The sequence below is a fragment of the Salinicola avicenniae genome (genome assembly GCF_023736115.1).
Classification (GTDB): Bacteria; Pseudomonadota; Gammaproteobacteria; order Pseudomonadales; family Halomonadaceae; genus Salinicola; species Salinicola avicenniae.
The window spans coordinates 226,891-284,561 of the sequence record NZ_JAKQZC010000004.1 but is presented as its reverse complement, the minus strand read 5'-3'; the positions used below and the strand labels follow the sequence as shown (position 1 = coordinate 284,561).

Below are 57,671 nucleotides of genomic sequence, written 5' to 3'. Positions count from 1 at the left end.
GCGCTGTTTCAGTGGGTGTGGCTCGAGCAGTGCCGTGAACGCGGCCTGCTGCCCGCGGAGGCGGACCAGTTCAACGCGATACAGGAAGCGTTGATCGCCAATCTGGCGGCGCAGGCGGCCCCCGGCGAGCGTATGCACTTCGCCTGTTGCGAGGATCACATCGAAGACATGGGAACGGTCACCTATCTCGCCGACTGCGCCGCCCAGGCCGGGCTCTCGAGCGAATGCCTGCACATCGAGACGATCGGCCACGCGCCGGGACGAGGCTTCGTCGACGCCAGCGGTGCGTCGATCGAGCGGCTGTTCAAGCTCTACCCCTGGGAGTGGATGTTCGACGAGACATTCGGGCGTTTTCTCGAGACGGCGCCAACCCGATTCGTCGAGCCACCGTGGAAGGCGATTCTCTCCAACAAGGCGATCCTGCCGCTGCTGTGGGAGCGCCACCCCGGCCATCCCAACCTGATTCCCGCCTGCTTCGCCGACACGCCGGACGCCGAGCGGCTCGGCGAACGCTGGGTCGCCAAGCCGTTCTTCTCCCGCGAGGGGGCCAATATCAGCGTCATCTCGCGCGCAGGTACGCTGTCGCAGACGGAGGGCCCCTATCACGCCGCGCCGGAATACAGCGTACTGCAGGCGTGGACACCACCGCCGACCCTGGGCGGCCAGCATCCGATCGTCGGCAGCTGGATCGTCGGCGACACGCCGGTGGGCATCGGTATCCGCGAGGACGCCGAGGCGATCACTCAGGATAGCTCGCGCTTCGTCCCCCACTGCATTCTGGAATGAGCCTTTGTCCTGGCGTGTGCCTGGATACGGGAAGGCACCGTTATTCTGGCGTGGGCCATCATGTTGTCATGAAGCGCTAGCGACGTCGCTTGCCGCGCCGGCGCTTCTTGGGCTGGTTGCTCCAGCGACGCCGATAGCGGGGCTCCTCACGCGGCAGCGTGTAGCCGGTGCGCGCTTCCCAATCGCTGACCGCCGCCGCCACCTGCGGCGCTCGCCGGCGTTCGAGCCACCAGGCGCCAAGGCTCGACGCCACCCAGGCGAGCGCGAAGGCCAGGTTGATCTGCAGGAATGCGATGATGCCCAGGATGGCAAAACAGAAAACCGCGATAAAGATCTCGAGAAAGAGCATCAGCCCGATGAACACGAACCCTTTCTCCCGCAGCAGCGTCCTGAACGAACGCGACGGCAGCGGTGGTAGAGAGTGCATGCCGTTCCAGTTCAGCTTCTGCAGGAAACTCGCGCGATCGTCGACATGCAATTTCTCGACGTTCGGGCGCGTCTCGCCCTCGGCCAGGGGCTGCTGATACGCGCTGCGCACCGGCCCCAGTTCGATCGCGTGGCCCGAGTTGATATGGAACAGCTCGCTGCTTTTCGACTTGAAGTAGTAAAGGTGCACGGGCAACCCGAAACGGCCACTCCAGAACAGATAAAGCGCCCCCATCGCGGCCCAGATCAGCACGATCAGGTTGGTATTGGTCAGCTGACCCACCCCCTCGTTGTCATAGAACAGCTGCAGCGAGAAGAGCCCGGCCGCCAGGTAAGGCAAATAGTTGATAGCGAGTTTCTGGCCCAGACAGTCCTGGCCGATCATCACCGCTTCGCGGGCTCGGTGATTGTCGAGATATCGATACATGGCGTGGTCGTCGAAACCGGTTGTCAAAAAAGATCATCAAACACCGCACCCGGAGCGCGGCGCCCACCTCTTCAGCCGACCGCGCGCGCCAGGCTGGCATGCGCGGTCTTGCCGAAGCCGCCGCGCGTCACGTGCGACGAGAAGCGACTCGGCAGTCCGCCGGACCGTTTGGCATAGTGGCGGCCGGTCTCCGCCAGATGCTGGCGGTTCATCGCCTGATCGTGAGGCTGCCGGCGCCCGAGATAGGAACCGTTGGCGCTGAAGAAATAGGGCGTGGGGCTGCTGTAGTACGCATGCTGCTGTTCGCCCTGGAGCGTGTTGTGGTCGACGGCGTAGATCGGCTGCAACTCGTCGATGGCGAGTGCCTCGGGAGCGATCTCGCCCGCGACGACCTTCGATAGCGCCGATCGCGAGACCATGAGCCCGCTCGGCGTCGGGCGATAGCGATCATCGTCATCGGCCTCGCAGTGCGAGAAGCGCGTCGCCCAGCGGTTCGAATAATCGGACTGGCGCCAGGTCACCGACGGGAAATCCAGCTGACAGTCCTCGAGGCTCGCATAGTTCGGGGCCACGCGAGCGTTGCGCTGGCGAGCTTCCTGGATCAGCCCCTCGCAGGTGGCGCCGGAAAGCGAATAATCGCCGGCACAGTCCGGCTGCAGGCGCAGAAAGCGCATGTGCTGGGTCATCGGTTGCCAGGCGTAGATGACCACCGGCACGCTGCTGATCAGCGTCAGTGCCAGCCGGGAGACACGTTTGCTGCGACGCGACCTGTCGAGTGCCGGTTCCTTGGCACGAGAGCGAATCGGACCTTTTACGGACATCTTGGGGTTCCTGATGAAATCGCGCAGCAGTTTATTATCAATTCACGCGCAACAATAGTTTCGATATCAGGCCCATTATCGGACGACGCGATAGCACTACACTGGTGGAGAGATAACGCAGGCGGACCACCGGGAGCGCGCGCCATGTTCGAGGGGTTTCGATCGTTCAACACACCGGTCGACGACGACGTGATCATCCATGGCGTCATCGGCGGTAGCGGGCCGCCCTTGCTGCTGCTGCACGGTCATCCCCAGACCCATGTCATCTGGCACCGGTTGGCACCACGTCTGGCCGAGCACTTCACCGTGATCGCGACCGACTTGCGCGGCTATGGCGACGCCTCCAAGCCACCCGGTGACGACACCCACGCTGCCTATAGCAAGCGACGCATGGCCGCCGACCAGGTCGCAGTGATGCGCCAACTTGGCTTCGACCGTTTCCGGCTCTGCGGCCACGATCGCGGCGGGCGCGTCGCGCACCGTCTCGCGCTGGATCACGCCGAGCGGGTCGAGAAGCTGATGCTGCTGGATATCGCCCCGACGCTGGCGATGTACGAAAAGACCGATCTCGCCTTCGCGACCGCCTACTGGCACTGGTTCTTCCTGATCCAGCCGGCGCCGCTGCCGGAATCCTGGATCGAGGCCGCCCCCGGCGACTACGTCACCCGGATCCTGGGCAGTCGCCCGGCCGGGCTCGCGCCCTTCGACCCCGCGGCGATCGCCGAATACCAGCGTTGTCTGGCCTTGCCGGGTGCCGCTCACGGTCTATGCGAAGACTATCGCGCCTCGCGCACCATCGATCTCGAGCATGATCGCGCCGACCGCGCAGCCGGCCGCCACCTGCGCATACCCACGCGTGTGCTCTGGGGAAAACTCGGCGTGATCGAGCGCTGCTTCGATGCACTCGCCGAGTGGCGCGAGATCGCCGTGTCGCCCGTCGACGGCGGCCCCCTTCCCTGCGGCCACTATCTTCCCGAGGAAGCCCCCGATGCGGTCTTCCAGCAGCTCATCGACTTCATGAGGTAAACCAACCATGGCCCCGCAACAGACACACCGAATCGCGGTAATCCCCGGCGACGGCATCGGCACCGAGGTGATGCCGGAAGGACTCAGAGTGCTCGAGGCCGCGGCGAAGCGCTTCGATATCGCGCTCGAGTTCGAGACCTTCGCCTTCGGCAGCTGCGACTACTATCTCGAATACGGCCAGATGCTGCCGGATGACTGGTTCGAGACACTCTCCCGTTTCGACGCGATCTTCTACGGCGCGGTCGGCTGGCCCGAGAAGGTACCCGACCATATTTCGCTGTGGGGATCGCTGCTGCAGTTCCGTCGCCACTTCGACCAGTACATCAATTTGCGTCCTTGTCGTTTGATGCCCGGCATCAAGAGCCCGCTGGCGGACCGACAGCCCGGCGATATCGATTTTTATGTCGTGCGCGAAAACACCGAGGGCGAGTACTCAAGCATCGGTGGCAAGATCTTCGAGGGCACCCCGCGCGAAACGGTAATGCAGGAAACGGTCATGACCCGCACCGGGGTCGACCGGGTGCTGAGATACGCCTTTGACCTGGCGCAGAGCCGGCCGCGCAGAAAGCTCACCTCGGCGACCAAGTCCAACGGCATCTCGATCACCATGCCCTACTGGGACGAACGGGTGAAAGCCATGGCGAAGGGTTACCCGGAGGTCAGCGTCGACCAGTTCCACATCGATATCCTGACGGCCAACTTCGTACTGCACCCCGACTGGTTCGATGTGGTGGTCGCCAGCAACCTCTTCGGCGACATCCTCTCGGATCTCGGCCCGGCGTGTACCGGTACGATCGGCATCGCGCCCTCGGCCAACATCAATCCGGAAGGTGACTTCCCCAGCCTGTTCGAGCCGGTCCACGGCAGCGCACCGGATATCGCCGGCCAGGGCATTGCCAACCCGATCGGCCAGATCTGGAGTGGCGCGATGATGCTCGAGCATCTCGGCTACACCGACGCCGGCGCTGCTATCGTCGCGGCCATCGAGCAGGTGCTCGGCAGCGATGACCGGGCACCGCTGACACCGGATCTCAAGGGGCAGGGCAAGACCGCCGACCTGGGCCAAGCGATCGTCGCGGCGCTGGGCTGACGGACGGGCGTCAGTCGTCGTCCGACACCGCCCCCGTCAGTGCCTCGCGACGATACTGGGCTCCCAGCGCCTGCCGCAGATGTTCGTAGAGCGGCCTCACCGACGCGCTGAGTTCAACCTCAGCGCGTCGCTGATCGATATAGTAGGCTGCCCGAGTGCCAAGCAGCTCCACGCTGGGGCTGACCTGAGTAAAGCAGAGGCCGACGCGCGCCAACAGGCGCTGGAAGCGCGGCTCGATCATGGCAAGGACGTGGTGCCGTTCGGTCAGGCCGCTGAGCGCCGTCGCGCAAAGGTTGAGCGCAACACCCGTGAGGCCGAACAGCCGACGCTCATGCTGGCTGAAGATCTGCCGCTCCAGTGCTGTCGCGCCCTCGGTCTCTCGCCCGCCGGTGCGAAAGAATCGCGGGATGGCGACGCGCGAGATCTCGCAAAGTGTCTCGCGACGCAACTGGGACAGGCCCGGATCGAGCGGCAGCTGCAACTCGCGACAGTATTTCTCCACCGGCAGCGTCAGCGCATTGCCGTCGAGGCCTGCCGCGATCACCACCCGCAGGCAGCCGATGGGCAGGCCGCTCTCCCGGTGTTCGATCAGGCAGTGGAGGGCGTTGGCGTCAAAGGCATCGCGCTCCAGGCGCTCGGCATCGTCGTTAGCGAAGAAGTCGAGCTCCTCGCAGAAGACCCGATGCCGCAGCGCAAAGACCCGTCGTTTGTCTTCCTCGCGGGTCGCGAGTACGAGGCGAAACGCCTCGAGAAAGTCATGACCGGGAGCCGCTACGGCCCCCACCTCCCGGCCCTCATCTGACCACCGCCGCGGAAGCGCGGACGGGTCTTCCCAAATAGAATCCCTGGACATAGTCGATATTGTAGCTTTTGAGATAGGGCAGAATGGATGGCTTGTCGACGAACTCCGCGACGGTTTTCTTGCCCATACCCCGGGCGATGTCCGCGATAGCCTTGACGATGAGCTGATTCTCCTCGCTCTCCGGTAACGTCATGATGAAGGAACCGTCGATCTTGATGTAGTCCGACGGCAGCTGACCCAGGTAATAAAAACTACTGAAACCGACGCCGAAGTCATCAAGCGCCACCTGACAACCCAGATGCCGGATCTCCTCGAGTATCCCGCGGGCCGATGTAAAGTCGGTGACAGCGGCGGTTTCCGTCACCTCCACGATCAATCGCCGCGGCGCCACGCCATGGCGGTGGAACTCGTTCGCCATGAAATCGGTGAGCTCACGATCGTGTAGCGACTGACCGGAGAGATTGATCGCCAGGCTGGCCGCGGTATCGACATAAGCGGCGATCAGCTCGATACCCTTGGCGATCACCCAGCGATCGATGGCGGCAATCTGGCCATTCCGCTCCGCGACCGGAATGAAGGCCCCCGGGGAAAGATAGCTGCCGTCCGGCTCGCGCAGCCGCAGCAGCGCCTCGTAGTGCTTCACCTCGAGATCGCTCAACTGGAAAATCGGCTGCACCATCAACTCGAACTCGTCGCCCAGCAGCGCGCTACGGATACGCTCGGCCCAGTACACCCGCTGCTTGAGCTCTTCGCGGCCCTGCTGATCGGGCAGCAGCAGATGCCAGCGCTTGGCGGCATCTTCCTTGGCCCGGTACATGGCATAGTCGGCGTTGGCCATCAGTTCATCCGGCCGCGCACCGTGATCGGGATACGCGGCGATGCCGATGCTGGCACTGGCGCGATGGGTACGCCCGTGGATATGCAGGCTCTGCTGATCGAGATGCGCCGCGATGCTGGCGGCCAACTCGACAGCCTCGGCGGTCGTGGCGTGATCCATCAGGACCGCGAACTCGTCGCCGCCAAGACGAGCTACGATATTGCCCTGGGTCAGCTCCGTCAGCGTTGCCGCCACCATACGTAGCAGTCGATCACCCGACTGATGCCCGCTCAGCTCGTTGACGTCCTTGAAGCGGTCAAGATCCAGATAGAGCACGGCGCCGAACGCCTCGGTCACCATTGCCCGCCGTAGCGCTTCCTCGAAGAAGCGCCGATTGTAGAGCTCGGTCAGCGGGTCGCGATTGGCCAACCAAGCCAGTCGGTTCTCCGCCAGCTTGCGGTCGGTGATATCGACACCGACCGAGAGTAGCTCGAGGCTGTGGTCGTCGAGCTGCAGTGGCGTGTGGTACCAGGCGATCGTACGCAGTTCGCCGCCGACCGAGAGAAAACTGCTTTCCTGCTGGCCGCCATGGCGCAGGAATTCATCGACATCGAAGACATCGGTCGAGAAGACCTGCTGGAAGTTTCGCTGCTGGAGCGCGGCCTCGCTCAATCCAGTCATCGACTGACAGAGGTGATTGGTCAGGGTGATGCCACCGTCACGACGGTGCGTCAGGATCAGCACCTGTGCCGTGTTCATCAAGCTGCGGATAAAGTCCCGCTCGCGCGCCAGCTCCTTGACGCGCGCTTCCAGCTGGAGACCACGCTTGCCGACTTCGTTCTCCAACCCTTCCAGCTGGATTTCCAACTCGATGGCGGTAGCCTCTAGCGTATCGATCTCATCGACGAAAAAAGCCGGGCGCTTACGCCCTTCCCGCCGCATGACATCGTATTGGCGGCTCGCCAGTAACGGCAGTCGACGGCTGATCTGTTTCAACTGGCCCATGCGGTAACGCAGAATCAGATAGAGCAGGATCTCGGCTCCCAACCAGCCACCAAGCGAGATCAGCAGAATCGTCCGCGTGGTGCCTTCGATCTCGGCAAGCTGCTCGGTCACGTCCGAGACCAGCAGGAAATAGCCCGAATGTCCTGCGCCCTCCTGGCTGCCCGCGATGGGCAATGCGGAAATCTCGTAGCGACGCCCCCCCGCCGTATCGCGGAAGATTCGATTCTTAACGCGGTCGAAACCGATCTCCTTCGACAGCGAGCTCAGAACAGGGTAGAGCACGGACTCGTGTGTCAACGCCGCCAGCGACGTCCGCCACCCGTCGAGATAACGCCCTCGGTCGTTATCCCCCTCAGCCTCCACAAGCAGTGCCACATCACTACCGGAGCTGCTTCCGACGTAACGCGTCACATCGGCCAGCGAGCGCGAAACCATCACCACGCCGGCGTCGGTGCCGCTGGCCAGAACCGGCACCGCCACATACTGCTGGCAGTCGCGACGGCAGACCAGGCGGTCGGCCGGTTGCTCGTCGGCGAGGACACGCTCGAGCCATGGCCGATCCCGCAGCTCTTGCGGTGTGGCTCGCCCCTGCGTGGCCAGCGGCGACAGCTCGCGATCGTAGACGACGAGCTCGTCAACCCCGGCGTCCAGCTGCAGGGTCGGCCAGAGTGCATTCAGCGACTGCGCGGCCATCGCTTCATCCCGCGCCAGCAGCGCACGCCCTAGGTTGGCGGCAGAGGCCACCAGGCTGCTCATCTGGCGCATGCTATCGGCGGAGCGTTGGATATTGAGCGTGACCTCCTCGCGCTGGCGATCGTAGAAGGTCTCTCGCGAGCGCTCGAACTGCGCCATCAGAGAGTGATAGCTGACCCAGACGATCAGGCTGGTTAGCGCCAGCAGCAGCAGGCTGGTGAGCAGCATCGCCCGCCATTTAAGATCCAGCCGAAGCGGCCGATCGCGTCTTCGCATCTCAAGGCATCCAGAGGCACGCTAGGCCGGTTCAGAAGGAATAGGAGAGCTGGAAGAGGAGCATGTTCCAGTACTTCTCTTGCGTACGCAGCTCGGAGCTGTCCTGGTACGGCAGCCATCCCGTCCCCTCGACGTTGTGCAGTTCGGCGGCCACGAGCAGACGGGAGAGCGGCTGCCACTGCAGGCCGACGGTCCAGTCCTTGGCATAACGTGTGAAGGCAGGCAGGCCGGTACGGGAGGCATAGTCGTGTCCACTCGGGTCGCTGCGATCCGTCGTCAGCGAGTCGTAGCGCAGCAGCCACTGCCAGTCGTCGTCGAGACGACGCGTCAGCTGCACGTACCAGCTCTCTCCGGTGAAGTCGTAGTTGTAGCGATCATCGAAGCCGCTCGAACGTACCCGGCGAATGGCATACTCCGTCGTGAAGGACCACGCCTCACGATTGTACTGAAACGACAGAATCCAGGGCTGGAAGGAGAAGTTGCCGTCGCCCGGGCCGTCGGCATTGGCGTTCAGCCCGGCATTCACGTCGGCGTAAGTGAGCGCATAGATCAGGCGACCACCGCTCTGCTCGTAGCGCAGTTGGCCGATGAAGGAGGAGTCGCCCGCGTAGTGCCCCAGGTCGTCACGACCGAACGCGGAGATTTCCGACTGCTCGTCCATCCGCGGCTTGCCCGCGCCCAACTGCAGCCGCAAGACACCATCGTCGAGCAGGCGCTCGACGTACCCCGTCGCCCCATCGGCCGCGAGTGCGGGCTGGCGCGTGCGATCGAAATAGATCGACTGCGGCAGCAGAATGCTGGGCCGCGTGATCGGAATGTCACGCGTCTGGTTGTATAGCCCTAGCGGATTCTTGAAGCGCCCGAGCTGCACCCCGGCGGTCGTCTCGACATCGTTGAAGAACTGGTAATCGATAACGCCGTAGTCGAGTTCCACCTCGTCCAGTCGCTGAATGTCGCCCGCCTGCCGCGCCAGCACCTGACCGGCCACCAGCACATTGTCGAACGGGCGAAAGGAAGCATTGAGGCCCAGCTCGGTATACTCCCAGCTGCCGCCACCTTCGCTGCTCGGGCCGAAGAAGTCATTATGGTCGCTCACGATCAGCGCTTGGCTCAGGAAGCCGTGCACCTGCAGCGTATTCATGGCATCTACCGCTCGCGCGTCCGGCGCAAAGACCGTCGCCAGACCGGCGCAACAGCCGATCACGGACAAAGGCATCCATCTAGTCAATGTCGAGCACCTGTACCTGAGAGCTCAGGCTGGACGGGTTGAGATAACCGATGCTGCCCGGCGTGGAAGCCACCGCGCGCAGCATCGCGGCGCCATCGGCCACTTGGTTGGGTGCCTGACCGGTGCCGGAGAAGACGGCGCGGTCCCACGCCAGTCGCAATTGATGGGGGAAGACGCCGAGCACGCGCTTGGCAAAGGCTTCATGCAGCGCCGCGTCGTCCGGCAGCACGAAGACATGGATCGCCTGGCCGCTCGGCAACGTGCGCTGACGCATGGCGAAGATCGCGCGGACCATCTCCAGCGATAGCGTCGTTCGCTGGACGGATGGATTGGCGATCAGCACGACCGAATCGGCCTCTTCGGCCTGGCCGACCGTGGCGACGAGCGTACACAGCACGAGCAGGCTGCCCCTCAGCCATTGCCGCATTCGACATCCCCTCGTCGTGCGCCACGTGCGTAAGCCACTGCTCTGATAGAGGTCGTCAACCACAAGCTCCTGCCTGATACGATCACGCTGCGACCCATCGGCCGGGTCGACAACGGCCGCCGCCATCATCCCATATTTCACTTATGAAGATTTATCTGAACAGATGGGGAAAAGCGGATCACTTTCCGCTATGGCTCTCGGAGATCTCGCACGTGGCCCTGTCATCATGGCTTCCCCTCTATTGTTCTAATCGACCGACGCGTCTCGCTCTTTATATGGCGGCGAGTACGAAAAACATCATGCCTTTCCAGCATAGCCGGATAGAACAGCGCCGCCATAGACCTGTGACGACGGTTCTTCGTCACGACACGACATGCGGCCCCCCGCCCCCATCCCGGCACCGGCATCGCATTGTCGCGAACCCGCTGCCGATAACCTACGCTGACAAGGGCCGCTACCGCGGAAGCCCATCTACCGACAGGGACGTGTTGGAAAGATTGAAAACGGGCTGGAAAGATCGATACGTGCCCAAAAAGCTTGGGGACGCACCGAAAAAGCATGAGAGGGACACCCTCCACAAGGATGAGGACAGAGACCATGACAATTTTCGAAGCCCTGCGCGAAAGCCACGACAGACAGCGCCGCCTGCTCGACCTGCTGGTGCAGACCCACGGCGATAGTGAGGGCCGCGACGAGCTGTTCAAGCGCGTACGCGACGAGCTGGCGCACCATGCGGCCGCCGAAGAGCGCGCACTGTATATTCCAATGATGGAATACGACATGACGCAGGAAAAAGCGCGTCATAGCGTGGCCGAGCATCACGAGATCGACGAACTGCTCGAATCGCTGGAAGCCACCGACTATGCCTCGCCGAGCTGGCTGGCCAGTGCCAAGAAACTGCAGCACCTGGTGACTCACCACTTGGATGAGGAAGAGCAGGAAGTGTTCCAGCTCGCCGGGCGCGCACTCGAGGACAGCGCCAAGACGTCGCTGGCCGAGACTTACCGCCAAGAACGTGCCGCCCATCAGGCCAGCTGACCCGCGTTGCAACTTTTTCGCATCGGGAGACTCTCAACAACAGTCGTCAAAGGAATGACCCTAATGCTGTTGCCCTCGAGTCTCCCGCGTTTTCCCCGCCTGACATGGCTGGCGCCCTTCACCCTGCTCGCCGGCTGTACCGGCTTGCCCGAGGGCACCCAACCCGTCTCCGGCTTCCAGCTCGACGACTATCTCGGCCAATGGTACGAGATCGCGCGCCTCGACCACGGTTTCGAAGCGGGTCTCGAGTGCGTCACGGCGGAGTACACACGGGCCGAGAATGGTGGCATCCAGGTCATCAACCGCGGCTTCGATCCCGAAAGCCAGCGCTGGGAAAGTGCCGAAGGGCATGCCAGCTTCGTCGACCAGCCAAATATCGGCCGCCTCAAGGTCAGTTTCTTCGGCCCCTTCTACGCGGGCTACAACGTGCTGGCACTCGACCCGGACTATCGCCATGCGCTGGTGGCCGGCCCCGATCGTGACTATCTCTGGATTCTCGCCCGCGAACCAACGCTGGACGCCACGACCTACGACGGGCTGGTCGACAGAGCCCGCGAGCTGGATTTCCCGGTCGACGAACTGATCCAAGTCTCGCAGTCACCGGAGCAGTGCGGCAATCGCGACATACCCGACACCACGCCACGCTGATCGCGGTCAACAAGCGCACGGTGGTCGCCACCAGCTCGAACTTTGGTCTAGAACATCGCCCTCGGTACCCCCGTCGCGCCTGCCGACTCCTATAGTGGAGCGCACCTGCGCTTAGCTTGAACCCATCACGAGCTAAGGCGTGCCACCCGCAAGGAGCCTTCCATGTCGTTGAACCGTATGTCGTTGAACCGTCGAGCATTGCTGCGTAACAGTGCCATTCTGGGTGCCGCTACCGTCGTATCGCCCTCACTGCTGGCCCAGAGCGAAGGGACGCCACCGTCGCGCTACCCGGACGCTGCCTGGCAGGTACTGGATGATCGCTTCAAGGATTACTACCTGTTCAACGCTCCCCTCGAGCGCCACTGGTCGGGCGGGCTCTGGCTGGAAGGGCCGGCGTGGAACGCCGTCGGCCGCTACGCCGTGTTCAGCGATATCCCCCGGGCACGGCAGATGCGCTGGGACGAGCGCTCCGGCGAGGTCAGCGTGCTGCGCGAAGGCGTCGGCCATTCCAACGGCAATGCCTTCGACCATCATGGCCGCCTGGTGGCCTGCGAGCACTCGCCGGCCCGGGTGGTGCGCTATGAGTGGGATGGCAGCGTGACCGTCCTCGCCAGCCACTATCAGGGCGAGTCGCTCAATGCGCCCAACGACCTGGTCGTGCTTCCCAACGATGCCATCCTCTTCACCGACCCGGGCTACGGTGCCCATGTCGACTACGAGGGCGAGAAGCGCGAGCTGGCGCTGAAGCCGGCGGTCTATTACGTCGACGACAGCCTGGACGAGCCGCTGCTGCTGACCGATCAGCCGGGCAAGCCCAACGGCGCCGCGCTCTCTGCCGACGGTCGCCAGCTCTATATCAGCGACACCGCACCCTCGCACTTCCCCGACCGACCCGCCACGGTCTCGCGCTGGCAGCTCGCCGAGGACGGCAAGTCGCTCGGCGAGCGAGAAGTCGTCGTCTCCAGCCAGCAGGAGGAGAGCTACGACGGCATCGCCCTCGATCAGGACGGCAATCTTTGGGCCGCCGTCTCCGGCGGCGAGGGGCACGACGGCGTCTCGATCTTCGCGCCCGACGGCGACCGCATCGGACGTATCCTGCTGCCGGAAGTGTGCGGCAACCTCTGTTTCGTCGGCGAACACCGCAATCGCCTGCTGATGACGGCCAGCCGCTCGATCTACACGCTTCACACCAATACGCGAGGCGTCTGACGCCGCTTCGTATCACTCTCCCGTAGGCGGCCCCGCTTTCACGATGGGGCCGCCTTTTTTCACCGGTTCGACGGCCCGTGTTGTCGAGCGTGTCATCCCAGGTAAGCTGGCGTCAGACTTCCCGCTGGCCCCAGGGCGTACCGACCATGTCCCACTGCCGATGCACGACCGACCCGCAGCGCCCCTTTTTTCAGCCCCGCCGAGCCGACGGAGGTGGCCATGCTGGATGAATGGCTGAGCCTGACACTGGACGAAGCGGAGCCGGCAGTCGCCAGAACCGGCAGCCTGCCGGGCGGCCACTATCGAGTGCTCGGCCGAGGCCTACTCGAGCTGACACCCGCGCATCGCACTCCGGATGCCCGTAGTCTGGTGCTCTCGGCAGGGATTCACGGCAACGAGACGGCACCGATCGAACTGCTTGGCGAGTGGCTCGCCGCGCTGGAATCCGGCCGTCTGACGCTGGGTGCACCGATCCTGGTCATACTCGGTAACCTGCCCGCCATCCGCGCCCAGACGCGCTTCCTCACCACCAATCTCAACCGACTGTTTCGCCGCGATCTCGAAGCCACCGGCGACGAACCGGCGCGCGCGCGTGAGCTAATGCAGGCCGTGGACGAGTTCTTCACCCGCCATTCGACATGGCCGCTGCATCTCGATATGCATACCGCAATCCGCGACAGCCGCTATCCGCGTTTCGCCGTGGTGCCTTATACCGAAGAGTCTCCCGACGCCTACTGGCCCGCGCTGGCCGGCGCGGGGCTGCAGGCCGTGCTGTTTCAGCATCAGCACAGCTGGACCTTCTCGCACTATTCGCGCCACTATCATCATGCCGAGGCCTACACCCTGGAGCTCGGCAAGGTGCAACCCTTCGGCGCCAATGATCTCGAGGCACTCGAGGGCATGCGCAACTGGCTGGCCGCCCTCGGCGAGGGCCGCGCCGCGCCCGCGGGCTCGCTCGAGTCGTTGCACTTCTTTCGCGTAGCCCATGAGCTGATGCGCCACAGCGAGCAGTTCACGCTGGGCTTCGCCGAGGATGTCGCCAACTTCACCGAATTCCCCGCCGGCACCACTCTGGCGGAAGATGCCCGGGCGGGCGCCTTTCTGGTCGATGGTGCGCCACTGGCCGTCGTCTTTCCCAACGCCAACGTCGAGATCGGCGCCCGCGCCGCGCTGCTGGTCCGACCGACGCCAGCACCGGAACCTGGCGGATGATTGGCGCGTCGACGCGTTAGCAGTACAGTCGCCACCATTCGCCCACATACCTCACCACGCCCGCCGTGCGACTCAATAACGACAAGATTCAGGAGTTTTCCCCGATGAACAACGAGTTATCCCCAAACCCGTGTCCCTATGCCGCGCCCCCCGCCAGGGTCGCGCGCACCTCGTCTGGAACCTGGCGGCGAAACTGCTAGAATCGCCGCATTTTTCGCCGGGGAGTCGGCAGTGCCAGTGTCATCGTGATAGCCAACCGTCGATGACAAGATCAGGCCTTTCAGACGCCGCAGGACTTCCCGCCAGCCAACCCATTCGGTGGACCCTCTCATGGCCGCGACCCCTATCCCGCTGGAAGCGCGGGGCATCAAGAAGCGCTTCGGCGATCACGAAGTCCTCAAGGGGCTTTCCCTGCAGGCCCACAAGGGTGACGTCATCACCCTGATCGGCGCCTCCGGTTCCGGCAAGAGCACGTTTTTGCGCTGCATGAACCTGCTCGAGCAGCCCGACGAGGGCGACCTGATCGTGCACGGCGAGGCGATCAATTTCCGCACCACTCAACGCGGCCGCGAACCCGCCAACTGGAAACAGGTCGAGCGCATTCGCGCCAAGCTGTCGATGGTGTTCCAGAACTTCAATCTCTGGGCCCACATGACGCTGCTCGAGAATGTCATCGAGGCGCCGGTTCATGTGCTTGGCAAGCCCAGAACCGAGGCTATTGCCCAGGCACGCGACCTGCTCGACCGGGTCGGCCTGCTGGATCGCGCCGACTACTATCCGACCCAGATGTCCGGCGGCCAACAGCAGCGTGGCGCGATTGCCCGGGCGCTGGCGATGGACCCGGAAGTCATGCTGTTCGACGAGCCGACGTCGGCACTCGACCCCGAACTGGTCGGCGACGTGCTCAAGGTGATGCGCGGCCTGGCGGACGAGGGCCGTACCATGATTCTGGTCACCCACGAGATCGCCTTCGCCCGCGATGTCTCGAGCCAGGTGATCTATCTGCATCAGGGTGTGATCGAGGAGTCCGGCACGCCTGCCGAGGTGCTCGACAATCCGCGCTCCGAACGCCTGCGCCAGTTCCTGGCGCCCAAGCACTGAGGCGAGCGACTCGAGGCATATGACATGATCAACTTTCAAGGCTACGGGCCGCGCCTGCTGGAAGGCGCGCTGGTCACCGTAGAGCTGGCACTGCTGTCACTGGTCGTGGCCGTCGTGCTCGGCCTGCTGACCGCCAGTGCCAAGCTCTCGCCAAACCGCCTGATTCACGGCATCGGTACGCTCTACACCACGCTGATTCGCGGCGTCCCCGATCTGGTCCTGATGCTGCTGCTGTTCTACGGCGGTCAGATCGGCATCAACATGGTCACCGACCAGCTCTACTACGCCTTCGACATCGACATCTTCATCAACGTCAATGCCTTCCTCTCCGGGGTCATTACCATCGGGCTGATTTTCGGCGCCTACATGGGCGAAACCTTCCGTGGCGCCTTCCAGGCGGTCGACGAGGGCCAGATGGAAGCGGCGCGTGCCTACGGCATGAATCCGCTGATGGCGTTCCGCCGCGTGCGCTTCCCGCAGATGATGCGCCACGCCCTGCCCGGTATCGGCAACAACTGGATGGTACTGCTGAAGACCACGGCACTGGTCTCGATCATCGGGCTCAGCGACATGGTGCGCGTCGCCGCCGAGGCGACCAAGGCCACCCACGAACCCTTTCTTTTCATGATTCCGGTCGCCGCGATCTACCTGCTGATCGCCACCCTTTCGGAGTGGGGCTTCGCCCGACTCGCCAAGCGCTATAGCACCGGATTCGGGGAGTCCAGCGAATGGAACAACTGAACGCCTGGTTCACCGATCTGCTCGCCGGGAACGCGATCTTCACCGCCAATACGCTCGGGTTCTACTGGGACGGCCTGGTCACCACGGTGCAGCTGGTCTTCCTGTGTCTGGTGCTGGGGATCGTGCTCGCCGTGCCGCTGGCGATCGGTCGCGGGTCCAAACGCCCGTGGATCAAGTGGCCAATCTATCTCTACACCTACGTCTTTCGCGGTACGCCGCTGCTGATCCAGCTCTACCTGGTCTACTATGGCGTGGTCTTCTTCGACGGCATTCAGGACTCCATCTTCTGGGTCGTCTTCAAGCAGGCTTTCTATCCGGCGCTGATCGCCTTCACCCTGAACACGGCGGCCTACACCACCGAGATCTTCCACGGCGCGATCAAGAATACCGCCAAGGGCGAAATCGAGGCAGCCCGCGCCTACGGCATGTCGAAGCCGCTGATGATGCGGCGGATCATCCTGCCCAGCGCCTTTCGCCGAGCGCTGCCGGCCTACGGCAACGAGGTGATCTTCATGCTGCACGCCAGCGCCGTGGCCAGCGTGGTGACGATCATGGACCTGACCGGTGCCGCGTCCTACGTCTACGCGCGTTTCTACGCGCCGTTCGCGGCGTTCAGCTTCGTCGCGGTGATCTATCTCTGCCTGACCTTCAGCATCATGTTTTGCTTTCGCAAACTGGAGAAACGCCTGCTGGCGCACCTACGCCCGCGCGGCGCGTGATGCTCAAGGCCCGATCCACCCATATCCCAACCACAAGAAGCGAGGCCCTATCATGAAGCGTTGGATTACCGGTCTTCTCATCGCCGGCACCCTGACCGCCGGCCCGGCGCTGGCGCAGGATCAGCAACCGGTTCGCCTCGGTATCGATGTGCCCTACGAGCCGTTCGTGGTACGCAACGCCGAGGGGAATCTCGAGGGCTTCGAGATCGACCTTGGCAACGAGCTGTGCGCCCGCGCCAACCTCGATTGCACCTGGGTCGAGCAGGGCTGGGACGGCATCATTCCGGGCCTCCTGGCACGCAAGTACGATGCCATCCTCTCCTCGATGGCGATCACTCCGGAGCGCGAGCGCCAGGTGCGCTTCTCGCTGCCCTACTACAACACGCCGAGCGTCTGGATCACTGCCCGCGATCGCGATATCGATATCACCGACAAGGCCGCGCTTCAGGGGCTGACGGTCGGCGTACAGCGCGGCACCATTCGCGACGTCTACGTGACCCAGGAGTACGGCGATATCCTCAATATTCGTCGCTACGGCTCGTCGCAGGATGTGGTCAACGACCTTCAGGCGGGGCGCCTCGACCTGACCTTCGAGGACTTTCCCATCGCCGTGGACGCGATCGATTTCCGCGAGGCGGACAGCCCCTACAAGCAGCTCGGCGACAGCATCAAGACGCCGACCTCGATCTTTGGCGAAGGTGCAGCGATCGCTTTTCGCCAGCGTGATGAGGCCCTCGCGGAGCGGTTCGATCGCGCAATCTGCGAGGTCTACGCTGACGGCACGTTCGACGACCTGATGCAGCAGTACTTCGACTACGACCTGTCGACCCCGCCGAGCGACGCGGACTGCGCCCCCTTCCGCTAAAGGCCTCATCGGATCACTCCCAGGCTGCGCCCTGCCGAAGCGATCGGCAAGGCGCAGCATCTGTCCGGCAACACCGACTTTTTCCCTTTCGTTCGAGGATGCCTTCGTGGAACACCAGCAACACCCCCTGATCACGCCGGTGCCCGGCACCGAACGGCATCTCGACAGCTTCCACTTCGGCCCCGAAGAGGCGGAGCGTCATGTCTATGTCCAGGGCGCACTGCATGCCGACGAGCTTCCCGGCATGCTGGTCGCATGGACCCTGAAGCAGCGCCTGGCCGAGCTGGAGCGAGAAGGTCTGCTCGCCTGTCGCGTCACGGTCGTTCCGATCGCCAACCCGATCGGCCTGGATCAGCAGCTGATGGATACGCCGCTGGGGCGCTACGATTTCGAGAGCCTGAACAACTTCAACCGTCACTATGCCGGCGTGATCGAACCGGTCGCCGCGGCGGTCGCGGACCGACTCGGCGACGATGTCGCCCTCAACCGCGAGATCATTCGCGCCCAGATCGGCACCGCACTGGCGGCGATCGCACCGCATACCGCGCTGGAGTCGTTGCGCCTCACTTTGCAGCGACTGGCCTGTCAGGCCGACTTCGTGCTCGATCTGCACTGCGACTTCAACGCTGTCGAGCACCTCTACACCACCCCGGCCGCATGGCCGGTCTTCGAACCGCTGGCCCGTTACTATGGCTCGCGTGCCAGCATGCTGGCGACCGACTCCGGCGGACAGTCCTTCGACGAGTGCTTCACTCTCGTCTGGGAAGGCCTGCGCGAGCGTTTCGGCGACCGCTTCCCGATCGACTACGGCACCCAATCGGTGACCCTGGAGCTACGCGGTCAGCAGGACGTCGATCACGCACTGGCGGGGCGTGACAGTCAGGCGATCATCGACTGGATGACGCACCTGGGGCTGATCACGGGGGCCCCGCGCGAACTGCCGGCGCTCGCCTATCCCGCCACCGACCTGGCCGCAATGGACTTCCTGCATGCGCCGATCGGTGGCCTGCTGGTGTTTCATCTGGCGCCCGGCGTCGAGGTCGAGGCAGGCCAGGTGGTCGCCGAGATCATCGATCCGATCACCGACCGGGTCGAAGCCGTGCGCGCCACGCAGGCCGGCATGTTCTATGCCCGCAGCCAGCGGCGCATGGCGACCGCCGGCATGATCGTGGCCGATATCGCCGGCCACCATAGCCATCGCAGCGGTTATCTCCTGGCCCCGTGAGCCAGGCGTTGACGGGGGTCATATTCAATCGTGTAAGCATTCGTTATGCTGCGATAGTCACCCGTTCGGTCTTACGGTCCCGCGCTCACGAGGGGCGGATACCGGGAACGAGTCGCCACAAGAACACACGTATTCTCAAAGAGACGCGATCCATGAAAAAACTGCTGACTACCAGCCTGCTCGGCGCCACGCTGATCGCCGGCGCCGTCCAGGCCCAGGATGCCGAACAACTGCGAATCGGTGTCGACGTCCCCTACGAACCGATGGAATACCGCACGCCGGACGGCGAGCTGACCGGCTTCGACATCGAGCTGGGCAACGCCATGTGCGAGCAGATCAATGCCGAATGCGAGTGGGTCGTACAAGCCTGGGACGGCATCATTCCTGGCCTGATGGCGCGCAAGTACGACGCCATCATGTCGTCGATGACCATCAACGACGAGCGCCGCCAGACCGTGCTCTTCTCCGACCCGTACATCAAGCCGCCCTCCGCCTGGTTCGCGGCCGACGACAGCGGGATCGACGCCGTCTACCCGCAGACTCTCGAGGGCAAGACCATCGGCGTTCAGCGCGGCACGCTGCAGGACAACTATGTCACCGACAACTACGGCGACGTGGCCGACATCAGCCGCTACACCACCGCTGACGATCTGGTCCTGGACATGGATGCTGGTCGTATCGACATCGCCTTCCTCGACTTCCCGGTCGGCAAGTCCACGCTGCTGGACAGCGAAGACGGCAACTATGTCACCGTTGGCGACATGATCAGCGAGCCGGCAGAGTACTTCGGCGAAGGCTTCGGCATCGCTTTCCGCCAGCGTGACGAGGACCTCGCCGAGCGCTTCAATGAGGCCCTGGCCACGCTGCAGGAAAACGGCACCTACGACGAGATCTACGAAAAGTACTTCAAGAACCACGAGTAACTCGTCAGCCACGCGTCATAGCCGCGTGACGCCCAGCTGGAAGCCCCCGCTTCCCGCAGTCCCCGCGCTGCGTGAAGCGGGGGCTTTCTGGTCCTGGCCTCCCCATGTGCGCGTCAGTCGATGGCCTGCGCCTGCCGCCAGAAGTTGATCATCCATTGGGCCATCCGCTCGCTGTCGACCTGGGCATGCAGCGAAATCTCTCCCTCACGCACGCGCTGCGCCGGCATGGCCTCTCCGCGCAGACGTATCAGATCGGCCGCATAAGCCTTGGTGAATTCGGGATGTCCCTGGACGCCGAGAAAGCATTCGCCGACCTGTATCAGATAGAACGGGCAGAAATCGCTCGCGGCCAGTACACGACTTCGCGGGGGCAGCGTCCGCACCTGATCCTGGTGACTGACGAGTAAATCCAGCCCGGGCTGCCAGGGCTGCATCCAGGGCTCGCGATCGGCTATCTGGTTGAAGGAGACGCCAACTCCCCAACCGCGCGGGCTACGCTCCACCTCGCCACCCAGCGCCCGAGCGATCAACTGATGACCGAAACAGACGCCGATCAACGGTCGTTTCGCTTCCCATAAGTCGCGCACGAATTCGCACAGGTGGTCGATCCAGGCATCGCCGTCGTTGACGCCGTATTTCGAGCCAGTGATCAGCCAACCATCGATCGCCTCGACATCGGCGGCGGTCGGCATGTCATCATCCAGACAGCGCCAGACCCGGAACGTCAGCGCCGGTTCAATCCCCGTCAGCAGCCGCGCGAACTGCTGCGGGTAGTTGCCGTGCGCTTCACGCAGTGGCTCGGCGACATCGTCGCACTGCAGAATTCCGACTCGCATTCGACTCCCCTTCGTTGGCCACTCGCTCGGCTTTCCCACCAGGATAGGAACGGGGCGGCCCGACTCTCGCCGCACCGCCCCGTTCCGATCATGATCCCCAAACGCCGAGCGGAGCCTCCCGCCCGACTCGCAACGCTTCGACACGGCGTGTCACCGGGTCGGCGAAGCGATCTCCTCCCCCTCTTGCGCCTGCTGCTCCCGACGCTCCATGGCGAACTCTTCCTCCGGCGACAGAATCAGACGGTGCCGTCCCACGAAGGCGAAGTAGGCAATGGCGATCGCGAACCAGACGATCACGCCGAGAATGCCCACGCGATAGGTGGGATCGCTCAGCTGGAAGAACAGCGTCACCAGGGCGATGACGATCGTCACCCAGGCCCCCGCCGTGCCAAACGGGCTGCGATAGGGGCGCGGAATGTCGGCGCGATTCCGTCGCAGCAGAATGAACGAGACCGCCTGCGCGATATAGGAGCACATGGCCCCGAAAACCGCCATGTTGAGCAGCGTGCCGCCAATCACCGCCGACCCCTGATCGACGCCCAGCCCAATGAACAGCACCAGCATGATGACCAGCCCCAGACAGGCACCCGCTATCATCGCCACGTGCGGTGTCTTGCGCGTGCCGTGGGTGACCGACAGCCAGGTGGGAAAGTAGCCGGCCCGAGAGAGCGAGTAGATTTGGCGCCCCTGGGCGAAGATGATGGTGTGGAAACTAGAGATGAGGCCAATGATGGCCACCAGCGCTAGCCCCTTGGCCAGACCGCTGCCGTAGATGGCGGCGAAACCGTCGAGCAACGGCTCGCCGCTCTGCCCAAGCGCATAGGCCCCGACCCCGACCAGCGACGGGTTGAGAAAGAGAATCATCGAGGCCGAGACGATCAGCGTGATCATGCCGAGGATGATGCCCCGAGGCATGTCGCGCGCCGGATCCACGGACTCCTCCGCCGCCAGTGGCAGCTGCTCGATGGCCAGAAAAAGCCAGACCGCGAACGGCATCGCCGCCAGCGCACCGCCGATGCCCATCGGCAGCAGCGACCCGCCTCCGCCTTCTAGCCGCTCGCCATCCGGGCCGATATCGAGCGCCCAGGTGGTGAAGTCGATATTCGGAATCGCCGAGACCCAGAAGACCAGCAGTACCGCCAGGGCGAGCAGCGTCACCGTCAGCGTGACCTTGAAAGAGAGCTCCACGCCGACGATGTTGAGCCCGACGAAGAGCAGGTAGCCGACGACCCACCACAGCGGCTGCATCGCCACCGGGGTCTCGAAGATGCTGCCGAGATAGGAGCCGATAAAGAAGACGATCACCGCCGGTGTCAGGATGTACTCGACGTTTTCGCACAGGCCGGTGATGAAGCCGCCCCAGGGGCCCATGGAGGTGCGCGCGAAGGAGTAGGCCGCACCGGTATGCGGCAGGGCGGGCGACATTTCGGCGATGCAGAAGGTCAAGCCGAGATACATGATCGCGATCAGCGCGGTGGCGATCGCCATGCCGCCCCAACCGCCGATGGCGAGCCCAAGATTCCAGCCGGAATAGTGGCCCGAGATGACCGCCCCCACGCCGAGAGCCCAGAGCGACCAGGGGCCGGCGTAGCGGCTGAGCCCCCGTTTGTCGAAGTAGCTCGCCTCTTCCTGGCGATACTGGATATTGGATGATTGCTGCATGACTGCCTCCCTCTGTTGACGTTGTTATGGGCGAAGCGATGCGATGCTGCGGCCGCCGGCCTTGACATGGGCGGCCTGCGTTTCACCAATACTGCAGCGCCGTGCGCATCGCAATCCCCTGCGAGCGAATCAGCACGGAATGCAGCCAGATTGGGTAAACGACGGGATCGGCGGCGCGGCAAGAGGTGGCGATGACAATGCCTGTCGATCGCTACGTAAGACAGCAATTATTTACCGTTCTTCTCTGGAGCGCCTGTGACGTGGTCCGTATCCTGCTAAGTAAAGCTAGCCGTCTATCGATTATCGTAACGGTGCAGCTTGGCTTGATGACGAGATGACGGCGATCCCTCGATGGCGCCGCAGCAAAATAGAGAAGACGACACGCCCGTTATCGAGGCGGTCGCAAAAATTGCAGCAGGGTATTCCATGGATCAATGGCTTCAGCAAATACAGGAGGCGGTGCTGGGCGTTGGCCTGATAACGCTCCTCCTGGTCTACCGGCGCAACCCGCTTTCGCTACTGGCGATTGCGGCGGCCGCAAGTCTCTGCCTGGCCACGGCAGGCAGCGCGCTCACGCCCGAGGCAACCGGCACGACAGCGAGTGCCGCGCTGCTGTTCGCCCTGCTGGCGCTCGCCAGCCGACAGTCGCCCTTGCCCATCTGGCTGGCCAGTACGCTCTCGCCCTCTCCGAACGGTCCTGAAGCAGCGGTGCAGGTCACCGCGCACCCGGTCAGCGGCAAGCTGCAGGTGTTCTACCTTTCCCGCTGGTTCGACGCCGTCCTGATCGACCCCGCCAATCCGCCGCTGCGCGATGGCGAAACGGTCTATCTGATTCGCCACAGCGCACGGCAGGCCTGGGTCAGCCGTGTCCGTAGCCATACGCCGCCACCGGAATCGCCGCGCCGCTGGCACTGGCACTGGCACACCCGATAGTCCGACGCGCACCGAGTGCGATCGACACCGGCGTGGACCACGATCGCCCGCCATTTTGGCGATGTTCCCACGCTCTCGCCGTGTTCGACGAAACCGCGACTGATAGGAAAACGGGGAACGCAAGAGAGCGCCTATCGCTTGGCGACAGTGCCCCTAAGCGGTCGACGGGCGCGCAAAACGGGCGACCAGTCGTGCCATCCCCGGCCCCACCATGACCACGGTAAACAGCCGTAGCGTCTGCAGTGCGACCACCAGCCCCACGTCGGCGTGGGTATCGATGGCGATAATGGTCATCGAGTCGAGCCCGCCCGGACTGGTACCCAGGTAGGCGGTGACGAAATCCGCATGCATCAGTCGCGTCATCAGCCACGCCGAGAGCGCGCACATCGCGATCAACAGCAGCGAGGCGAAAATCATCTTGCTCAGCGCGCGGGCAATATTGCGGACCGTCTCGCGGTCGAAACGCAGGCCCACGTAGGCGCCGATGATGCCGTAGGCCAGTTCCAGCAGCGGCTGCGGAATCAGAATCGTGATCACGCCGCTCAGCTGCGCCAACGTCCCCAGCACGACCGGCCCCAGCAGCGCACCCGCCGGCAGCCGTCCGTCAAAGATCAGCACGCCGGCGATCACCGTGGCGGCGGTCGCCAGCAGCGCCAGTACCTCCTCCGTATCAGCGGGCAGATTGGCGGGATGGCCGCGGCCGGCGACATCGGTCACACCCAGGTAATGGCTGACCAACGCGCCGACCAGCACCACACAGACCACGCGCACGTACTGCATGGCCGCCACGATGCGCGGGTCGGCGTCACTCTCCTCGGCCATCGCCACCATCGCGGCGGCCGCACCCGGCGTCGTGCCCCATGCCGCCGTCGTGCCGGGCAAGCCGCCATAGCGCACCAGCCCGATCCCCACGACCAGACTCAGGACCAGCGTGATCGCGGTGGCCAGCAGCATCACCGGCCAGGCATCGAGTATCCGCAGCAGGATCCCCATGGTCAGCGTCTGGGCGATCAACACGCCGATCACGCCCTGGCTCAGCTTGAACGCGACGCGCGGCAGACGCAGTCCGCCAATCGACACGCCATAGACAATCGCCACGGCCATCGGACCGATAAAGCCACCGGCCGGCATATGCACCCAATTGAGCAGTCGGTTGGCCAAGACGCAGGCGAAGACGAGCAGACTCCAGCGCAGCCAGACAGGACAAGGCGCCCGAGGGGGACGGTCAGAGGCAGACAAGCGACGACTCCATAAAAGGCTAATCATAGCAGCCCGCTCACGGCGCATGCAGCTTTGTCGACAATATCACCTTGCTCGCCAACGGGCTGCTACAGTCAAGGCAAGTGGAGCATCCCCTTTCCCTGCCCAGTCGTGGAGTGCCTCATGTCGCGAAACCTGCTTGCCGGAATCGGCGCCGTCCTCTGGCTAGGCGCAAGCGTTCCCCTCGTCGCCGCGGAGCCGGTGCCCACCGGCCCGCCCAACGCCACCGACCAGACACCCGCCTTCCCGGCGCAGACGCGTGCCCCGGCGCTCGCCCCCGAACCGGCGCTGCAAACGACCCGCGTGGTCGCCGGACTCGATCACCCCTGGGGCATCGCCTTTGTCGACAACGACAGTGCCCTGGTGACCGAACGCGCCGGCCGGCTGCGCCGCGTCAAGCTGACCAGCGGCGAGCTGTCACCGCCCATCGAGGGCGTGCCCGAGGTCGATGCCCGCGGCCAGGGTGGGCTGCTCGATGTCACGCTCGCCCCGAATTTCGCGACCAATCGCCAACTCTACCTGAGCTATGCCGAACCGCGTGGCGACGGCCGCAACGCGACCAGCGTCGCGCGTGCCCGACTCTCCGCCGATGGCACCCGCCTCGAGTCGCTCGCGGTGATCTTCCGCCAAGAGCCCGCCTGGCAGTCGACTCGCCACTTCGGCTCGCGCCTGGTGTGGGACGATCAGGGGCATCTCTACATCACGCTGGGCGAGCGCTCGCTGCCGGGGCCACGGCGCCAGGCGCAGTCGCTCTCTTCCCATCTCGGCAAGGTGGTACGTCTCAACGCCGACGGTAGCATTCCCGCCGACAACCCGTTCGTCGACATCGACGAGGCACGACCCGAGATCTGGTCCTACGGGCACCGCAATATCCAAGGCGCAACCTGGTACGCCGGCAAGCTATGGACGATCGAGCACGGACCGCGCGGCGGCGATGAGCTCAACGTCCCAGAGGCAGGCAAGAACTACGGTTGGCCGATCATTACCTACGGCGAGGACTACAGCGGCGCGGATATCGGTGCAGGCATCACCGCACACGAAGGCATGGAACAACCGCTGTACTACTGGGATCCGGTGATCGCCCCAGGGGACATGACGATCTATCGCGGCGAGCGCTTCGCCGGTTGGCAGGGCAATATCCTGATCGCCTCGCTCGCCCCCGGCGGACTGGTGCGACTGACGCTCGACGGCGAGCGCGTCTCGGGAGAGCAGCGCCTGCTGACCTCGCTGGGGCGCGTGCGCGACGTGGCCGAAGGGCCGAGTGGCGCGCTCTGGCTGCTGACCGACGCCACCGACGGCGCGCTGATCCGGGTGACGCCGGCGAACAATTGATGTCGCTCGCGGTCGTCAGGCGTCAGGCATCAAGCGGCAGATGCAGAATCGCTCCCCGCGGACCACGAACGTCAAGCCACAGCTTGCCCAGCGTGATCGGCAGACGGAAGCGGCGTTTGCCGGCCGCGCCGGGATTGAACCATAGCCGGCGCGCGTCGCCCTCGCCCTGCCAACGGTTGAGCGGCTTGTGCGAATGACCATGCAGAATGACGTCGCAAGGCGTCTCGGTATCCGCCTCGGCAGCGATATGGATCAGCTGCAATCGGTAGCGGCCCAGCGTCAGCCACAGCCGCGCCGGCAGCGCGGCGCAGGGACCCTCGCGGTCGATATTGCCGCGAATCGCATGCAGTGGAGCCAGCGCGCCGAGCGACTCGAGAATGGCAGGGTCACCGACGTCGCCGAGATGGATCAGCCGCTGGCAGTCGGCCAGCAGCGCCAGCGCCTCGGCGCGCAGCAGACCATGGGTATCGGCGATCACGCCAATCGGCGCGTCGGGCTCCAGCGACAGCGTCTCGTCAGCCATGACATCCTCCTGAGTCCCGACTTGGCGTCCCGTGACAGGCAGGCCACGCCGTCGCCATCCTCGCGCCGTTGCCGGCGCACGGCGTGGGCAGGCTCAGATGGCCGGCCGGCTCATCCCCACAGGCGTCGCGTGGCGATGGCCGCACCATCGCTGAGCGCTTTCAGTTTGGCCCAGGCCACATCCTGCGCGACAAACTCGTAGCTGGCAAAGGTCCCGAAGCCGCAGTCGGTGCCGGCGACGACGCGCTCGCGGTCTCCCACCGCCGCGACCGACGCGCAGATGCGGTTGGCAACGACTTCCGGATGCTCGAGATAGTTGGTGGTGACATCGATCACCCCCGGCAGCAGCAGCATGTGATCCGGCAGCGGATGCGTCTTGAACGACACCGTCTCGTGCTCGTGACGCGGATTGCCGAGCGGGATGCTCAGCGCCCCCACCTTCGCCCGATAGAGAATCGGCAGCAGTTCGGCGACCGGCACGTCATCCTGGTGCGGCCCCTGCCAGTTGCCCCAGCAGACGTGCAAGCGAACCCGATCGGCGGGAATGTTCTCGAGCGCCAGATTGATCGCCTCGACGTGCAACTCGACCCGCTCGAGGAACGTGCCGAGATCGGCGTCACCGAACAGAATGACCCGCTCCATGGCAAGATCCGGAGCATCCAGCTGCAGGATATGCCCCGCGGCGACGATCGCCTCGTACTCCTTCTGCATTTCCCGCGCCACCGCCAGCACGTAATCGCGATCGGTCGGGTAGTCGGGATTGTCGTCGGCACGCAGCATGGTCGTGGTGACCACACCCGGCGACGCCGCGGTCATGAAGGTCTCCTCAGCGGCCGGCTTGCCGGCCAGCGCGGCCGCAAACGAGGCCAACTCCGCCTTCACGCCGGCCAGCGTCGGGTCGTAGCGCACCGCGCGCTGCGCCAGCGGCGTATTCCACACCTTGGCCAGATCCTCGGAGACACCGATCTGACGCGCCATGTGATCGGCGTAGCCGGGGAACTTCTGGATATCCAGTGTCGGCTTGCGCCGCCCCTCGCCGCCGAAGCCGGTCATGCGCTCGGTCACGTAGGTCGAGAACCCGACGCGCGGCGCTTCGCCGTTGTTGAGGCTGTCGAGGCCGGCCGCGAGCTGGGCATCGATAACGCCGTCGAGGCACTGCGCCACTTCCGCCTCGAAGATCGCGGCATCCACCGGCTTGCCCTGCTCCCGCATGACCAGCAGTTTCGACAGCGCCTGCGTTCGCGGCAGGCTGCCCGTGTGCGTGGTGATGATGCGGTCGTGGCTGGTTCTCATGGTCGCTCCTGACGTGACGGCGAGCGGCGGACATCGCCGCCCGGCAAGATCGACGTCAAGGATACGGAAAATCGCGGTCGCGCTTCGCCCCACCAACATGAAAGTTGCGCGAGCGACAATGAACGCCGCTCATGTAGCCACAGCGGGCGCTCACGCTCTGACACGAAAGACATGACGCGAAAGACACAACGCGAAAGACACAACGCGAAAGACACAACGCGAAAGACACGACGCCACCACAGGCGTCGTGCCCCCAGCGATACCCGGCCCGAAAACGACCGCGCCCCGGTACCTGAGTACCGGGGCGCGGGTCGGCGGCGTCGCGATGGCACGCCGTCGCGAAGCATCTGACGTCAGTCGTTGCTGTCGTCCAGCATTTCCGGCAGGTCGGTGACCGCGCCCCTGGACGCCGAACTGACCGTACGCGCGTACTTGGCCAGGGTGCCACGCGTATAACGCGGTGCCGGGCGCTTCCAGGCAGCGCGACGACGATCCATTTCGGCGTCGTCGATATGCAGCGTCATGACGTCGTTCTCGGCATCGATGGTGATCTCGTCACCGTCTTCAACCAGGCCGATCGGACCGCCGACGAACGCTTCCGGCGTGATATGGCCCACCACGAAACCGTGGCTGCCGCCGGAGAAGCGACCGTCGGTGATCAGTGCCACCTTGTCGCCCAGGCCACGCCCCATGATCGCGGAGGTTGGCGTCAGCATCTCGCGCATGCCGGGGCCGCCCTTCGGTCCTTCGTAGCGGATCACGATCACGTCGCCGGCGACCACGGTCAGGTCGTTGATGCGCGCCTGCGCCTCCTCTTCGGAGTTGAACACCCGCGCACGCCCGGTAAAGCGCGTCCCTTCCTTGCCGGTGATCTTGGCCACCGCCCCTTCCGGCGCCAGGTTGCCGTAGAGAATGCGCAGATGGCTGCTCGCTTTGACCGGCGCATCCAGCGGCTTGATGATCTGCTGATCCATCGGATACGGCGTCACGTCAGCCAGGTTCTCGGCCAGCGTCTTGCCGGTGACGGTCAGGCAGTCGCCGTGCAGCAGCCCCGCATCGAGCAGGATCTTCATCATCGGCTGGATGCCGCCGATGGCCACCAGCTCGCTCATCATGTAGTGGCCACTCGGGCGCACGTCAGCCAGTACCGGCACGCGCTTGCCGATCTCGGTGAAGTCGTCGAGCGACAGGTCGACGCCGATCGTGTTGGCCATCGCCAGCAGGTGCAGCACGGCATTGGTCGAGCCACCCAGCGCGATCACCACGGTAATGGCGTTCTCGAACGCCTTGCGGGTCATGATGTCCGAGGGCTTGATATCCAGCTCGAGCAGCTTGAGCACGGCCTCGCCGGCAGCCCGGCTATCGTCCTTCTTGGTCTGCGAGACCGCTTCCTGTGCGGAGGAGTTGGGCAGACTCATGCCCATGGCTTCGATCGCCGACGCCATGGTGTTCGCGGTGTACATGCCGCCGCAGGAACCTGGACCGGGGATCGCCGTCTCTTCGATCTGCTTGACCTCGATCCGCGACATGTTGCCCTGGGAGTAGGCGCCCATCGCCTCGAACACCGATACGATGTCGGTGTGGCCGGCACCGGGCTGGATGGTGCCGCCGTAGACGAAGATGCCGGGGCGGTTCAGACGTGCCAGGCCAATCATGCAGCCAGGCATGTTCTTGTCGCAGCCACCGATCGCGACGACCCCGTCGAAGCCTTCGCAGCCGGCCACCGCTTCGATGGAGTCGGCGATGATCTCGCGCGAGGCCATCGAGTACTTCATGCCCTCGGTGCCGTTGGCGATGCCATCGCTGATGGTGATGGTGTTGAACACCACGCCCTTGCCGCCCGCCGCATCGGCGCCGTCGCTGGCCGCATCCGCCAGCACGTTGATATGGCTGTTGCACGGCGTCACGCGACTCCAGGTCGAGGCGATACCGACCTGCGGCTTCTTGAAGTCATCGTCGTTGAAACCGACCGCACGCAGCATGGCGCGACTGGCCGCCTTGCCGGGACCGTCGACCACCTGAGAAGAATGGCGGCGGCGGTGATCGGTGTTCTCGGACTGCGGGCTGTCCGGGGAATCCTGCTGGCTCATCAAGCGCTCCTGTTGGCTTCTAGATCGTCTAACGCTGGACCGGGCTATCGTCCAGGTCGCCGTCTAGCGGGTCGTCTGGATGCCTCGTCGGGCATGGGTCGGGTGACGCCTGCCGGCCGGGATAACTCGGCGACAACGGACAATCGGCGGGCGTCGAACGTCACGGTCTCATGACGACGCGCGGGCGTGGGGCTCTTGTGGAGCCGAGCGGCACGGCTCGCGCGGAAATGGGTCTCTCCCGCACGGGCTCGCGCCATGCCGGGGGCTCTCATTGTAGCGACGTTGGCGCCGCTCGGTCATCCACACCGGGCGGAAATGCTGTGTCGGCCAGCGACGGCGAGCGCGGCTGTGCCACAATGGTCTCGACTCTTGCCGCCGTCCGCCACGGGTGACCATGTTCGACTTCAAGGAAATCGAGGCTTTCGTCTGGATCGTCCGACTGGGCTCCTTCCGGCTCGCGGCCCAGCACCTGCACCTGACGCAGCCGTCGATCTCCGATCGTATCGCTCGCCTCGAGGAAGCCGTAGGCGACCCGCTCCTCGACCGCGCCCAGCGGCCCATTCAACCGACGCTCAAGGGCCGCCAGTTCTACCGCCACGCCCAGCATCTGCTGGAGACACGCCAGGAGGCGATGGCGATGCTGAAGGCGGACAATCCGTTTCAGGGCGTGCTGCGCCTCGGCGTGGTCGAGACGATCGCTCACAGCTGGCTACCCGCCTTCATTGCCGAGCTCGCCAACCGTTTCCCCGACATGACACTGCAGCTGGAGGTCGACGGCACGCCCGGGCTCGCCACCAAGATGCTCAACCGTCAGGTCGACATGGCCTTCACGCTGGGGCCGATCAACGGCCAGGATATCCTCAACCGCCCGCTCTGCCACTACGCCACTGGCCTGATCGCCAGCCCCGCTCTGGGGCTCTCGCCGAGCACCTTTACGCTGCACGAGCTAGCGCGAACGGGTATGCCCCTGATCACCTTTGCCAGTGACAGTCGTCCCTACCGGGAGCTGCAGTCGCTGCTGCATCAGGAGCGCCTCGAGCGGCTCAAGCTGCACTGCTCGGGCTCCGTCTGGACCATCGTGCGTCTGGCGCTGGATGGCATCGGGGTCGGCGCGATTCCGCCTCGGATCGTCGAGCAGGAGATCGCCCGCGGCGATCTGATCGCGTTACCCTGCACGCTCCCGCGACTCGATTTCGCCGCCTCCTGGCCGCAGCATATCAACAAGGCCCTGGCCGACGGCGTCATCGATCTAGCGATCGAGCTGGGCCAGCGCGATCAGCGCGAACACATCTGACCCAGGCTTCCACGTCTTATTCCAGGCCACCACATTCCCGGTCCCCAAGTCTTATCCCAGCCGCCGATGACACCCTGCATGTAGTCGACATGGCAGGTCGTGAAAGGTTTTGTCGATGATCAAGGATCATAAAAATCGATTGGATTGATAAACGAAGAACTCTTAGCGTTGACCGTATAAAGGCAGACCGACACGCGTGATCGGTCTTGCCACGACAATGACAAACAGGATCGACAATATGACCGCACTCCTCACCGGGGACTCCACCCCCGCGGCCGCCCGCCAGGCCATCCGGCGCGGTGACTGGCCGCACACCACCACCGGTATCGCCAACGGCTACGCCCAGGTCAATCTGGTCATCATCCCCGAGGCCTACGCCAGCGATTTTCTCCGCTTCTGCATGGCCAATCGGCCGTCCTGCCCGGTGCTCGACGTGACCGAGCCGGGTAGCCCGCTGCCGGCCTCGCTGGGCGAGGACATCGACCTGTGCCGCGATGTCCCACGCTACCGCGTCTACGAGCACGGCGAGCTGGTCGATCAGCCGACGGATCTGTCGACGCGCTGGCGCGACGACCTGGTCACCTTCTCGATCGGTTGCTCGTTCTCGTTCGAGGAGCCGCTGATCGCCGAAGGCGTACCGGTTCGTCACATGGCGGCGCGCAGTATCGTGCCGATGTATCGCACCAATATTCCGCTCGTACCGGCCGGCCCATTCCACGGCCACTGCGTCGTCTCGATGCGCGCCATGCATCCGACCGATGCGATCCGAGCCGTTCAGATCACCACTGACATGCCCAGCGTGCACGGCGCTCCGCTGCATCTGTCCCGCCCCGACCTAATCGGCATCGAGGACATCCATCGGCCCGACTTCGGCGATGCACCGGTCATGGAAGCCGACGATATTCCGGTCTTCTGGGCCTGCGGCGTAACCCCGCAGATCGCGCTGATGAACGCGAAGCTGCCCTTCGCCATGGCACACGCCCCCGGCCACATGCTGATCACCGATATTCCCAACCACCGTCTGAAGTATCGCTGAGCGCCTCTCGCCAACGGTATCGATAGACGCCCGAGGTCGCGTTTCCGCCCCGGAAACGCCACTCGTACAACAACCTCAACAGACGAGCATCGACCATGAAAAAGAGACTCTCCGGTCTAACCTTTTCCGGGCTGACCCTGTCCAGTCTGACCCTGTCCGCCTTCACGCTCGGCCTGGCGCAGCCCGCCCTCGCCGAGACCAGCTTGAACGTCGTCGGCACCTGGAGCGCCGTCTCGCTGCACAAGAACTTCGAGGCCCCGTTCTGGAGCCAGACACTGCCTGAGGCCAGCAACGGCGACATCCAGGTCCAGATGACCACGTTCGATCAGATGGGCATCGAAGGCAGCGATGTCTTCGGCTATCTCAAGAACGGGCTGTTCAACGTCGGCATGACCTTCTCCGACTACGTCGGCGGGGAAGCGCCGGCCCTGGAAGGACTCGACCTGCCGATGATGACCACCGATCCGGACAAGGCCCGCGAAGTCAGCGAAGCGTTCCTGCCGATCGCCGAGAAGACGATGCAGTCGCACTACAATGCGCACGTGCTGGCCATCGCTCCCAACACGCCACAGGTGGTGTTCTGCAACACGCCGATCGAGGGCCTCGGTGATCTACAAGGCAAGAAGATTCGTGCCAGCGGACGTACCACGGCCGAGTTCCTGTCCGCGCTTGGCGCCCAGAGCACGGTCATGGCGTTCAACGAAGTGCCCGGGTCGCTCGAACGCGGCGTGATAGATTGCGCCGTGACCGGCTCGCTCTCCGGCTACAACTCCGGCTGGCAGGATGTCGCCGACTATCTGCTGCCGCTGCCGGTCGGCGGTTGGGATACCGTCATCACCGCCGTCGGCAACGATACCTGGAACGCGCTCGATGACGAGACAAAGCAGACCATCGAACGTGAGATCGAGCCCGGTTTCGTCGATCCGGTCTGGAACAATCTGGCCAAGGATGAAGAACAGGGGATCGCCTGCCTCACCGGTGAGGGCGACTGCGAACATGGTGAACCTGGCGACATGACGCTGGTCGCAGTGACCGATGCCGACCGCGAACGCGCGCACCAGGCGCTGGTCGATGCCGTGCTGCCGAGCTGGGCCTCGCGCATCGACGACGAGACCGTTTCGTTGTGGAACGAGAACGTCGCACCGCTCGTCGCCCTGCCTATCGTCAAGTGATCACTAACCTCGAATGATCGCTATCGCCACGTAACCGTTCCACGCCAGCCGGCGCCCGCGTGCGCCGGCTGCACCTCGCTGGCAGGTACCCCACATGCTCGCTCTCATTTCTCTGGCCGACGCGCTCAACGGCGTGGCCCGATATATCTCCCGCTGGGCGGCCCGGCTGATCGGCCTGCTGCTGATGGCCGTGGTCGTCATGGTCATCGCCGAGGTGGTCAGCCGCAAGCTGCTCGGCCACTCCTTCGAAGGTGTCCACGAGTATGCCGGCTACGTGCTCGCCGTTCTCTCCTCCTGGGGGCTGTCGCATACCCTGATAGAGCGCGCCCATATCCGCATCGACGTCGGCTACTCACGCCTGCCGGTCGCCGGGCGTGCCGCGCTGGATCTGCTCTCGATCCTGGCCGTCAACCTGGTCGGCTGGATGATCGTCGTGCACGCCTGGCCGGTATTCGATACGTCACTCTCCAACCAGACGACCGCCAACACGCCGCTCTCGACCCCGCTATGGATCCCGCAACTGGTCTGGGTCCTCGGCTATACCTGGTTCGCCCTGGCTGCCGCCTTGCTAGCGTTGCGCGCGCTGCTGGCAGCCGTTCGCGGTGACAGCGCAACCATCCAGGCACTGATCGGCATGGGCCACGACGCCGATCAGCAGGAGGCCGAAAGCCTCGAGGCCGATGCACATACCCACAAGGATCACGCGCCCCGGAAACCGTCAGCGGGAGGACATTCCTGATGCTGCTCTATCTCTCTCTCGGCATTCTGGGCCTGCTGCTGACCGGCATTCCCGTCGCCATCGTGCTGTTCCTGCTCGCCTTTGGCGTCGATCAGTTCTTCTCTTTCTTTCCGCTGATGCGGGCCCTCGGTCAGAACCTGTGGTCGGCGGCGGACTCGTTTCTGCTGATCGCGATCCCGCTGTTCGTGCTGATGGGCGAGATCATCGTCCGCGCCGGTATCGCCGAGCGCGCCTACCGGGCCATGGATCACTGGCTGTCGTGGCTGCCCGGCGGGCTGCTGCACGCCAACGTGATGACCTCGATGCTGTTCTCGGCCACGTCCGGCTCGTCGGTAGCGACCGCCGCCACCATCTCCACAGTGGCGCTGCCCCAGGGCGACAAGCTCGGCTATCACCCGAAACTCTTCTGCGGCAGCATCGCCGCCGGGGGCACGCTGGGGATCCTGATTCCGCCGTCGATCAACCTGATCGTCTACGGGTTCCTGACCGAGACCTCGATCCCCAAGCTGTTCGTCGCCGGTCTGCTGCCGGGGCTCGCGCTGACCGGGCTGTTCATGCTCACCTCGATCCTCTTCTGCGCGTTCAAGCCCTCGCTGGGCGGGCCGCGCAAGCGTTCGAGCTGGCCGGAGCGGCTGCACCACCTGAAGTTCCTGCTGCCGCTGCTGGTGCTGTTCATCGCCATCGTCGGCTCGATCTATACCGGCTGGGCCACGCCGACCGAAGCCGCCGCGATCGGGGTCGTCGTGGCGCTGATTCTGGCCGCCTTCAACCGCCGGCTGGACCGCGCCATGCTGATGGCCGCCCTGGACAACACCGTGCGTACCACCTCGATGATCCTGTTCATCATGCTGGCGGCTTCGTTCCTCAACTTCGCGCTCGCCTCCGCCGGGCTCTCCAACCAGTTGACCCAGTTGCTGACCCAGCTGGACCTGTCGCCGATGGCGCTGCTGCTCTGCGTGCTGGCGCTGCTGGTGATTCTCGGCTTCTTCATCGAGACGTTGTCGATGATGGTAATCACACTGCCGATCATCGCGCCGCTGCTGTTCGCCGCCGGCTTCGACCCCGTGTGGTTCGGCGTGGTGATGATCCTGTTCGTCGAAATGGCACTGATCACGCCGCCGGTGGGGCTGAATCTCTACATCGTACAGTCCGCACGCCGCGGCAAGCCGTTCTCCGACGTAGTCATCGGCACGCTGCCATTCATCGCCGCCATGTTGGTCATGGCGATTCTGCTGATCGTCTTCCCCGGCCTCGCGCTATGGCTACCCAACTCGCTGTGACCGCCAGGGTCCCGCTCAACTTTCGCTAAGGAACAGGATCATGCTGACTTTCGACACCCCGCAAGGCACGCTCACTGTCACGCCAGAGCGCCTGGCCATCGCTGGCTGGGCCGGTCGCGACCAGGCAGGCGTCCAGCATCACATCGAGGAACTCGCCGAGTTGGGCGTCAAGCCTCCCTCCAGCGTGCCGCTGTTCTACCGCGCCAGCAGCCTGCTGCTGACCCAGGCCGTCGATGTCGAGATGCTCGGCGGCGAGGGCTCGGGCGAAGTCGAGGTGTGCCTCGTCAGCGATGCCGAAGGCCGTCCTTGGGTGACTATCGCCTCCGATCATACCGACCGCAAGCTGGAGGCGGTCGGCGTTGCCGAGTCCAAACAGCTCTGCGCCAAGCCGATCGCGACGCACGCCTGGCCGCTGGAGGAGGTTCGCGATCACTGGGATTCGCTGGAACTGCGCAGCCGGATCGAAGAGCAGGGTGAAGTCGTCGTCTACCAACAGGGCACGCTGGCCGAGCTGCTGGATGTCGACACCCTGATCGCCAAGCTGCCGGCGGCGCTCAAGCAGGGCGAGACGCTCAAGCCCAATACGCTGCTGCTGTGCGGTACCGTGCCCGCGATCGGCGGCATTCGTCCCAGCCCGCGCTTCGCCATGACGCTGGCCGACCCGGTGCTGAATCGCCAGATCGATCATCAGTACCAGATCGTCGAACTCGAGGTGGCACAGTGAGCGCCGTCGAGGCCGCCACGTTCTGGGCGCGACCGCCCCGCGAACGCCGCCTGCAGGACTGGCGTGAAGCGCTGACGGCAGCCCGGTTTACCGCCGCCGATCTGACCGAGAGCCTGATTGCCCGCGCAGCAAGTGAGACGGGAGATATCGACGCCGGCACGGTCGAAACCAGCTTCATCGAATTCTCGCCCGAAAGGCTGCGAACGCAGCTGCCGGGAACCGATATCGATGCCCCGCTGGCCGGCCTGCCGATCAGCATCAAGGATCTTTTCGACGTGCGCGGCGAAGTCACCCGCGCGGCGTCGAAAGTGCTCGCGGACGCGCCCCCGGCCACGCGGGACGCCCCCGCCGTGGCCCGCCTGCGCCGCGCCGGCGCCGTGCTCGTCGGGCGTACCAACATGAGCGAGTTCGCCTTCTCGGGGCTCGGTCTCAACCGCCACTACGGCACGCCGCCCAACCCCCTCGACCCCGAACGCATCACCGGCGGTTCGACCTCGGGCGGCGCTGCCTCTGTCGCCTTCGGCCTGGCCGCGGCGACGCTCGGCAGCGATACCGGCGGCAGCCTGCGCATTCCTGCCGCCTTCTGCGGTTTGACCGGTTTCAAGCCGAGTCAGGCCAGCGTCCCCGGCGACGGGGCCTACCCGCTGTCGCCGAGCCTGGACTGCGTCGGTCCGATCGCCCCGAGCGTCGGCTGCTGTGCCGAACTCTGGTCGGTCCTGGCAGCCCGGCCGATGCCGACCCTCGATCCCACGCCACGCCCGCTGCGCCTGGCGGTGCCCGTCGGCGGCCTGCTCGAGGAGCTGGATGATGCCGTACGCGATGGCTTCGAGGCAGCGATTGCCCGGCTCGAAGCCGCCGGCTGTCACGTCGAGTGCCTGACGCTCACGGCCGTCGATGGTGCCCTGGCCATCAACCAGCAGGGCGGCCTTGTGGTACCCGAGGCGGCGGCGCTGCATCGCGAGCAGCTCGCGCGTGCCGAGGCCGACTACGACCCGATGATCGCCGACCGACTCAATGGCGGACGCGACATCAACGTAGCCGACTACCTGCAGCGGCGCTGGCCGCGCAGCGACTGGCAACACCGCTTCCAGGCCGAGCTGATCGGCTTCGACGCCGTGCTGCTGCCAACCGTCGCCACGCTGCCGCCAAAGCGCGCCGAACTCGAGCACGACGCCAGTGCTTTCCAGCGAGCCAACCGACTGGCACTACGCAATACCAGCGTCTTCAACTATCTCGATGCGACCTCGATCTCGCTGCCCTTCACCGACGAAGACGCTGCGCTGCCGATCGGCGTGATGCTCTCGCGTCCGCAGGGCGAGGACACCGCGCTGCTGCAGCACGCCTGCGTGGTCGAGGCGATGCTGGCAGGTTGAGGCCAAATGCCGCGAGGCAAACCACTCGGGGCGATGGCTGTCCTCAACACCTTCCACGCAGCGTGCGCTGAAGGCGTTTGACACCATCGCCCGCCCAGGCCATCAGCGTCAGTGGCGGCATCGCCGGCATGTAGAGGCGCCCCATCGCGACGCTCTCACGCTGGCGAGTTACCTGGCCACGCCGGTCAGCCTGGCTGGCCACTCGGGGTGGCGCCTTGGCATCGCGATAGCCGACCAGGCCAGTGACGATGGCGATCAGGGCAAAGGCCAGAAAGCAGAAGACGTAACCCTGCGCACCGATCAGATAGCCCGCCAGCGGCGAGCCGACGATCTGACCGACGGCGATCATCAGAAATGGCAGCCCCAGTCCGATCGCCGGGCGGTCGGCATAGAGTCGAATCCCCCAGACCAGGTAGACGCCTGTCAGCATGATGTAGGCCGCACCGAAGAGCACCGCCGACAACAGCACCGCCAGCAGATTGGCCGGCATCACCGCGAGCAGCGCAAGCGAGAGTGACAGCGCGGCAAGCGTGGCACGATTGACCAGATTGAGACCGAAACGCTTGACCAGGTCCCCCGCCAGCCCTCCCGCCAATCCGGCCACGCCGATCAGAATCCAGACGATATTGGCCATGGCCTGGTCGAAATGGCCCAGATTGACCAGCGTTTCGCTGGAGAAGGTCCAGTAGGCGGCGCTGGCCATGCCCATGCCCGCCGCCGCGACGACGACACGCAAGGCACGCGGTCGCCAGAGGGGCGCGTCTTCGTGCCCGTCATCCACGCCTTCCGTCGCCCGCGAGGTAGCGGTATGCCGCCCTCCGGGTACGCTGATCAATAACAGCGCAGCGTTACACAGGGCCGCCAGCGCAAAGGCTGCGTAGGCCAGCCGCCACTGACCGGTGGCGATGAAGGCCACCGGTCCGGAGATCGCAACGCCAAGGCTGGTACCAGCGTTGATGAGGGTGTTCGCCCGCCCCTGCCGAGGCTGGCTCACCACACGGGAAACGGCCTGCGCCATCGGCGGTGATGCCAGCCCGGTGCTGGTACCCGCCAGCAGGATGGCGCCGGCCAGCAGCAGCGGACTCGTGCTCACCGAGATCACGGCCATGCCGGCAGCGGCGATCACCGCCGCGGAGACGGCCATGATCTTCGGACCCAGGCGCTCTACCAGAAAGGCGCTCAACAGGATGGCCAGGCAGTAACCGACGTAGGCGCCGCTGCCAATGGCACCAGCCATCGCCGAGCTCAATCCAACGTCTTCTCGCATGCTGGGCAGGAACAGTCCATAGGCGAATCTCGCCAGGCCATAGCTCACCCCGATCAACAGGGTCCCGGCAATGATGAGTCGTGTCTGTTGACGAATCATGACCTTCTCCTTGGCGGATATTCACCGCCTGCATGTAAAATGGTCGTTTTCCTTATGGACAATAAAAATCCCGACGACATCAGATACCGGTCATCCGTCGGGAAGAGACTCAGTTTTCAGAGTCCGGGCACCTCGCACGAGCAGCTGCCACCAGGTGCTGCGCGGCCCGCCTGGCAGCGGGAATTGCCAGATCCCGCCGATAGATGATCGCCTGCGTCGCGCCCTCGTAGAGCAGCATCAGCTCCTCGGTCAGCGCCTCGTCCTCGCGACCGAGCTCCCTGCAAACGACCTCGCCGATACGGCGCAGTACACGCTGTTTGTGCCGCGCCAAAGCCTCCACGACTTCGGGCAGATCACCGCCGGTCTCGCCCCAGCTGCGCAGGAACAGACAGCCTCGTGCCCCTTCGCCAGCGAACCAGTTGTCCAGCGACTCGAAAAGCCCATCGACGCTATCGACCTTCAGCGAGCGCAGGAAACGACAATCTCGCGCCTCCAGCACCGCCGCCAGCAGTCGATTCTTGCTGCCGATATGCTTGTACAGCGTGCGGCTGGACATGCCCGCCGCGCCGGTCAGTCGGTCCATCCCGGTAGCGGTAAAACCATGGCGGTCGAAGAGCGCCTCGGCAGTCGAGATCAAGTGTTCGCGTCGGTCGGTACTCGAATCCATACATCGTTCTCCGTAGCCTCGCACTCCTTCAATGTAAAACGATTGGTTTACACCTGCAAGTCGGATCCTTGGCGATACTGCCCACGCCGGTTCCGGGTCACTGCCCCTTCGATCAAGGTTGGGTCTGCGACGCTGTCGGGAAATGCTAAGATGCCGTCCCATTTACCGAAGGCCGCCAACCGTGTTCCGATCCGTTCCCCCTGCTGCTCTATCGCTGCCCGTCTGGCTATGGCTCGTGGCCTTCGGCCTGGCGGCGACCCATCTGTGCGAGGCTGGGCATCGCCTTCGGCAACGTCCTCGCTCAAGCGCGACCGGGACGGCCGCTTGGGCCTTTACACAGTGATGATGGGCGTGGAGGCGATGATCATGGCGGCTGCTTCAGCTCCGTCCTGGCGATGATCGTGTTGCGCACACACCAACCGCAGTAAGCTGCTGTTCGGCGCCCTGCACGGCCTGAGCAGCAGCTAGCAGCTCTCCTGCAGGCGCTGCGCAATACCAGCGTCTTCAACTATCTCGACGCGGCCTCGATCTCGCTGCCCTACGTCGCCACCGGCGCCGCACTGCCCATCGGGCTGATGCTATCGCGCCCCCAGGGCGACGATGCCGTGCTGTTGCAGCATGCCGGCGTGGTGAAGACGATGTTGGGGAGATAGCGCGAAGGTGGCTCGACCAGCGTGACCTGCTCTCGCGGTCAGAATCCTCCCTATATTTCCCTCATGGACCCGTTGCACTTCCCGGCGCCTCTTGTACAGGTGCCAGCAAAGCCAGTGAATTCCCTCGAGCGGCGGCATGGCGGGCGCTGCTCCAGATGCACGACGGCGGGGCTCAATGAGCCCCGCCGTACGGATGGGATGCGCTGTCCTGACCTATCAGTATCGTTGGTCGACGCCAGCCACCGTTATCCCTGCGCCCTATCGGTTTCAAAGCGCCAGGCATGGGCCACTATCCCATCCAGCGAGTAGTGAGGCCGCCATCCCAGCGCACACTCGACCTTTGTCACGTCGGCGACGAGATACGCCGGATCGCCAGGGCGACGGTCGGCAGTCTTGACGACGACATCACACCCGGTTACGCGTCTGACCGATTCGATGACCTGCAGGACACTGTAACCAACGCCACTTCCCAGATTGAAGACATCGCCCGGCTCTCCTCGCAACAGCGCCTCCAGACCCAGGCGATGCGCGCGACACAGGTCGTCGACATGGATGAAGTCCCTGACGCAGGAACCATCCTGCGTCAGGTAGTCGCTGCCGAACAGCGTGAAGTCAGCGCGGCGGCCGGAAGCGGCCTGGAGCAGCAGCGGAATGAGGTGCGTCTCAGGATCGTGGCGTTCGCCCAATCGCCCCTCGGGATCGGCACCCGCCGCATTGAAATAGCGAAAGATCATCGGCCTCAGCGCATAGCTGTGGGCATAGTCGCGAAGGATCTGCTCGATGAAGCGCTTCGACCACCCATAAGGATTGATCGGCGAGGTACCGCTCGACTCGCCGATGGCACTTTTGTGGGCGTCCCCGTAGACCGCCGCCGTCGACGAGAACACGAACGTATCCACGCCGTGGCAGCGCATCTCTGCCAGCAACGCAAGGGTCTTGGCCACATTGTTCTGATAGTAGGCCTCGGGCTGCGTGACGGAGGCACCGACTTCGCTCAAGGCCGCGAAATGCATCACGGCATCGAAGACCTTGGACCGAAAGAGACGCCCTAGCGCCTCTCTATCTCCGAGGTCAGCGACGACCAGCTCGGCATTGACGACGGCATCGGCATGTCCTGTGGATAGATTATCCAGAACGGTCACCCGATATCCCGATCGATACAGATGCTCGACCATGTGCGAACCGATATAACCGGCGCCGCCCACGACCAGAATCTCACCTTTGGACATTGACACCCCAAGCCTCGATAAAACCAGCAACGTCTTTATGTCAGCGTCTGTCGATGCGCTGCACTCCAACCCCGACCAACAACACGAAGCAAACTAGGCACTGTCTGAAAAGTACTGTGCTCGCCCATGCGGCGTTAAAAATCGGCTCAAAATGCTCATTTACAACCCGTAAACTCCGCGTTTTCGACGATTTTTGCCTTGCCTGACCTTCACTCGTCGACTTTTCAGACAGCACCTAAGACGAGGTTCCGGTCAAAGACCATTTTTCCAGCTTGCGGTAGATCGTGGAGGGGCTGACGGCGAGATCGCGCGCCGCACCGGGCACACTGCCGCCATTGTTGGCGATGGCCTTTTCGATCACCATCTTTTCGATCTGCTCGAGCGTCAGACCCTGAAAGGCGAGTACGGACGGAGCTGCATCAGCGCCAGCATCGGGGGCGTGTTGCGGCTGTGTCGGCTCACTGCCTCCGGACTCGGCACGCATGGCCGGTGACGCCGCGGTCGTCCCCAGATGTGCCAGAGAGAGCTGGTTACCGGCGCTCATCACCACGGCGCGGCGAATCTCGTTTTGCAGCTCGCGGACATTGCCCGGCCAGTGGTATCGATGCAGCGTTTGCTGCGTCTCATCGTCGAGCGCCTCGAACGTCTTGCCCTCTTCGTTGGAAAAACGCGTCATGAACGCCTGAGCCAGCAGCACCACATCATCCCCCCGTTGCCGCAACGGAGGCAGATCGATAGGCAGCACAGAGAGACGATAGAAGAGATCCTCGCGGAAACGCCCCTCGCTCATCTCGACCAAGGGGTCGCGGTTGGTGGCACAGATCACGCGCACATCCACCGGCACGGTTCGGTTGCTACCGACGGGCTGCACCATGCCAGTCTGCAGAAAGCGCAATAGCTTGACCTGCAGTTTCAGCTCCATCTCGCAGATTTCGTCCAGAAACAGCGTACCGCCACTGGCCTCTCTGGCAGCCCCGGTGCGATTTTCCAGCGCGCCGGTAAAGGCGCCTTTGACATGGCCAAAGAGCTCGGACTCGAGAAGGTTTTCGGGTATGGCGCCACAGTTGATTGCGACGAAACGCCCCGACCGCCGCTGACTGAGCTCGTGGATGGCCTCGGCCGCCACCTCCTTGCCGGTCCCGCTTTCGCCGGTGATGAATACGGTGGCTTTGGAGTTGGCGACGTTCTCGATCGCGCGATAGACGACCTGCATGACGTCGGAGCCGCCAATGAAGCCCTGAAACTGTTCACGCCGTTGGAGACTGCGCGCCACCTGCACTTCCTGCTCGAGACGCAGCCGCTCGCCGGCGCGTTTCACGGTGGTCGTCAAGCGCTCGACCGAGACCGGCTTGACCAGGAAGTCGTAGGCTCCCAGACGCATGGCCTGGATGGCCCGATTGATGGAGCCGTCCGCAGTAATGACGACAACGCTGGCATGCTTGGTCAGCTCGGGGGCATCCGCCAGAAAATCAAGACCATCGACATCCGGCAGTTTCAGGTCGAGCAGGATGACATCGAATGCCTCTCCATCGCGTCGGCCGGCCTCGATGTAATAGCGGGCTTTCTCTCCACTATCGGCGATTTCGACCTGGCACCCGGCGGCCTCCAGCTGACTGGCATAGGTGAGCGCCAGAGACATGATGTCTTCGACGATCAACACCCGAGAGCTTTCCGTCATAGAGGATAGATACCTTTTCTGGGCCGAATAATGAAGCACGCCTGCGTGGCGGTGCTGCCGGGTTTCCAAGTGACGTCGCTCTGTTCACTATAGAATGAGATGCACTGCGCTACTAGACCGTACGCGATATGGGCGAACCCCCGCCCCGAACGATAAGTGACGGTATAGCCCTCTATATCACTGTGCGTTTCCACCTGCGGTGGCGAAGCATCGGGATAAATGACCTTGACCTCCTCATGGATATGCCCCTGGACATGCTCGAGAAGCTCCCGGGCACTGGTGTAGCGCGACAATAGATGTGGAAAACGTGTCTGGAAACGCTGGAAGATAAAACGGCCGAAATCTTCGCACATCAAAGCGGCATCGGCACCGGTCATCCTGGCCGCGGCCGTTACCAGGTCTGCCGCGTAGTGGCTGGGATAGTTGCCAACCGAGGTGAACGCGGCGTCGTTGGGCAGCGAGGCCGCCTCCACCACCTTCTCGGTAATGGCGTCACCCAGCTGCTCATCGAGGAAGTTCATCAGCTCGACAAAGATCAACCCTTTCATACATGCCCCTTCCGTCGCGGAGTAGACGAAGAATCGAAGTCACTGGAGGAGGCTCTGCAATATCGATGCCAATATCTAGGCACGAAAATAGCAGCATAAAAGCGCTCTCTTTTGCAATTCGGGAGGCGGCACGTTGCAAACAGCATCAATGTCTTTGCAACTTGCGACATTCCATCGAGAGATAGAGTGAAATCTAATAATACCTCGATTCCTTTCCGCATCGACTTCTCTACAATGATGGATTATGTAGAGAGGTGCGCATGCATAAAGCCCATCACCGTACACGCACCATGGCGTGGATCGTCACCGCCGCAATGACACTGAGCGGCTGCCAGTCGGCCCCCACGCCCGAAAACCGGGATGGCGCCTTATGGATGCCGCAACAGTGGGAGGCCGACGCCTACCAACGCCAATGCACGCCCGCTATGTCGCCGCCCCCGCCGGCCGGAAAAACGTATGTCCCGGCGGCACAGATGCGCGCCGAGCCTGCCAGTCTCGCCCCCGGCGACCGCCTGCGTGTCGACGTGCTCGGCGACCCGGGGGACCTCTCGAAGCTGTACGTCATCGATGAACTCGGCCACCTGGCACTACCCGGCCTGCCCGTGATCGACACCACCGGACGCTCCGTCGCCGAGGTGGAAGCCCGCTTGAGCGACAGGCTCGTCGAGGCGCAGCTGGTCCGGCGTCTACCGCGTGTCGCTGCCGTCTCGCTGGTGGAGCGTGCGGGTATCTCGATTTCGGTCAGCGGCGCGGTTTTCAATGCGGGCACCGTGCGCATCGGTGAACGCCCGGTCGAGAGTCGCATCGGCCAGCGCGACGGCCCGGTGGCGGGGGATGCCAATCTCGGTCGCAATCTATCAATGGCGATCATGGCTGCCGCCGGTGCCCGTCCGGATGCCAACCTGGGCGACGTGCGTGTCATTCGAGGTGACCAGTGGACGACAGTCGACCTCGCCGGGCTGGTCGAAGGCAGCGGCGCCGATGACCTGCGACTGGCCCCCGGAGATCGTATCGAGGTGCCCAGCACGCACTGCTTCGACGCGGCGCTCGTGCGCCCGACACCGGTCACGCCACCCGGGGTACGCGTGTTCATGTCCAACCTGTCACGACCCGCCGCCAGCAACGCCTCCTCGGCGATCGGCAAGGAGTCGACCAGCCTGCCCTACGGCACGCGGCTACTGCAGGGGCTGGTCAGCGCCAACTGTGTTGGCGGCTCGGCCATGAACGCTCACCGCCATGCCGTTCTCATCTCCACCAACCCGTTCGATGACACCACCGTGGTCATCGACCGCGATGTCGAGGACATGCTGGAGCGCCCGGACCGGGATCGTATCAACCCCTATCTGATGCCCCGCGACGCGCTCGCCTGTTACGACAGCCGCTGGATGAACGTCAGGGACGCCGTGTCGATGGTGGGCGAAGCCCTGGGGCCGGCCGCCACCGTCATTCTCATCCACGATGCCTCACCATGACCGATAACCGCTCACCTTCACCGCGCCGGCTGCTGCGTCTCTGGTGGTTCATTCGAGATGGGCTACCCTCGGCGGGTCGTTATCGCCGCTATATCATCGCCATCGCCCCCTTCCTGCTGATGATCTGGGGACTGCTGGCCGCTTATCTGCTGCTGGCACCGGTCAGCTACAAGAGCTCGATGACCCTGATACTGCCCGGATCGGGTGTCGGTGGCTCGATCAATCTGGAGTCCATCGGTCAGGCCTCGTCGCAGACGAGCTCCGCTTTCGCGACGCCCTCGCTGAGCCCGACGGAGAATTACAAGCGGCTGCTGAGTTCGGACCTGGTGCTCCAGCGTGGCGCGCAGCGCCTGGACGATGGCGGTGGCATGCTGCCCAGTCCGAGCGTGCGCCTGGTCGATCAGACCAACCTGATCATGGTGGCCATGGCAGGCCCGACGCCTGAGCAGGCGCAGGCGCGTCTCGAAGCGTTGCGTCAGAGCTTCCTGTCCAGCCTGAAGCGCCTGCGCCAAGACGAGGCGGAGAAGCGCGAAACGGCGGACCGCGACAGGCTTCAGGAGCTACAGCAGAAGTTACAGCAAGCGCAGCGCCGCGTGCTCGAGTTCCAGGGAGAGGCGGGGCTGGCAACGCTCGAGCAGTTCAATCAGCGCCTGGGGGTCGTCGATGACCTGGAGGCGCAGCAACGCAGCGCGCGGCTCGAGCTGGAGCGCTACCGGGCCACGGCCGAGCGCCTGAGCCAGCTGTTGCAGGTGTCCCTGGCGGAGGCGCGTAGCGCGCTGCTGCTGAAGGCAGACCCGATCTTTCAGTCGCTGCTGTCGCGCTACGCCATCGCGCTGACCGACTGGAATCAGGATCGCGCCACGCTGGGCGATCGCCATCTGCGCTTGAGCGAACGCCAGGCCCAGAAAGATACCCTGCTGCAGGCGATGCTGGCGCGCGGTGCGACGCTCACGGGGTTGCCGACCCAAACCCTGCAGCGCTTCGTCGACCTCTCGGTGAGCGAAGGCCGCGCCAGACTGTTCGATGAGCTCTTGAGCGCAGAAGGCCGGGTGGCCGGCATCAACGCGGAGCTGGTGGAGATTCAGCAGCAGATTCGACGCGAGAACCAGGATCATGGCGATCTGGTGACCATGGCCGCCGGCCTGTCGGATCTGCTCAGGGAGCTGCGGATCTCCGAGGCGGTCTTCTCCTCGGCACTGGCCCGGCTGGACACCAACAAGTCGGACCCCTTCGCGTCCTACCCGCTCGTCCAGACCTTCGAGTCGCCTTCGCTGCCCAGCGCTCCCTCGTCGCCGTCGGCGGTGCTTGCGGTGGCTGGCGGCGTGGTCGCCAGTCTCTTCGTCATCATGGGCTTCCTGCTGCTATGGCTACGCCAGCCGATCATCAAACTACTGCTGCCGAAAGGCTGATTTCGGTCGCCATTCAGTGCACCTGGCTGCTCTGGCTGCTCGGCGGTCTGTACATCGCCGGGCCGGCCATGGCCTGGATCCTGGTGGCGATGGCGGCGGTCACGCTATACCTGGCCCCGGAGGACGCCACGTCATGGCGCCCGCCGCCGCCCCATCCGGTGATCTTCATCTGGCTGTTGGCGATGCTGGCGATGCTGGTGATCCTGATCGTCGGGCATCTGCTCAATGAGCTGGGTACCGCCAAGACCATCAAGTCCTCGATCGGCTGGGCCAAGGGCTGGGCACTTCTGGCGCTGTTCCCGCTGGCCGGCGCGCTGCTGCCCGTGCGCCCCGAGGTGATCTATCGGGCCGTCTGCCGCCTGGGACTGCAGACGCTGATCCTGATCCCTCTGTTTCTGGTCGCGCCGTTCGTGGGGCTGCCGGGCCAGCTGTATGTATCGCCACTCAAGATCGTCGGCGGGTCGGGACCGGAGTACTTTGCAGTGATTCTGTATACGCTGGAGCCGGGGACCGGCGTGCCACGCTGGCAGTTCTTCGCCCCCTGGTCACCGGCGGCCGGCATGATCGCGGTAGTGCACATCCTCTGCGCGCTGGAGGAGAAGCAGTTGGGCTGGAAAATCATCGGCGTGTCGGCGGGCCTGCTGATCGCGCTGCTCTGCCAGTCACGCCTGGCACTGGTAGCGCTGGCGATCGTCTGGCCGGTGTCGTTCGCTGTCAGCCGCCTGCGCCAGCCCTGGACCTGGTTCACCGCGGCCCCCGCCATCTTGCTGCTGGGGCTGCTGTCTCCCCAGATACAGGGCTTGATGGACCAGGCCATACAGCGTTTCACCAGCGCCCGCGCCGACTCCAGCCGAGTGCGCGCCGCCCTGGGCCGTATCGCCATCGAACGCTGGCAGAACGAGGCGCCCTGGTTCGGCCACGGCATCGTGGAAAACGGCCCGCATCTGGTCGAGTACATGCCGATCGGCAGCCACCATAGCTGGTACGGCCTGCTCTTCGTCAAAGGCTTGCTGGGGGCGATCGCCCTGGCCGTGCCGCTGGCGGCGAGCTTCTGGATGGCGGGCAGGCTGGCGCTCTACCAACCGGTCGGTCGCGTCGCCCTGGCCATGCTGCTGCTGCTCACCCTCTACAGCTTCGGGGAGAACCTGGAGATTCTGAGCTATCTCTACTGGCCGGCGCTGGTCATCGTCGGCATCGCGGCCAGACAGGCCGCCTGGCGGCGTGTGGAAACCACCGGAGGGAGGGCTGAGCCGGGGGCGCCAGCACCGCATCGGCAAGGCGAGCTGCCAGCGGCGGCGGAAGACTCAGTCGAGCGGCAGTAACTGCCGCCAGCGCAGGAGTCGATCATCGACCAGGCACTGCGTTGATAACCGCGCCGATGCGGCCATGGCCCCCAGCCGCGGCGGCGTCAGATGCTGAAGGCAGCTACTCAGGCCGTGTTCGCTATCGAAATCCACTTCCCACCCCGCTTCGGCCGCTTGCTCGGGCAGCCCATCCACGCCGGCGACCAGTAGCGGCCGGGCCGCCTGCCGCGCCTCGGCCGCCACCAGGCCGAAGGATTCCCAGCGCGAGGGTACGGCGATGATGTCACAGGCGGCCAGGAAGCCGGCACGATCATCGACTTGCCCGACGAAGTGGATGTGCGGCGCCTCTCCAGCCAGCGCCCGCAGCGCCGGCTCTTCCGCCCCGCTGCCGCCCAGCCGCAGCTGATAGTGCGCCGGGTCCAGCGCGAGGAAACGCGCGATCAGCCGCTCGAACCCTTTCTGTCGATCGAAACGGCCATAGGCCCCCACCACCAGCGTGCGCTGCCCCTGCCAGTCCGAGGGCGGCACCGCCTGCAGCGCGGGAACATCGCTCCAGGGAGAGACAACCTGCAGGCGTCGCGGCTCTATTCCCACGGCCTCGGTCAACCATTGCGACTGCCCCTGCGACACCGCGACGATACGGTCGAACAGACGGCTGGCGATGTTCAGCATCATCCGAAAGCGGCCGAAGCGCGGCACATGATGTGCCGCCCAGGCACGGGTATAGCTGTGCTCGATATGAATCAGCCGAGCGTGACGATTGCGCAGCCGCAGCGACACGAGGAAGGGCAGCGCCCGCCAGCGCGGCGGAAAGTGCGTCATGATCACATCCGCTTTCAGACTCGGCGCCAACGTCTGATCCGGCTTCACCGTCACCACCCGGCTGCGCAGACGGCCGACCCAGGCAGGGTGCTCAAAGATCGCCAGCGCCTGCATGACCCCGCCGGGGGAGACATCGTCCAGCAAATGTACGATCTCGAGCGTTTTCATGCGGCCACCTCGGTACCCAAGCGACGACTCAGCAGCAGGGCGAAACGTTCACGCGACAGCCAGCGTGCCGCCATCGCACCGAGCCCCGTTTCGAGCGTCTTGTAAGGCTCCTGCAGCGCGATCCAAGGACTGGCTGCGAGCGCCTGACGCATCAGGGCCACGGCGAAGGAGCCATCCCCCAGCTGCACCGCTCGCCTTGCCAGATAGCGTAGCTGATAAGCCCGGGCACGCGCGCCGTGACGCGCCAGCAGCTCAGGCGCGTATGCCTGCGCCTTGGAGATCGCCCGCTCCCAGCTTTCGTACTGACGAATCACGTTGGAGGAGAGCCCGCCGATCACGATGCGATAGTCGGTAAGCAGGCCGTCGATGCCCTCGAAGCGGCAGCCGTACCCCGCGATCATGCGCAGCCACAGCTCGATGTCCTCCGACTGGCGGAAGCTCTCGTCGAACCAGCACAGGCGCCCGGGCTCTTGCGGATGCACGAAGGCGACACGATCCAGGGCGCGACGCCGAATCACCGGCGCCGACCCATTGCCCACCGGGTTGCGCGTGAGGACGTGGCGGGCCTCGACGCCGGTCAGCCGGGGCTGCTGGCTGACACCGAGCGGGCGGCCTTCGGCGTCGATCAGGCGCGAGCCGGAATAACTGACGTCGACCGCGTCATCGGCATTGAGATGGATGAAGTGCAGTGCGAGTTTGGTCGGGTCCCAGCGGTCATCGGAGTCCAGCAGCGCGATGTAACGCCCGCGGGCCACCGCGATGCCACTGTTGCGGGCGCCTGCGAGGCCCCGGTTGCGCTGGGTCACGATACGGATGCGCTCATCCGCAAACCCTCGGCACACCTGCATGCTGTTATCGAGGGAGCCGTCGTCGACGATGATGAGCTCGAAATCCTGGAACGTCTGATCGAGCACCGATTGGATCGCCTCGCCGACAAACGCTTCCACATTGTAGACGGGCATGATGACGGAGATGGTGGGCAGGGTCATGGCGGATACTCCAAGTGAATAAAGAAATTGGGTGAAGCAAGTGTCTTTACTCTTTGATTATCAAAAACCGTGCCAACTTTTATTTTTAATATAAATCAAAGACTTGAAAAACGTGCCGCCTTGATCACACCGACTGCCTGCGCTCATCACTGCAGATTGCGACGCCCGCCTTCTCCGATTTCGCAATTTGCCCGCGTCCGAGAAGAAATCGCCTGGGGGGGGGCGCGCCAGTCTTGTCGCGACCGCGTGCCGCGGCCAGACGACGCGACCCTCGAGGAGCCACTGGCGAGAAAGCGCGAGCGTGGCAGGCGTGTGGTGAAATTAGGCGGGGTGAAAGAAATATGGTGAAAGAAGTGTGACGCGTGACTCTGATGACAGGATTAAGCGAATAGCCGCATGCGCAGGGTACGAGGCAGCAGCGGACTGACCAGAGATCCCACCAGGGTCATCAGGCCCCGGCGTCGATCGCGAAAGAAGGCCTGCGGCGAGTTGGCCACCCCGACCAGCGCGAAACGCGGTGCCAGCCAGGGCGAGCTCCCCGCGCGCAGCGCCCGGCGTGCCAGATAGCGACAGTAGAGCGCACGCGCGGCGGCGGCATCGAAATCCGCCGCGTAGTCCCGCGTCAGCTGCTGCCAGCCGTCGTACATGGCGCGCAGATTGGCCGACAGCCCGCCGGCCGAGAGTCGATACCCCACCAGCAGAACGTCCATGCCGCGAATGTGGCGCCCCTGCTTGACGACACGCGCCAGCCACTCCTGATCCTCGGCGTACTGCATGCCTCGGCGAAAGCCACCACTGGCACGCCAGCACTCGCGGCTGACGACCAGATTGGAACTGGTGCAGACCGGGTTCTCCCCCAGGACATCCTCGAGCGTCAGGGCCTCCCGCGGTACCGTTGAGACCGTCTGCGCCCGTGCCAGATCGGTGCCCTCGCCGAGTAGAAAAGCGATCTTGGCAAAACTCATATCGAGCTGCGGCGCCTGGCGATGGTGCTGCCAGTGGCGTTCGAGCTTGGTGGGATGCCACACGTCATCGGCATCGAGAAACGCGATCCACTCCCCTTCAGCGCGATCCGCGCCGGCATTGCGCGCCGCGGCGACACCGCCATTCGCCAGGGCGAGCACGCGAATACGCGCGTCGCGCGCCTTAAGAGCCTGCAGCCGCGCCAGAGAGTCATCGGTGGAGCCATCGTCGATGAGCCAGAGTTCGAAGTGAGGCTCCGTCTGGCACAGCACGCTCGCGACCGTCTCCTCGATACTGTCGGCGGCGTTGTAGACCGGAATCACGACGGAAAACCTCGGCCGAGTCATGCGCAAGCCCTCTTGAACGGCATCCGTGAAACGATGCCACCATCTTGCCTCAGACACCAAATCGAGCCCGGAATCAGGATCAGTGCCAGCCCCGCCACATAGGCGCCCGCGGCAGCCATCAATCCCCAGCCGGCAAAGGCCGCCAGGCCACCCAGCGCCGCTGCCGTCGCCATGCTGCTCATCATCGCCTCGACCCCCGGCTGGTCGAGCGCTCGCAACCAGGCGCTGGCCACCGCCGCGAAGATCATCGGCATCGCCCCGAGCCCCAGTATCGACACCAAGGGCGCCGACGGCGTCCACTGCACCCCGAAGATCAGCGGTACATACCAGGGCGCCAGGCACACCTGTAGCAGCAGTAACGGCAGGAACACCACCAGCGCCAGCATCAGCCCCTTGTGGCAGCGGCGCCGGCGCTCCGCCAGATCATCCGCGCGGCAAATGTAGGGGAACAGGATCTGCCCCAGCGCCATCACGAAGGAGGTGGTGATACCGAGACCGGCATTGAACGCAAAGTAGTAGATACCCAGGGCCTTGACCCCGAAGACGGCGCCCACGATCAGTTTGTCGAGCTGGATGCGGGCGACATTGACCATCTCGGTGATCAGGACACCGACGGCGAACCCCATGAAGGCGCGCCAGGGCACATGCCCCGCCTCGGGTTGCGGCATCCAGCGTTTGGCACGACGCACCAGCACCAGCCACACCGGGGCGGTGACCAGCTTGGGCAGCACGATGGCCCAGGCACTCGGCCATATCAGAACGAAGAGCAGCGTCAGCAGGTGATCGCTGACGTTCTGCACGGTGGCGATCCGCGCGATCGTGCCGAAACGCTCTTCACGCATGAGCAGAAACACCTGCACCAGGCCCGCCGGCATGAACAGATAGACGCCGGAAAGCAGCGCCAGCATCAGCGGAATCTCGCGCATGCCGAAGAGGTGCAGAGCGCCGGCCAGGGCGAGTTGAATCGCCGCGACCCCGACACACCAGCACCAGAACAGTCTGAAGGCCGTGTTGCAGGTGGCCGCCAGGGCATCCTCGCTGGCAGCGATAATGCGCTGGCCGACCCCTGCGTTGGCCAGCGCTCTGACCACTTCGAACAGACTCAGGGCCAGTGCCGCCACACCCATGATGGTAGGCGACACCTGCCGGGCGATCACCACGATCGCCAGGATACGCACGACGCGGTTGATCATCTCGGCGCTACCGAAGGCGACCAGGCCACGTAGTAGCGGGCTGTTCTCCCGACGAGCAAGGTGAGAGCGAAATGCGAATGGGTTCATGTCTGGCCCCGTGATGTGCTGTGGTTCGAAGTCTTCGCCCACCCCATTCAATAATCGGGCCAATTCCAAAAAGCTTTTTCATGGCAAGCCATTAGCCATTTTTCCCGAGGCTGAATTGGCGTTTTTCGGCGCCGACATCGCAAATTGACATGCCATTTGCATTCGACGATGCAAGCTGCAACCCACGGGGCCTCCAGGCACTGTAAAAGACTTGGCCCGACACCCCAAAAAAACAAAACAAGTAATTGTTTATTATAAATCAAAATAAAATCTGGCACGGTTTATGACACGTCTTCTCCAGATAGCTCACTCGCTTGCCACTGGAGAGTCACCATGAACACTGCCAACCTCGACATCCGTACCGCCAACGCCTCCGCCTCACCGGCCCCGCAGCAGACGCTGGAGACCACGCCCCTGTTCGGCATGCCGCTGGTGGCGGCCTCGCGGCAGGCAGCCGTTACCGCCATCATCGAGCGTGCCGCTCAGGGCACGCCGACGACGATCAACTTCATCAACGCGCACTGTGTCAACGTGGCCCGCCGCGATGCGCAGTATCGCGAGAGCCTGGCCCATACCGACCTGCTGCTGCCGGATGGCTCGGGCATTCGCATCGCCTCCAAGCTGGCCGGCGCGCCGCTGGGCGACAATCTCAACGGCACTGACCTGTTCCCGGCCCTGTGCGAAAGCGCCGCCACTCAGGGACTCTCTATCTACCTGCTGGGTGGCAGCCCGGGCACCGCGGCCCGAGCCGCCGACGCCATGCAGCAGCGCTATCCGGGGCTGAACGTCGCGGGCACCCAGCACGGCTTCTTCGCGGCCGAGGAGACGGAGCTTCTGATCTCGCGCATCAATCGGGCAAAACCGGACCTGCTGTTCGTGGGCTTCGGCGTGCCGGTTCAGGAGAATTGGATCGCCGAGAACCGCCACCATCTGCGGGTCCCCGTCGTGCTGGGTGTCGGCGGCCTGTTCGACTACTACGCCGACAATGTCACTCGCGCCCCGGCCTGGGTACGCCGCTGCGGCTGCGAGTGGGTATGGCGCCTGGCCCAGGAGCCCCGCCGCCTGGCCCAGCGTTACCTCGTCGGCAACGTGACCTTCCTCGCGCACGCCACCCTGGCCGGACTGCAGGCACGCCTCGCCCGCACCCGCTTCCATGCCGCGCTCAAGCGTCTGGTGGACGTGACGATCGCCGGTTCCGCGCTGCTGGTACTCGCCCCGCTGTTCGCGCTCATCTCGCTGGCCATCCGCACCGAGGATCGCGGCCCGGCGCTGTTCCGCCAGCGCCGTATCGGCGCCAACGGCAAGCCCTTCATGATGCTGAAGTTCCGCTCCATGGTGCGGGATGCCGAGGCGCGTCGCGCCGAGCTGCTCGCCCGCAGCGAACGTGACGGCGTCTGCTTCAAGATGAAACGCGATCCGCGCATCACCCGCGTGGGCGCCTGGCTGCGCAAGACCTCACTCGACGAGCTGCCGCAACTGATCAATGTGCTGCGCGGCGAGATGTCGATCGTCGGCCCGCGCCCCGCGCTGCCGGACGAAGTCGTCACCTACCGCGACGCCAGCTGGCAGCGCCTGGGCGGCAAACCCGGCATCACCTGCACCTGGCAGGTCTCGGGCCGCGCCGACATTCCGTTCGAGCAGCAGGTCGTCATGGACATCGACTACCTGCAAAGCCGCAGCATCCTTCGCGACTTCGGGCTGATGCTGCGCACGGTCCCCGCCGTTCTCAGCCGTCGCGGCGCCTACTGAGACGCTGACCGGGAGCGCAGCCGCTCAATCCGAATCCAGACTGGCGAACAGGTCGCGGGCGTGGTCGATCACGCCCGCGACCTGTTCGCGCAGGGCCGGCAGGCGGGCCGCCGCGGCCTCAGGCGGCAGCGCCCGATAGGCCTCGACTGCCGCCATCAGCGAGAAGGCGCCGAAGTTACCCGACACCCCCTTGAGACTATGCGCGGCCCGTTCGATCTCATCCGCGCTGTCGTGCGCGTGACCGGCCTCCAGCTCCTGTATCAACCTTTCGAAATCATCGATCGCCACCTTCAGCAGCAGATCACGCCGCGATGCGGGCAGCGGTTTGAACAGGGTACGAAAATAGTCGGGCTCGATCGGGGCCGGTAGCGCTTCATCCTGCGCCCGTGCCGTCGCGTCGGGCAGCGCCTCGACGTCGCTTGCCCCGTCGAGCGACGCGGTATCGAGCACGCGCCGCAGCACCGCAGAGAGCCGCTGACGATCGACCGGCTTGGTCATCGCCTCGGTGAACCCGCGTGCCCGTAACCCGGCGAGTTCTTCCCGGTTGGCATGCGCAGTGACCGCGACGATGGGTAGACGCTGCCATCGCGGATCCGCCGTCGAGCGAATGCACGCCACCGCTTCCTCCCCGGACATGCGCGGCATGCGCAGGTCCATCAGCACGGCGTCGTACGCAACGTCCCCGTCCAGCACCTTTTCCACGGCCTCGTCGCCATCACAGGCGATGTCGCTGACGTAACCCATGACCTGCAGCAGCTGGGTCAGCACGACACGGTTGGTCTCGATGTCATCGACGACGAGTACCCGAGGCTCGTCGCGATCGAGCCGGGGGCCAGCAGTCTCTTGCACGCCGGAGACGTCATACGCCACGCCGGGCGACGCCTCGTCAGCCGCCAGCGGCAGCGACAGCACGACGCCGGCGCGTGCCCGGACGTTCAGCGGCCGTATCTGGGCCCCGATCGTGGTTGCCAGACGCTGCAGCAGCGCCCACCGACGCGGGTCGGCCGCCAGAGGGTCCTGTTCGTCCCCCGGGCAGGAGAGCCGGATATCCAACCGCCCCGATCGCCGCTGGGTGCCAATCCGAATCGGCATGCCCCGTTCCGCCAGCCGCTCGATATAGACATTGAGGATCTGGCGCAAGCGCACCGGGTCGGTAACCAGCGTGAGCTCCGTCGCCGACGCTGTCTCCAGCTCGAGTGCCGGCGTCGGCCCGGAGCGTCCGCCGCCCTGCCAGAAACGGATGACATCCTCGAGCTGCCGGTGGATATCCACCCGCCGCGGCCAGTACTCCAGCGCGCCCTCTTCGGCCTGCGCCATGTCGACGATATCTTCGATATAGCGATGCAGCTGGTTGGCGGCATCCTGGGCGATGCCGAGCCGCTCGCGCTGATCGACACGCAAGGCGTCCAGCGAGAGCAGATCCAGCATGCCCAGGATGCCGTTCAGCGGCGTACGGATGTCGTGGCTGATGGCGGCGAGAAAGTCGGCCTTGACCCGCAGCGCCGCTTCGGCGGCACGGCGACTCTCGCGCAGGGCGTCGCTGAGCCGGGTCAACTGCCTGACCCGCCGCTCGGCGACCAGCGCCAGGGCTCGCGCCCGGCGCTCCGAGGTGCGCTGCTCGGTGATGTCCTGCACCGCCCCGATGAACGACACGAAACGACCCTGGTCGTCGACTTCCTTGCGAATGATCCAGCGTATCCAGCGAACCTCGCCATCACGCAGAATGCGACAGTCGTACTCATGGTCTATTCCCGCTGCCGCGGATTGATAGAACTCGGCTTCCGCGCGATGTATCTTGTCGCGATCGAAGGGGTGGATGGCCTCCCATAGCGTTTGCTCACTGGGCTTGGCCTCGGTGCTGATCCCCAGGAGGCTGTTGAAGGCGGGTGATGCCGCCAGCCGGCTGCCGCGATAGCGGTGAAAGGTGGCCATTCTCGCCGTGCGTTGCGCGCGAATCAGATGCTGCGTCTCGCGCTCCAGCCTGGCACGCAGATCGGACTCGCGCTCCATCAGCTGCTCGTTGGCCTGCAGCAGCTCCCGGCTACGCCGCTCGAGAATCGCCTCCGCCTCTTCTCGTGCGGCTTCTGAGCGCTGCAGCCGGCGTGTCAGACGCTCGATCCGCGCCTTGGCGGATGCGCTATCAGGGGGTGTCGCCACGGCGGGCTCCTCATGTCGTTCGCGCCTCGTCTCTCAGCGTAGCGCAGGCGAGCTTATGATTAAGCAATGTCTGAATCGTACCTTGCTTGCCCAGAAGATGTTGAACCCGCCCCGGTGCCCACCGGCCCCTTTCTTCCTTACCCCGGCTACGGGTAACGGCCCGCCCTCCCTGCGCCTGGATGCGATCGACACACTCCGAACTCGACGCGACACCCCGGCACCAATCGCGCGATGCAACGCCGGCTCACCGGCCATCGGTGTTAAGCTAGCCCCTCGATTTTCGGGGACTTTTGCCATGTCGACATCGCCCAACCGTGCACCGCTCCCTGCCTGGCTGTGGCTCGTGGCCTTCGGCCTCGCCGCCATAAACCTGCGCGCGCCGATCGTCGTGCTTGGACCGGTGCTCGAGCCGATCATGTCGACGCTCGCCATCGGCGCAGGCACGGCGAGTCTCTTCACCACCGGCATGATTCTCTGCTTCGGCCTGCTCTCGCCGCTGGCACCGGGCTTCGCCGATCGCGTCGGGCTCGACCGCGCCATCGCCTGCGCCATCACCCTGATCGCCCTGGGTGGGCTGCTGCGCGGGGTAGAAAGCGTGGCGGTGATGCTCGCCGGTACGTTCTGCGCCGGGCTCGGCATCGCTTTCGGCAACGTTTTCATGCCGAGTCTGGTCAAGCGCGATCGCGGTGATCGGCTCGGTCGCACGATGGGGCTCTATACGGTGATGATGGGGGTCGGCGCGACGGTCAGCGCCGGCACGGCCATTCCGCTGATGAAGCTTTCGGGTAGCTGGTCGACGCCAATCTGGCTCTGGGCGGGGGTGGGAGTCGCGTCGGCACTGCTGTGGTGGAAAGTGGCCCTGCGGCTGACCGGCGGCGAGGCCGAGACCGGCCGTCGACCGCCGATGCGCCAGCTGTTCAGGAGCCCGGTGGCGTGGACGCTGACGCTGTTCATGGGGGCGCAGTCGCTGAGCTTCTACACGCTGCAGACCTGGATACCGGCGGTGGCGACGGATGCCGGCGTGGCGCCCTCCACGGCCGGCCTGATGCTGTCGATGACCAACCTGACCAGCATTCCGGCGAGCTATTTCATTGCGCGACTTGCCTCACGCCTGACGCACCACAGCCTGCTGGTGCTGGCACTCTGCGTGCTGATCGGTATCGCCCTGCTGGGTCTCTTGCTGGCGTCAACGGCGGCGCCGATTCTGTGGGCGGTGCTGCTCGGCGCCGGCCAGGGCGGCAGTTTCAGCTTCGCGCTGACGATGATCGTGATGCGCACGCGGGCGCCGCAGCATGCCGCGATGCTGTCGGGCATGTCTCAGAGCCTGGGCTACCTGCTGGCGGCGTGCGGCCCGCTGCTGTTCGGCGCCCTGCATGGACTGAGCGGGAGCTGGCAGCCATCGCTGATCTTTCTGCTGGTACTGCTGGCAGCCCAGAGCGTGGCCGGTGTCCTGATCGGCCGGCCGAAAATGGTCAGGCTGGAAGCCGCGTGAGTCGGCCGGTACTCCAACGATCGCCAGCCGCCAGTCGGCCGCTCGCGCGCCCGGCGAGCGACGACATCCAAAAGTCCTAGCGCCAGGGCCTCAGGGCATCGAACTTTCCCGCGCTAGCGCTGAAAGGGATAGACATTGCCGATACCGAGGCGGCGCGTCAGATCATCGAGCGCCGCCAGCGTCTCGTCGACGAGCTGCGGATCGGCCAGATCCTCTGGCGTGAGCCGGTCGCGGTAGTGACGCTCGACCCATTGGGTCAGATCAGCGTGCAGGGCTTCGTCGAGCAGCACACGAGCGCCGAGCGAGCGACGCTCTGTCGCGTTCAGC

General features: G+C 64.5%; 50 protein-coding genes (2 of these 50 only partly in view). 27 read left to right on the top strand and 23 right to left on the bottom strand.

Annotation, left to right across the window (positions count from 1 at the left end; translation table 11 throughout):
• Positions 1 to 786, top strand: partial view of a glutathionylspermidine synthase family protein gene (locus MC381_RS10695; protein WP_374708170.1) — the 3' portion only. 369 nt of this gene lie to the left of the window's left edge; 786 of the gene's 1,155 nt are visible here — the last part of the coding sequence; its start codon lies off the left edge, out of view; the stop codon is at positions 784 to 786.
• A gap of 76 nt (positions 787 to 862) precedes the next feature.
• On the opposite strand, the gene MC381_RS10690 is transcribed toward MC381_RS10695, so the two are convergent.
• Together MC381_RS10690 and MC381_RS10685 are read right to left on the bottom strand one after the other, a co-directional pair.
• Positions 863 to 1,639 carry a hypothetical protein gene (locus MC381_RS10690; RefSeq protein WP_251977740.1) on the bottom strand — a complete coding sequence of 259 codons (777 nt, stop codon included), beginning with the start codon at positions 1,637 to 1,639 and terminating at the stop codon, positions 863 to 865.
• A gap of 71 nt (positions 1,640 to 1,710) precedes the next feature.
• Positions 1,711 to 2,460 (bottom strand): DUF1190 domain-containing protein, encoded by a 750-nt coding sequence (locus MC381_RS10685; RefSeq protein ID WP_251977739.1) that lies wholly within the window; start codon positions 2,458 to 2,460, stop codon positions 1,711 to 1,713.
• Positions 2,461 to 2,604: 144 nt separating this feature from the next.
• Between MC381_RS10685 and MC381_RS10680 the strand changes: the two genes are divergently transcribed.
• The gene (locus MC381_RS10680) at positions 2,605 to 3,486 is read left to right on the top strand and encodes an alpha/beta fold hydrolase (protein WP_251977738.1); all 882 of its coding nucleotides are present in this window, start codon (positions 2,605 to 2,607) and stop codon (positions 3,484 to 3,486) included.
• Between the two features lie 7 nt (positions 3,487 to 3,493).
• Positions 3,494 to 4,576, top strand: a complete 1,083-nt coding sequence (locus MC381_RS10675) for a tartrate dehydrogenase (RefSeq protein WP_251977737.1) — start codon at positions 3,494 to 3,496, stop codon at positions 4,574 to 4,576.
• A 10-nt stretch (positions 4,577 to 4,586) separates the two neighbouring features.
• Here MC381_RS10675 and MC381_RS10670 read toward each other — a convergent pair whose 3' ends face one another.
• Genes MC381_RS10670 through MC381_RS10655 form a run of 4 tightly spaced genes read right to left on the bottom strand, consistent with a single transcriptional unit; the run spans position 4,587 to position 9,824 of the window.
• The gene (locus MC381_RS10670; protein WP_251977736.1) at positions 4,587 to 5,360 is read right to left on the bottom strand and encodes a PEP-CTERM/exosortase system-associated acyltransferase; all 774 of its coding nucleotides are present in this window, start codon (positions 5,358 to 5,360) and stop codon (positions 4,587 to 4,589) included.
• A 10-nt stretch (positions 5,361 to 5,370) separates the two neighbouring features.
• Positions 5,371 to 8,169, bottom strand: a complete 2,799-nt coding sequence (locus MC381_RS10665) for a bifunctional diguanylate cyclase/phosphodiesterase (RefSeq protein ID WP_251977735.1) — start codon at positions 8,167 to 8,169, stop codon at positions 5,371 to 5,373.
• A gap of 31 nt (positions 8,170 to 8,200) precedes the next feature.
• On the bottom strand, positions 8,201 to 9,385 hold the full coding sequence (locus MC381_RS10660) for a porin family protein (protein WP_251977734.1): 1,185 nt from the start codon (positions 9,383 to 9,385) through the stop codon (positions 8,201 to 8,203).
• A gap of 4 nt (positions 9,386 to 9,389) precedes the next feature.
• Positions 9,390 to 9,824 carry a type 2 periplasmic-binding domain-containing protein gene (locus MC381_RS10655; protein ID WP_251977733.1) on the bottom strand — a complete coding sequence of 145 codons (435 nt, stop codon included), beginning with the start codon at positions 9,822 to 9,824 and terminating at the stop codon, positions 9,390 to 9,392.
• 597 nt (positions 9,825 to 10,421) lie between these two features.
• Between MC381_RS10655 and MC381_RS10650 the strand changes: the two genes are divergently transcribed.
• The 10 genes from MC381_RS10650 (at position 10,422) to MC381_RS10605 (ending at position 19,505) form a co-directional block, all read left to right on the top strand.
• Positions 10,422 to 10,862, top strand: coding sequence for a hemerythrin domain-containing protein (locus MC381_RS10650; RefSeq protein WP_251977732.1), 441 nt, complete (start codon positions 10,422 to 10,424; stop codon positions 10,860 to 10,862).
• 63 nt (positions 10,863 to 10,925) lie between these two features.
• Positions 10,926 to 11,510: a lipocalin family protein gene (locus MC381_RS10645; protein ID WP_251977731.1), complete on the top strand. Its 585-nt coding sequence runs from the start codon at positions 10,926 to 10,928 to the stop codon at positions 11,508 to 11,510.
• Between the two features lie 162 nt (positions 11,511 to 11,672).
• Positions 11,673 to 12,719, top strand: a complete 1,047-nt coding sequence (locus MC381_RS10640; RefSeq protein WP_251977730.1) for an SMP-30/gluconolactonase/LRE family protein — start codon at positions 11,673 to 11,675, stop codon at positions 12,717 to 12,719.
• A 219-nt stretch (positions 12,720 to 12,938) separates the two neighbouring features.
• Entirely contained in the window at positions 12,939 to 13,931 is a 993-nt protein-coding gene (locus MC381_RS10635) for a succinylglutamate desuccinylase (protein WP_251977729.1), read from the top strand.
• 330 nt (positions 13,932 to 14,261) lie between these two features.
• Positions 14,262 to 15,032, top strand: a complete 771-nt coding sequence (locus MC381_RS10630; RefSeq protein ID WP_251977728.1) for an ABC transporter ATP-binding protein — start codon at positions 14,262 to 14,264, stop codon at positions 15,030 to 15,032.
• Positions 15,033 to 15,056: 24 nt separating this feature from the next.
• Positions 15,057 to 15,773 carry an ABC transporter permease gene (locus MC381_RS10625; protein WP_251977727.1) on the top strand — a complete coding sequence of 239 codons (717 nt, stop codon included), beginning with the start codon at positions 15,057 to 15,059 and terminating at the stop codon, positions 15,771 to 15,773.
• A complete protein-coding gene (locus MC381_RS10620; protein ID WP_251977726.1) occupies positions 15,761 to 16,492 on the top strand; it encodes an ABC transporter permease in 732 nt (243 codons plus the stop codon). The genes MC381_RS10625 and MC381_RS10620 overlap by 13 nt, the downstream gene beginning before the upstream one ends.
• A 52-nt stretch (positions 16,493 to 16,544) precedes the next feature.
• Positions 16,545 to 17,357, top strand: coding sequence for a transporter substrate-binding domain-containing protein (locus tag MC381_RS10615; RefSeq protein WP_251977725.1), 813 nt, complete (start codon positions 16,545 to 16,547; stop codon positions 17,355 to 17,357).
• Between the two features lie 106 nt (positions 17,358 to 17,463).
• Positions 17,464 to 18,582, top strand: a complete 1,119-nt coding sequence (locus tag MC381_RS10610) for a succinylglutamate desuccinylase/aspartoacylase family protein (RefSeq protein ID WP_251977724.1) — start codon at positions 17,464 to 17,466, stop codon at positions 18,580 to 18,582.
• A 152-nt stretch (positions 18,583 to 18,734) separates the two neighbouring features.
• Positions 18,735 to 19,505: an ABC transporter substrate-binding protein gene (locus tag MC381_RS10605; RefSeq protein ID WP_251977723.1), complete on the top strand. Its 771-nt coding sequence runs from the start codon at positions 18,735 to 18,737 to the stop codon at positions 19,503 to 19,505.
• 113 nt (positions 19,506 to 19,618) lie between these two features.
• Here the strand turns inward: MC381_RS10605 and MC381_RS10600 are convergent, their stop codons facing one another.
• Together MC381_RS10600 and MC381_RS10595 are read right to left on the bottom strand one after the other, a co-directional pair.
• Positions 19,619 to 20,341, bottom strand: coding sequence for a type 1 glutamine amidotransferase (locus tag MC381_RS10600; protein ID WP_251977722.1), 723 nt, complete (start codon positions 20,339 to 20,341; stop codon positions 19,619 to 19,621).
• A gap of 150 nt (positions 20,342 to 20,491) precedes the next feature.
• Positions 20,492 to 22,003, bottom strand: coding sequence for an amino acid permease (locus tag MC381_RS10595; protein WP_251977721.1), 1,512 nt, complete (start codon positions 22,001 to 22,003; stop codon positions 20,492 to 20,494).
• A 426-nt stretch (positions 22,004 to 22,429) separates the two neighbouring features.
• Between MC381_RS10595 and MC381_RS10590 the strand changes: the two genes are divergently transcribed.
• Complete coding sequence (locus MC381_RS10590) at positions 22,430 to 22,936, top strand: hypothetical protein (RefSeq protein WP_251977720.1); 507 nt, start codon at positions 22,430 to 22,432, stop codon at positions 22,934 to 22,936.
• A 153-nt stretch (positions 22,937 to 23,089) separates the two neighbouring features.
• On the opposite strand, the gene MC381_RS10585 is transcribed toward MC381_RS10590, so the two are convergent.
• Positions 23,090 to 24,175: an AbrB family protein gene (locus tag MC381_RS10585; RefSeq protein ID WP_251977719.1), complete on the bottom strand. Its 1,086-nt coding sequence runs from the start codon at positions 24,173 to 24,175 to the stop codon at positions 23,090 to 23,092.
• A 144-nt stretch (positions 24,176 to 24,319) separates the two neighbouring features.
• Here MC381_RS10585 and MC381_RS10580 point away from each other — a divergent pair, with 144 nt between their 5' ends.
• Positions 24,320 to 25,528: a PQQ-dependent sugar dehydrogenase gene (locus MC381_RS10580; protein WP_251977718.1), complete on the top strand. Its 1,209-nt coding sequence runs from the start codon at positions 24,320 to 24,322 to the stop codon at positions 25,526 to 25,528.
• Between the two features lie 22 nt (positions 25,529 to 25,550).
• Here MC381_RS10580 and MC381_RS10575 read toward each other — a convergent pair whose 3' ends face one another.
• The 3 genes from MC381_RS10575 to ilvD form a co-directional block, all read right to left on the bottom strand.
• Positions 25,551 to 26,051: a metallophosphoesterase family protein gene (locus tag MC381_RS10575; protein ID WP_251977717.1), complete on the bottom strand. Its 501-nt coding sequence runs from the start codon at positions 26,049 to 26,051 to the stop codon at positions 25,551 to 25,553.
• A 110-nt stretch (positions 26,052 to 26,161) separates the two neighbouring features.
• Positions 26,162 to 27,343 carry a uroporphyrinogen decarboxylase/cobalamine-independent methonine synthase family protein gene (locus tag MC381_RS10570; protein ID WP_251977716.1) on the bottom strand — a complete coding sequence of 394 codons (1,182 nt, stop codon included), beginning with the start codon at positions 27,341 to 27,343 and terminating at the stop codon, positions 26,162 to 26,164.
• A gap of 353 nt (positions 27,344 to 27,696) precedes the next feature.
• Positions 27,697 to 29,433 (bottom strand): dihydroxy-acid dehydratase, encoded by a 1,737-nt coding sequence (ilvD, locus tag MC381_RS10565; protein ID WP_251977715.1) that lies wholly within the window; start codon positions 29,431 to 29,433, stop codon positions 27,697 to 27,699.
• 394 nt (positions 29,434 to 29,827) lie between these two features.
• Here ilvD and MC381_RS10560 point away from each other — a divergent pair, with 394 nt between their 5' ends.
• From MC381_RS10560 to MC381_RS10530, 7 genes are all read left to right on the top strand, one after another.
• Positions 29,828 to 30,727, top strand: coding sequence for a LysR family transcriptional regulator (locus MC381_RS10560; RefSeq protein ID WP_251977714.1), 900 nt, complete (start codon positions 29,828 to 29,830; stop codon positions 30,725 to 30,727).
• 238 nt (positions 30,728 to 30,965) lie between these two features.
• Positions 30,966 to 31,763 carry a putative hydro-lyase gene (locus tag MC381_RS10555; RefSeq protein ID WP_251977713.1) on the top strand — a complete coding sequence of 266 codons (798 nt, stop codon included), beginning with the start codon at positions 30,966 to 30,968 and terminating at the stop codon, positions 31,761 to 31,763.
• A 95-nt stretch (positions 31,764 to 31,858) separates the two neighbouring features.
• Positions 31,859 to 32,935, top strand: a complete 1,077-nt coding sequence (locus tag MC381_RS10550; protein WP_251977712.1) for a TRAP transporter substrate-binding protein — start codon at positions 31,859 to 31,861, stop codon at positions 32,933 to 32,935.
• 94 nt (positions 32,936 to 33,029) lie between these two features.
• Complete coding sequence (locus tag MC381_RS10545; protein ID WP_251977711.1) at positions 33,030 to 33,674, top strand: TRAP transporter small permease subunit; 645 nt, start codon at positions 33,030 to 33,032, stop codon at positions 33,672 to 33,674.
• Complete coding sequence (locus MC381_RS10540) at positions 33,674 to 34,954, top strand: TRAP transporter large permease (RefSeq protein WP_251977710.1); 1,281 nt, start codon at positions 33,674 to 33,676, stop codon at positions 34,952 to 34,954. Before MC381_RS10545 ends, MC381_RS10540 begins: the two co-directional genes overlap by 1 nt.
• 40 nt (positions 34,955 to 34,994) lie before the next feature.
• Entirely contained in the window at positions 34,995 to 35,678 is a 684-nt protein-coding gene (locus MC381_RS10535; RefSeq protein WP_251977709.1) for a DUF2848 domain-containing protein, read from the top strand.
• Positions 35,675 to 37,051: an amidase gene (locus MC381_RS10530; protein ID WP_251977708.1), complete on the top strand. Its 1,377-nt coding sequence runs from the start codon at positions 35,675 to 35,677 to the stop codon at positions 37,049 to 37,051. Before MC381_RS10535 ends, MC381_RS10530 begins: the two co-directional genes overlap by 4 nt.
• A 43-nt stretch (positions 37,052 to 37,094) precedes the next feature.
• Here the strand turns inward: MC381_RS10530 and MC381_RS10525 are convergent, their stop codons facing one another.
• The 5 genes from MC381_RS10525 to MC381_RS10505 form a co-directional block, all read right to left on the bottom strand.
• Positions 37,095 to 38,417: an MFS transporter gene (locus MC381_RS10525; protein WP_251977707.1), complete on the bottom strand. Its 1,323-nt coding sequence runs from the start codon at positions 38,415 to 38,417 to the stop codon at positions 37,095 to 37,097.
• A gap of 109 nt (positions 38,418 to 38,526) precedes the next feature.
• Complete coding sequence (locus tag MC381_RS10520; RefSeq protein WP_251977706.1) at positions 38,527 to 39,084, bottom strand: TetR/AcrR family transcriptional regulator; 558 nt, start codon at positions 39,082 to 39,084, stop codon at positions 38,527 to 38,529.
• An 898-nt stretch (positions 39,085 to 39,982) separates the two neighbouring features.
• Entirely contained in the window at positions 39,983 to 40,966 is a 984-nt protein-coding gene (gene galE, locus MC381_RS10515) for a UDP-glucose 4-epimerase GalE (RefSeq protein ID WP_251977705.1), read from the bottom strand.
• A gap of 235 nt (positions 40,967 to 41,201) precedes the next feature.
• Positions 41,202 to 42,644: a sigma-54-dependent transcriptional regulator gene (locus MC381_RS10510; RefSeq protein WP_251977704.1), complete on the bottom strand. Its 1,443-nt coding sequence runs from the start codon at positions 42,642 to 42,644 to the stop codon at positions 41,202 to 41,204.
• Complete coding sequence (locus tag MC381_RS10505) at positions 42,641 to 43,192, bottom strand: heme NO-binding domain-containing protein (RefSeq protein WP_251977703.1); 552 nt, start codon at positions 43,190 to 43,192, stop codon at positions 42,641 to 42,643. Before MC381_RS10505 ends, MC381_RS10510 begins: the two co-directional genes overlap by 4 nt.
• Before the next feature lie 260 nt (positions 43,193 to 43,452).
• On the opposite strand from MC381_RS10505, the gene MC381_RS10500 reads away from it, so the two are divergent.
• Genes MC381_RS10500 through MC381_RS10490 form a run of 3 tightly spaced genes read left to right on the top strand, consistent with a single transcriptional unit; the run spans position 43,453 to position 47,395 of the window.
• Positions 43,453 to 44,664, top strand: coding sequence for a polysaccharide biosynthesis/export family protein (locus MC381_RS10500; protein ID WP_251977702.1), 1,212 nt, complete (start codon positions 43,453 to 43,455; stop codon positions 44,662 to 44,664).
• Complete coding sequence (locus MC381_RS10495; RefSeq protein WP_251977701.1) at positions 44,661 to 46,073, top strand: GumC domain-containing protein; 1,413 nt, start codon at positions 44,661 to 44,663, stop codon at positions 46,071 to 46,073. Before MC381_RS10500 ends, MC381_RS10495 begins: the two co-directional genes overlap by 4 nt.
• Complete coding sequence (locus MC381_RS10490) at positions 46,028 to 47,395, top strand: O-antigen ligase family protein (protein ID WP_251977700.1); 1,368 nt, start codon at positions 46,028 to 46,030, stop codon at positions 47,393 to 47,395. The genes MC381_RS10495 and MC381_RS10490 overlap by 46 nt, the downstream gene beginning before the upstream one ends.
• Here the strand turns inward: MC381_RS10490 and MC381_RS10485 are convergent.
• The 4 genes from MC381_RS10485 to MC381_RS10470 all read right to left on the bottom strand — a co-directional run bounded on the left by MC381_RS10485 (position 47,378) and on the right by MC381_RS10470 (position 51,946).
• Positions 47,378 to 48,367, bottom strand: a complete 990-nt coding sequence (locus MC381_RS10485) for a glycosyltransferase family 4 protein (RefSeq protein WP_251977699.1) — start codon at positions 48,365 to 48,367, stop codon at positions 47,378 to 47,380. The genes MC381_RS10490 and MC381_RS10485 overlap by 18 nt on opposite strands.
• Positions 48,364 to 49,356 (bottom strand): glycosyltransferase family 2 protein, encoded by a 993-nt coding sequence (locus MC381_RS10480; RefSeq protein ID WP_251977698.1) that lies wholly within the window; start codon positions 49,354 to 49,356, stop codon positions 48,364 to 48,366. The genes MC381_RS10485 and MC381_RS10480 overlap by 4 nt, the downstream gene beginning before the upstream one ends.
• A 380-nt stretch (positions 49,357 to 49,736) precedes the next feature.
• The gene (locus MC381_RS10475) at positions 49,737 to 50,666 is read right to left on the bottom strand and encodes a glycosyltransferase family 2 protein (RefSeq protein WP_251977697.1); all 930 of its coding nucleotides are present in this window, start codon (positions 50,664 to 50,666) and stop codon (positions 49,737 to 49,739) included.
• Positions 50,663 to 51,946 carry an oligosaccharide flippase family protein gene (locus MC381_RS10470; protein ID WP_251977696.1) on the bottom strand — a complete coding sequence of 428 codons (1,284 nt, stop codon included), beginning with the start codon at positions 51,944 to 51,946 and terminating at the stop codon, positions 50,663 to 50,665. Before MC381_RS10470 ends, MC381_RS10475 begins: the two co-directional genes overlap by 4 nt.
• 333 nt (positions 51,947 to 52,279) lie before the next feature.
• On the opposite strand from MC381_RS10470, the gene MC381_RS10465 reads away from it, so the two are divergent.
• Positions 52,280 to 53,695 (top strand): WecB/TagA/CpsF family glycosyltransferase, encoded by a 1,416-nt coding sequence (locus MC381_RS10465; protein ID WP_251977695.1) that lies wholly within the window; start codon positions 52,280 to 52,282, stop codon positions 53,693 to 53,695.
• Between the two features lie 24 nt (positions 53,696 to 53,719).
• Here MC381_RS10465 and MC381_RS10460 read toward each other — a convergent pair whose 3' ends face one another.
• On the bottom strand, positions 53,720 to 55,852 hold the full coding sequence (locus MC381_RS10460) for a PAS domain-containing hybrid sensor histidine kinase/response regulator (protein ID WP_251977694.1): 2,133 nt from the start codon (positions 55,850 to 55,852) through the stop codon (positions 53,720 to 53,722).
• A 295-nt stretch (positions 55,853 to 56,147) separates the two neighbouring features.
• On the opposite strand from MC381_RS10460, the gene MC381_RS10455 reads away from it, so the two are divergent.
• A complete protein-coding gene (locus tag MC381_RS10455) occupies positions 56,148 to 57,344 on the top strand; it encodes a CynX/NimT family MFS transporter (RefSeq protein WP_251977693.1) in 1,197 nt (398 codons plus the stop codon).
• A gap of 113 nt (positions 57,345 to 57,457) precedes the next feature.
• Here the strand turns inward: MC381_RS10455 and astB are convergent, their stop codons facing one another.
• A protein-coding gene (astB, locus tag MC381_RS10450; RefSeq protein WP_251977692.1) for an N-succinylarginine dihydrolase crosses the window boundary here: on the bottom strand, positions 57,458 to 57,671 show its 3' portion. The gene runs 1,154 nt beyond the window's last position; 214 of the gene's 1,368 nt are visible here — the last part of the coding sequence; its start codon lies off the right edge, out of view; the stop codon is at positions 57,458 to 57,460.

Coding starts and splice junctions, on each gene's coding strand:
- MC381_RS10660 (WP_251977734.1), bottom strand. CDS start 9,385: ATGCCTTTGTCCGTGATCGGCTGTTGCGCCGGTCTGGCGACGGTCTTT.
- MC381_RS10615 (WP_251977725.1), top strand. CDS start 16,545: ATGAAGCGTTGGATTACCGGTCTTCTCATCGCCGGCACCCTGACCGCC.
- MC381_RS10475 (WP_251977697.1), bottom strand. CDS start 50,666: ATGACTCGGCCGAGGTTTTCCGTCGTGATTCCGGTCTACAACGCCGCC.
- ilvD (WP_251977715.1), bottom strand. CDS start 29,433: ATGAGCCAGCAGGATTCCCCGGACAGCCCGCAGTCCGAGAACACCGAT.
- MC381_RS10560 (WP_251977714.1), top strand. CDS start 29,828: ATGTTCGACTTCAAGGAAATCGAGGCTTTCGTCTGGATCGTCCGACTG.
- MC381_RS10485 (WP_251977699.1), bottom strand. CDS start 48,367: ATGAAAACGCTCGAGATCGTACATTTGCTGGACGATGTCTCCCCCGGC.
- MC381_RS10495 (WP_251977701.1), top strand. CDS start 44,661: ATGACCGATAACCGCTCACCTTCACCGCGCCGGCTGCTGCGTCTCTGG.
- MC381_RS10520 (WP_251977706.1), bottom strand. CDS start 39,084: ATGGATTCGAGTACCGACCGACGCGAACACTTGATCTCGACTGCCGAG.
- MC381_RS10470 (WP_251977696.1), bottom strand. CDS start 51,946: ATGAACCCATTCGCATTTCGCTCTCACCTTGCTCGTCGGGAGAACAGC.
- MC381_RS10665 (WP_251977735.1), bottom strand. CDS start 8,169: ATGCGAAGACGCGATCGGCCGCTTCGGCTGGATCTTAAATGGCGGGCG.
- MC381_RS10535 (WP_251977709.1), top strand. CDS start 34,995: ATGCTGACTTTCGACACCCCGCAAGGCACGCTCACTGTCACGCCAGAG.
- MC381_RS10575 (WP_251977717.1), bottom strand. CDS start 26,051: ATGGCTGACGAGACGCTGTCGCTGGAGCCCGACGCGCCGATTGGCGTG.
- MC381_RS10605 (WP_251977723.1), top strand. CDS start 18,735: ATGAAAAAACTGCTGACTACCAGCCTGCTCGGCGCCACGCTGATCGCC.
- MC381_RS10630 (WP_251977728.1), top strand. CDS start 14,262: ATGGCCGCGACCCCTATCCCGCTGGAAGCGCGGGGCATCAAGAAGCGC.
- MC381_RS10510 (WP_251977704.1), bottom strand. CDS start 42,644: ATGACGGAAAGCTCTCGGGTGTTGATCGTCGAAGACATCATGTCTCTG.
- MC381_RS10645 (WP_251977731.1), top strand. CDS start 10,926: ATGCTGTTGCCCTCGAGTCTCCCGCGTTTTCCCCGCCTGACATGGCTG.
- MC381_RS10590 (WP_251977720.1), top strand. CDS start 22,430: ATGGATCAATGGCTTCAGCAAATACAGGAGGCGGTGCTGGGCGTTGGC.
- MC381_RS10655 (WP_251977733.1), bottom strand. CDS start 9,824: ATGCGGCAATGGCTGAGGGGCAGCCTGCTCGTGCTGTGTACGCTCGTC.
- MC381_RS10525 (WP_251977707.1), bottom strand. CDS start 38,417: ATGATTCGTCAACAGACACGACTCATCATTGCCGGGACCCTGTTGATC.
- MC381_RS10570 (WP_251977716.1), bottom strand. CDS start 27,343: ATGAGAACCAGCCACGACCGCATCATCACCACGCACACGGGCAGCCTG.
- MC381_RS10640 (WP_251977730.1), top strand. CDS start 11,673: ATGTCGTTGAACCGTATGTCGTTGAACCGTCGAGCATTGCTGCGTAAC.
- MC381_RS10540 (WP_251977710.1), top strand. CDS start 33,674: ATGCTGCTCTATCTCTCTCTCGGCATTCTGGGCCTGCTGCTGACCGGC.
- MC381_RS10580 (WP_251977718.1), top strand. CDS start 24,320: ATGTCGCGAAACCTGCTTGCCGGAATCGGCGCCGTCCTCTGGCTAGGC.
- MC381_RS10500 (WP_251977702.1), top strand. CDS start 43,453: ATGCATAAAGCCCATCACCGTACACGCACCATGGCGTGGATCGTCACC.
- MC381_RS10545 (WP_251977711.1), top strand. CDS start 33,030: ATGCTCGCTCTCATTTCTCTGGCCGACGCGCTCAACGGCGTGGCCCGA.
- MC381_RS10595 (WP_251977721.1), bottom strand. CDS start 22,003: ATGCAGCAATCATCCAATATCCAGTATCGCCAGGAAGAGGCGAGCTAC.
- MC381_RS10680 (WP_251977738.1), top strand. CDS start 2,605: ATGTTCGAGGGGTTTCGATCGTTCAACACACCGGTCGACGACGACGTG.
- MC381_RS10505 (WP_251977703.1), bottom strand. CDS start 43,192: ATGAAAGGGTTGATCTTTGTCGAGCTGATGAACTTCCTCGATGAGCAG.
- MC381_RS10690 (WP_251977740.1), bottom strand. CDS start 1,639: ATGTATCGATATCTCGACAATCACCGAGCCCGCGAAGCGGTGATGATC.
- MC381_RS10465 (WP_251977695.1), top strand. CDS start 52,280: ATGAACACTGCCAACCTCGACATCCGTACCGCCAACGCCTCCGCCTCA.
- MC381_RS10550 (WP_251977712.1), top strand. CDS start 31,859: ATGAAAAAGAGACTCTCCGGTCTAACCTTTTCCGGGCTGACCCTGTCC.
- MC381_RS10635 (WP_251977729.1), top strand. CDS start 12,939: ATGCTGGATGAATGGCTGAGCCTGACACTGGACGAAGCGGAGCCGGCA.
- galE (WP_251977705.1), bottom strand. CDS start 40,966: ATGTCCAAAGGTGAGATTCTGGTCGTGGGCGGCGCCGGTTATATCGGT.
- MC381_RS10650 (WP_251977732.1), top strand. CDS start 10,422: ATGACAATTTTCGAAGCCCTGCGCGAAAGCCACGACAGACAGCGCCGC.
- MC381_RS10625 (WP_251977727.1), top strand. CDS start 15,057: ATGATCAACTTTCAAGGCTACGGGCCGCGCCTGCTGGAAGGCGCGCTG.
- MC381_RS10620 (WP_251977726.1), top strand. CDS start 15,761: ATGGAACAACTGAACGCCTGGTTCACCGATCTGCTCGCCGGGAACGCG.
- MC381_RS10685 (WP_251977739.1), bottom strand. CDS start 2,460: ATGTCCGTAAAAGGTCCGATTCGCTCTCGTGCCAAGGAACCGGCACTC.
- MC381_RS10675 (WP_251977737.1), top strand. CDS start 3,494: ATGGCCCCGCAACAGACACACCGAATCGCGGTAATCCCCGGCGACGGC.
- MC381_RS10480 (WP_251977698.1), bottom strand. CDS start 49,356: ATGACCCTGCCCACCATCTCCGTCATCATGCCCGTCTACAATGTGGAA.
- MC381_RS10555 (WP_251977713.1), top strand. CDS start 30,966: ATGACCGCACTCCTCACCGGGGACTCCACCCCCGCGGCCGCCCGCCAG.
- MC381_RS10490 (WP_251977700.1), top strand. CDS start 46,028: ATGGCTACGCCAGCCGATCATCAAACTACTGCTGCCGAAAGGCTGATT.
- MC381_RS10600 (WP_251977722.1), bottom strand. CDS start 20,341: ATGCGAGTCGGAATTCTGCAGTGCGACGATGTCGCCGAGCCACTGCGT.
- MC381_RS10455 (WP_251977693.1), top strand. CDS start 56,148: ATGTCGACATCGCCCAACCGTGCACCGCTCCCTGCCTGGCTGTGGCTC.